At 36.4% G+C, this 57671-nt stretch carries 51 protein-coding genes, 2 tRNA genes and 1 riboswitch (2 of these 54 only partly in view); of the genes, 47 read left to right on the top strand and 6 right to left on the bottom strand.

Annotated features, from left to right (window positions below; all coding sequences use genetic code 11):
* The 20 genes from C7390_RS11575 to C7390_RS11485 form a co-directional block, all read left to right on the top strand.
* On the top strand, positions 1–687 hold the 3' portion of the coding sequence (locus C7390_RS11575; protein ID WP_116444225.1) for a glycosyltransferase family 4 protein. The gene continues 399 nt to the left of window position 1, outside the view; the window shows 687 of its 1086 coding nt (coding positions 400–1086); its start codon lies beyond the left edge, outside the window; its stop codon occupies positions 685–687.
* Between the two features lie 95 nt (positions 688–782).
* Positions 783–1721 carry a dTDP-4-dehydrorhamnose reductase gene (gene rfbD, locus C7390_RS11570; protein WP_055176861.1) on the top strand — a complete coding sequence of 313 codons (939 nt, stop codon included), beginning with the start codon at positions 783–785 and terminating at the stop codon, positions 1719–1721.
* Between the two features lie 91 nt (positions 1722–1812).
* Positions 1813–3006, top strand: coding sequence for a glycosyltransferase family protein (locus C7390_RS11565; RefSeq protein ID WP_022502371.1), 1194 nt, complete (start codon positions 1813–1815; stop codon positions 3004–3006).
* Positions 3007–3021: 15 nt separating this feature from the next.
* Positions 3022–3918: a hypothetical protein gene (locus C7390_RS11560; RefSeq protein ID WP_022502372.1), complete on the top strand. Its 897-nt coding sequence runs from the start codon at positions 3022–3024 to the stop codon at positions 3916–3918.
* A gap of 93 nt (positions 3919–4011) precedes the next feature.
* Positions 4012–4093 (top strand) — tRNA-Tyr (locus tag C7390_RS11555).
* Positions 4094–4176: 83 nt separating this feature from the next.
* Positions 4177–4263: transfer RNA gene (locus C7390_RS11550), tRNA-Leu, on the top strand.
* Between the two features lie 194 nt (positions 4264–4457).
* Entirely contained in the window at positions 4458–5198 is a 741-nt protein-coding gene (locus C7390_RS11545; protein ID WP_055176868.1) for a glycosyltransferase family 2 protein, read from the top strand.
* Between the two features lie 77 nt (positions 5199–5275).
* The gene (locus C7390_RS13790; protein ID WP_318255945.1) at positions 5276–5422 is read left to right on the top strand and encodes a hypothetical protein; all 147 of its coding nucleotides are present in this window, start codon (positions 5276–5278) and stop codon (positions 5420–5422) included.
* Positions 5423–5533: 111 nt separating this feature from the next.
* The gene (locus C7390_RS11540) at positions 5534–6010 is read left to right on the top strand and encodes a TspO/MBR family protein (RefSeq protein ID WP_022502374.1); all 477 of its coding nucleotides are present in this window, start codon (positions 5534–5536) and stop codon (positions 6008–6010) included.
* A 256-nt stretch (positions 6011–6266) separates the two neighbouring features.
* A complete protein-coding gene (locus C7390_RS11535; RefSeq protein WP_116444224.1) occupies positions 6267–7385 on the top strand; it encodes a hypothetical protein in 1119 nt (372 codons plus the stop codon).
* 44 nt (positions 7386–7429) lie between these two features.
* On the top strand, positions 7430–9001 hold the full coding sequence (locus tag C7390_RS11530) for an MBOAT family O-acyltransferase (protein WP_055176871.1): 1572 nt from the start codon (positions 7430–7432) through the stop codon (positions 8999–9001).
* A 226-nt stretch (positions 9002–9227) separates the two neighbouring features.
* Positions 9228–10871, top strand: a complete 1644-nt coding sequence (locus C7390_RS11525; protein ID WP_116444223.1) for a hypothetical protein — start codon at positions 9228–9230, stop codon at positions 10869–10871.
* A gap of 39 nt (positions 10872–10910) precedes the next feature.
* Positions 10911–13283, top strand: coding sequence for a type I phosphomannose isomerase catalytic subunit (locus C7390_RS11520; RefSeq protein ID WP_116444222.1), 2373 nt, complete (start codon positions 10911–10913; stop codon positions 13281–13283).
* A gap of 23 nt (positions 13284–13306) precedes the next feature.
* The gene (locus C7390_RS11515; RefSeq protein WP_116444221.1) at positions 13307–16213 is read left to right on the top strand and encodes a YfhO family protein; all 2907 of its coding nucleotides are present in this window, start codon (positions 13307–13309) and stop codon (positions 16211–16213) included.
* Positions 16214–16234: 21 nt separating this feature from the next.
* A complete protein-coding gene (locus tag C7390_RS11510) occupies positions 16235–17536 on the top strand; it encodes a hypothetical protein (protein WP_055306900.1) in 1302 nt (433 codons plus the stop codon).
* A 108-nt stretch (positions 17537–17644) separates the two neighbouring features.
* Positions 17645–18385 (top strand): polyprenol monophosphomannose synthase, encoded by a 741-nt coding sequence (locus C7390_RS11505; protein ID WP_022502381.1) that lies wholly within the window; start codon positions 17645–17647, stop codon positions 18383–18385.
* Positions 18386–18410: 25 nt separating this feature from the next.
* Complete coding sequence (glmM, locus tag C7390_RS11500; protein WP_022502382.1) at positions 18411–19766, top strand: phosphoglucosamine mutase; 1356 nt, start codon at positions 18411–18413, stop codon at positions 19764–19766.
* Between the two features lie 53 nt (positions 19767–19819).
* Positions 19820–20296 (top strand): protease complex subunit PrcB family protein, encoded by a 477-nt coding sequence (locus C7390_RS11495; protein WP_022502383.1) that lies wholly within the window; start codon positions 19820–19822, stop codon positions 20294–20296.
* A 151-nt stretch (positions 20297–20447) separates the two neighbouring features.
* Complete coding sequence (locus C7390_RS11490) at positions 20448–22037, top strand: DUF3794 domain-containing protein (RefSeq protein ID WP_055176890.1); 1590 nt, start codon at positions 20448–20450, stop codon at positions 22035–22037.
* A 323-nt stretch (positions 22038–22360) separates the two neighbouring features.
* Positions 22361–23761 (top strand): helix-turn-helix transcriptional regulator, encoded by a 1401-nt coding sequence (locus tag C7390_RS11485; protein WP_055176893.1) that lies wholly within the window; start codon positions 22361–22363, stop codon positions 23759–23761.
* 115 nt (positions 23762–23876) lie between these two features.
* On the opposite strand, the gene C7390_RS11480 is transcribed toward C7390_RS11485, so the two are convergent.
* Both C7390_RS11480 and C7390_RS11475 read right to left on the bottom strand, forming a co-directional pair.
* On the bottom strand, positions 23877–24485 hold the full coding sequence (locus C7390_RS11480) for a hypothetical protein (RefSeq protein ID WP_055176896.1): 609 nt from the start codon (positions 24483–24485) through the stop codon (positions 23877–23879).
* A 124-nt stretch (positions 24486–24609) separates the two neighbouring features.
* Positions 24610–25437 carry a helix-turn-helix domain-containing protein gene (locus C7390_RS11475; protein ID WP_055176898.1) on the bottom strand — a complete coding sequence of 276 codons (828 nt, stop codon included), beginning with the start codon at positions 25435–25437 and terminating at the stop codon, positions 24610–24612.
* A gap of 181 nt (positions 25438–25618) precedes the next feature.
* On the opposite strand from C7390_RS11475, the gene C7390_RS11470 reads away from it, so the two are divergent.
* From C7390_RS11470 to C7390_RS11435, 8 genes are all read left to right on the top strand, one after another.
* Positions 25619–27088 (top strand): MATE family efflux transporter, encoded by a 1470-nt coding sequence (locus C7390_RS11470; RefSeq protein ID WP_082421656.1) that lies wholly within the window; start codon positions 25619–25621, stop codon positions 27086–27088.
* A 234-nt stretch (positions 27089–27322) separates the two neighbouring features.
* Positions 27323–28186 (top strand): 4-(cytidine 5'-diphospho)-2-C-methyl-D-erythritol kinase, encoded by an 864-nt coding sequence (gene ispE / locus C7390_RS11465; protein ID WP_022502389.1) that lies wholly within the window; start codon positions 27323–27325, stop codon positions 28184–28186.
* Positions 28187–28209: 23 nt separating this feature from the next.
* Positions 28210–28878 carry a GntR family transcriptional regulator gene (locus tag C7390_RS11460; RefSeq protein WP_022502390.1) on the top strand — a complete coding sequence of 223 codons (669 nt, stop codon included), beginning with the start codon at positions 28210–28212 and terminating at the stop codon, positions 28876–28878.
* A gap of 661 nt (positions 28879–29539) precedes the next feature.
* A complete protein-coding gene (gene spoIIR / locus C7390_RS11455; RefSeq protein WP_022502391.1) occupies positions 29540–30178 on the top strand; it encodes a stage II sporulation protein R in 639 nt (212 codons plus the stop codon).
* 199 nt (positions 30179–30377) lie between these two features.
* Positions 30378–30827: a DUF1934 domain-containing protein gene (locus tag C7390_RS11450; protein WP_022502392.1), complete on the top strand. Its 450-nt coding sequence runs from the start codon at positions 30378–30380 to the stop codon at positions 30825–30827.
* 439 nt (positions 30828–31266) lie between these two features.
* Positions 31267–33024, top strand: coding sequence for a threonine--tRNA ligase (gene thrS / locus C7390_RS11445; protein WP_022502393.1), 1758 nt, complete (start codon positions 31267–31269; stop codon positions 33022–33024).
* Between the two features lie 303 nt (positions 33025–33327).
* A complete protein-coding gene (locus C7390_RS11440) occupies positions 33328–33927 on the top strand; it encodes a hypothetical protein (protein ID WP_055176905.1) in 600 nt (199 codons plus the stop codon).
* 30 nt (positions 33928–33957) lie between these two features.
* Positions 33958–35106 carry a hypothetical protein gene (locus tag C7390_RS11435; protein WP_116444220.1) on the top strand — a complete coding sequence of 383 codons (1149 nt, stop codon included), beginning with the start codon at positions 33958–33960 and terminating at the stop codon, positions 35104–35106.
* 88 nt (positions 35107–35194) lie between these two features.
* Here C7390_RS11435 and C7390_RS11430 read toward each other — a convergent pair whose 3' ends face one another.
* The 3 genes from C7390_RS11430 to C7390_RS13935 are packed head-to-tail and all read right to left on the bottom strand — an operon-like array spanning position 35195 to position 37206.
* Positions 35195–35983 carry a TRM11 family SAM-dependent methyltransferase gene (locus tag C7390_RS11430; RefSeq protein ID WP_055176912.1) on the bottom strand — a complete coding sequence of 263 codons (789 nt, stop codon included), beginning with the start codon at positions 35981–35983 and terminating at the stop codon, positions 35195–35197.
* 9 nt (positions 35984–35992) lie between these two features.
* Positions 35993–36994: a DNA adenine methylase gene (locus C7390_RS11425; protein WP_055176916.1), complete on the bottom strand. Its 1002-nt coding sequence runs from the start codon at positions 36992–36994 to the stop codon at positions 35993–35995.
* Entirely contained in the window at positions 36991–37206 is a 216-nt protein-coding gene (locus tag C7390_RS13935; RefSeq protein WP_349153800.1) for a helix-turn-helix domain-containing protein, read from the bottom strand. Before C7390_RS13935 ends, C7390_RS11425 begins: the two co-directional genes overlap by 4 nt.
* Positions 37207–37487: 281 nt before the next feature.
* Here C7390_RS13935 and C7390_RS11415 point away from each other — a divergent pair, with 281 nt between their 5' ends.
* The 3 genes from C7390_RS11415 (at position 37488) to eno (ending at position 39958) form a co-directional block, all read left to right on the top strand.
* Complete coding sequence (locus C7390_RS11415; RefSeq protein ID WP_082421657.1) at positions 37488–37943, top strand: low molecular weight protein-tyrosine-phosphatase; 456 nt, start codon at positions 37488–37490, stop codon at positions 37941–37943.
* Positions 37944–38006: 63 nt separating this feature from the next.
* Complete coding sequence (gene spoIIID, locus C7390_RS11410) at positions 38007–38261, top strand: sporulation transcriptional regulator SpoIIID (RefSeq protein ID WP_022502395.1); 255 nt, start codon at positions 38007–38009, stop codon at positions 38259–38261.
* A gap of 374 nt (positions 38262–38635) precedes the next feature.
* Entirely contained in the window at positions 38636–39958 is a 1323-nt protein-coding gene (gene eno, locus C7390_RS11405; RefSeq protein WP_090140886.1) for a phosphopyruvate hydratase, read from the top strand.
* Between the two features lie 404 nt (positions 39959–40362).
* Here the strand turns inward: eno and C7390_RS11400 are convergent, their stop codons facing one another.
* Complete coding sequence (locus tag C7390_RS11400; protein ID WP_116444219.1) at positions 40363–41505, bottom strand: HD-GYP domain-containing protein; 1143 nt, start codon at positions 41503–41505, stop codon at positions 40363–40365.
* A 157-nt stretch (positions 41506–41662) separates the two neighbouring features.
* Positions 41663–41761: riboswitch (SAM riboswitch) on the top strand.
* Between the two features lie 142 nt (positions 41762–41903).
* On the opposite strand from C7390_RS11400, the gene metK reads away from it, so the two are divergent.
* The 16 genes from metK to C7390_RS11320 all read left to right on the top strand — a co-directional run.
* A complete protein-coding gene (metK, locus tag C7390_RS11395; protein WP_055306895.1) occupies positions 41904–43085 on the top strand; it encodes a methionine adenosyltransferase in 1182 nt (393 codons plus the stop codon).
* 513 nt (positions 43086–43598) lie between these two features.
* On the top strand, positions 43599–44591 hold the full coding sequence (gene mreB, locus C7390_RS11390; protein ID WP_022502399.1) for a rod shape-determining protein: 993 nt from the start codon (positions 43599–43601) through the stop codon (positions 44589–44591).
* Between the two features lie 21 nt (positions 44592–44612).
* A complete protein-coding gene (flgF, locus tag C7390_RS11385) occupies positions 44613–45386 on the top strand; it encodes a flagellar basal-body rod protein FlgF (RefSeq protein WP_022502400.1) in 774 nt (257 codons plus the stop codon).
* Between the two features lie 20 nt (positions 45387–45406).
* Positions 45407–46222, top strand: a complete 816-nt coding sequence (locus tag C7390_RS11380; RefSeq protein ID WP_022502401.1) for a flagellar hook-basal body protein — start codon at positions 45407–45409, stop codon at positions 46220–46222.
* A 43-nt stretch (positions 46223–46265) separates the two neighbouring features.
* Positions 46266–46673, top strand: a complete 408-nt coding sequence (locus C7390_RS11375; RefSeq protein ID WP_055176931.1) for a hypothetical protein — start codon at positions 46266–46268, stop codon at positions 46671–46673.
* Between the two features lie 83 nt (positions 46674–46756).
* On the top strand, positions 46757–49021 hold the full coding sequence (gene recD2 / locus C7390_RS11370; RefSeq protein ID WP_116444218.1) for an SF1B family DNA helicase RecD2: 2265 nt from the start codon (positions 46757–46759) through the stop codon (positions 49019–49021).
* 34 nt (positions 49022–49055) lie between these two features.
* The gene (locus tag C7390_RS11365) at positions 49056–49760 is read left to right on the top strand and encodes a ComF family protein (protein ID WP_318295685.1); all 705 of its coding nucleotides are present in this window, start codon (positions 49056–49058) and stop codon (positions 49758–49760) included.
* 28 nt (positions 49761–49788) lie between these two features.
* The gene (locus C7390_RS11360) at positions 49789–50211 is read left to right on the top strand and encodes a hypothetical protein (RefSeq protein WP_022502405.1); all 423 of its coding nucleotides are present in this window, start codon (positions 49789–49791) and stop codon (positions 50209–50211) included.
* A gap of 113 nt (positions 50212–50324) precedes the next feature.
* Positions 50325–50675, top strand: a complete 351-nt coding sequence (gene flgM, locus C7390_RS11355) for a flagellar biosynthesis anti-sigma factor FlgM (protein ID WP_318295684.1) — start codon at positions 50325–50327, stop codon at positions 50673–50675.
* 12 nt (positions 50676–50687) lie between these two features.
* Entirely contained in the window at positions 50688–51200 is a 513-nt protein-coding gene (locus tag C7390_RS11350; protein WP_022502407.1) for a flagellar protein FlgN, read from the top strand.
* A gap of 164 nt (positions 51201–51364) precedes the next feature.
* Positions 51365–53299, top strand: a complete 1935-nt coding sequence (gene flgK, locus C7390_RS11345; protein ID WP_116444216.1) for a flagellar hook-associated protein FlgK — start codon at positions 51365–51367, stop codon at positions 53297–53299.
* Positions 53300–53394: 95 nt separating this feature from the next.
* Positions 53395–54969: a flagellar hook-associated protein FlgK gene (flgK, locus tag C7390_RS11340; protein WP_055176955.1), complete on the top strand. Its 1575-nt coding sequence runs from the start codon at positions 53395–53397 to the stop codon at positions 54967–54969.
* A gap of 41 nt (positions 54970–55010) precedes the next feature.
* On the top strand, positions 55011–56621 hold the full coding sequence (locus C7390_RS11335) for a flagellin N-terminal helical domain-containing protein (RefSeq protein WP_116444215.1): 1611 nt from the start codon (positions 55011–55013) through the stop codon (positions 56619–56621).
* Positions 56622–56650: 29 nt separating this feature from the next.
* Positions 56651–57109, top strand: a complete 459-nt coding sequence (gene fliW, locus C7390_RS11330; protein ID WP_055306888.1) for a flagellar assembly protein FliW — start codon at positions 56651–56653, stop codon at positions 57107–57109.
* A 1-nt stretch (position 57110) separates the two neighbouring features.
* Positions 57111–57335, top strand: a complete 225-nt coding sequence (csrA, locus tag C7390_RS11325) for a carbon storage regulator CsrA (protein ID WP_022502412.1) — start codon at positions 57111–57113, stop codon at positions 57333–57335.
* A gap of 226 nt (positions 57336–57561) precedes the next feature.
* A protein-coding gene (locus C7390_RS11320) for a flagellar protein FlaG (RefSeq protein WP_055176960.1) crosses the window boundary here: on the top strand, positions 57562–57671 show its 5' end (the start). Its footprint extends 328 nt past the window's final position; only the first 110 of its 438 coding nucleotides appear in the window; it begins with the start codon at positions 57562–57564; its stop codon lies off the right edge, out of view.

The following is a 57671-nucleotide window of genomic DNA, read 5'->3' as shown; positions in this document are numbered from 1 at the left end:
AATCTTAAAAAGACACTTAAGAATACAGATATGATTCTATATAATTCAGAACAGACCAAAAGTACAACGGAAGAATTTTTCCCGGAAGCTAAGAGCATAGCGAATGTTAATGCTTATATAATATCTAATCCTGTTAAGAAACAATGGGATAATAAAGATGATGATTATTTTCTTTATGTTGGCAATATGGAGAAAAGAAAGGGCGTTGACCTTCTTATAAAAGGCTATTTGCAATATAAGAACCGGGGCGGAAAGAAGAAACTTATTCTTGGTGGAAAGATGCAGGAAGAAGAGATTAACCAGATTGTAAGGTCGGCAATGATGTTAGATGAAGATATAACTTATCTTGATTATGTGACCCACGATAAAAAGCACGAGCTGTATGCCTCAATGTCAGCTTTTGTGTTTCCGTCGAAGGCCGAGGGGTTTGGTATGCCGATTATTGAGGTTATGCGTTTTAAAAAGCCAATTATAGCAAGTAATCTTCCTATATTTGATGAGATTACAGACGGCAATATTAATACATTTAATATAAGATGTAATGAATATGAGCAGATAAACAATCTTGCAGATGAATTATTGTCATATAATACAGAGGTTGATACAGAAGCATATGCAAATGTAGTTAAAAGATATGCACCTGAGAGACTTGGAAAAGTTGTGTATGATTTCATTACAAGTGATTAGATTATTTATATTGTATATAAATAATATTTGTAATAGTATTAATGCGCTGGATTATAATTAAATTGAAAGATAATAGAAGACATTAAGGAGAAAGTATGAAAGTATTAGTAACAGGAGTGTCAGGTCAGTTAGGTCATGACGTTATGAATGAACTCGATAAAAGAGGGTACACAGGAATAGGAAGTGATATAGCTGATAATTACAGTGGTATTCAGGATAATAGTGCTGTTACAACAATGGAATATGTCAAGATGGACATAACAGATGAGGCTGTTGTAGATGAGGTTATAAGCAGTGTATCACCAGATGTTATTATACACTGTGCGGCGTGGACGGCAGTAGATATGGCAGAAGATGATGACAAGGTTGAGAAGGTAAGAGCTGTCAATGCCAAAGGGACAGCTAATATTGCAAAGGCGGCTAAGAAGCTTGATTGTAAAATGGTATATATAAGCACAGATTATGTGTTTAATGGGCAGGGTGAGAAGCCTTGGGAGCCGGACTGCAAGGAATACAAGCCGCTTAATGTATATGGACAGACTAAGCTTGAGGGTGAGCTTGCGGTTGCTGATACACTTTCTAAATATTTTATAGTAAGAATAGCATGGGTATTCGGTGCTAATGGCAATAATTTTATAAAGACAATGATTAAGGTTGGAAAGAACCACGAGACTGTAAGAGTTGTTAATGACCAGATAGGAACACCAACATATACACTTGATCTGGCAGTATTATTAGTTGATATGATAGCTACAGAGAAATATGGATATTATCATGCAACTAATGAGGGTGGCTATATTTCGTGGTATGATTTTGCGTGTGAAATATACAGACAGGCCGGAATGGATATTAAGGTTATTCCGGTATCCACAGAAGAATATGGCCTTTCAAAGGCGGCAAGGCCATTTAATTCAAGATTAGATAAATCAAAGCTTAAAGAGGCAGGATTTACACCGCTTCCAACCTGGCAGAATGCTGTGGAAAGGTATATTAAATATTTAAAAGAACAGGAACAGGCTACAGGTAACGAATAGAAATGATTATAATGTCAGGGTCAGAACCCAACAACTTTAATGTTTCGTTATTGTGTATCCGTATTTACTAATTAAGAAGAAAGGTAAACGTATGAAGGAGAAGGCGGTTGGATTATGGAACAGGATTGCTACTAAAGAGAATAAGCAGATTGCGAAAAATGTTCTTTTGATTTTGCTTGTATCAAGACTATTTTATATATTTATTGGCTGTGTTACCAATTCAGCATTTGGCAATAATATTACATTTGCTAAGATGTTTCTTGGTGGCGATGCAGACTGGTATATTAAGATTGCTGAAAAAGGATATAGTCTTTCTGGAAGCATAAAGCCGGGAGATGGACAGGCTAACTGGGCATTCTTTCCTTTATTTCCAGTATCAATAAGATTGTTTAAATACATATTTTTCTTCCTTAATTATGCACAGGCAGGAATATTTCTCAGCTTAATATATGTGTATATAATGGGGATATTTCTTGTTAAGACAGTAAGGCTTTATAAGCCTGACAGATTAGGATATTTTGCAGTGGTTCTTGTCTATATGGGACCATACTCATTCTATCTTCATTGTGTATATTCAGAAACATTATTTATGATGCTTATTGCAGTGTTCTTTTACTATCTAAAAAAAGAAAAGGGCAATATTAATAATTACTGGATTTCAGCAGCTGCGGCTATGCTTGCAAGCTGTACAAGAATAGTTGGTGTTATACTTGTATTCCCGCTCGTATTGCAGATGTACCTTGATTTATATGAGGGCAGGATAACATTTGGAAAGCTTGGCAGTTTTATAGTACATATGTTTAAAAATCCAGTTAAGATATTGCAGGTATTCTTATGTCCAGCAGGCATATTTGTTAATATGATGCATCTGTATTATGTGACAGGAGATGCGTGGGCGTTCAGAAATGTGCAGGCAGCATGGAGAGAAGATGGTGCTGGCTGGATAGGTAATATGATATGGGATTTCTTTAATAATATATATGCAGAAAGATACTGGATTCCGCTGGTTATGATACTGGCAATAATCGTGTATGTATATATGCTTAAATGTAGATATTATTCAGAAGTTCTATTTGCTGTCATAACACTTATAATTCCTTTTACGGGCGGAGTTATGTCAATGTGCAGATTTATAGCTGGAAGTTATGTTGTATACATTGGTTTATATGATTATTTTGCAGATAAGAAAGACTTAAAGTGGCTGGCGGTATTTCTTGCAGTAGTTATGGAAGCATTTCTTATATGGTTATGGTTTACAGCAGGTGTCAACGCATTTACGGCGTAGAAAAGGAGAGTTGGGATGAATAATAAGAAAAAATGTATTAATATAATTGCATATATTATTGTTGTGATTCTTGCAGTGTTCTATCTTGCAACGCTTGTGCTTGGCAGTAAGCTTGATGTATCAGATGAATATAAGCTTTACTATGTGGATGGTGAATTGTCTAAGTGGCCGGGTGAAAATGGTCTTGACTATTACTTTGGTAATACAGAGATATATGATATATCAAAGCTTGAAGAATATAAAAAGTTATTAGAAGAACAGAAGCTTTATGGCGATATTATAACAGATGATGAAGAAGAGGCTGATGAGGTTAATGAGGATAGTGTGGAGTCTAACAGAGATTCTGCCATTGATAAATATTTCCAAAAAATGTTAGCAGCAGAGAATAATTATGTATCAGAAGATGCTGATGATAATTCTACAGCTGATAAAGATGAGGATAAGACAATAGCTTCTGCATTGAACATTCCTTACAGATACACAAAGGGTTTCTATTCACTTCATACAGGGATATATACTAATAAAGGTAATGAGGCAGCACTTTATTACAGATTTGTAACAAGAGTTGAGAAAGACATTGTGCTTGAAGTGTATGGTGCAAGCTATAATACAGATACTAAAGTATATGCTAATGATGAATATATTGGAACTATAACTGCATATAATGAAACAGAGGGAGCGGTTAAGTACCATAAGAATGAATATGGTGACAGGGAAAGAGAAGATAAGGTGAATGATAACCTTAATACTTTAAAGATACCAGCAGATATTGTAGGAAATGATGGTATTGTAAAGATATCTTTCGTGCCAGAAGAAACTGTTAATATATATGATTACACATCAGCTATTAGCAATGATAACTTTAAGAAATATAAGGGATTTCGTATTACTTCGGTTAATATGTTTTATTAATTAATAAATATTGTAAAAAACACTTGCCAAGATAAGATATATATGATAAAATGCAAAAAGTTTCCTGAGTTAGCAGACTGACTTAGGAATTATGGGTGGATTCCCGAGTGGCCAAAGGGGACAGACTGTAAATCTGCTGGCACTGCCTTCGAAGGTTCGAATCCTTCTCCGCCCATTCTACATAATACTGGCTTGCAGGCAGTAAAGTGCAACTTAGGCTGCACCAAGTTTGGATTATGTATTAAGATATACCAAAGAGCCGGTGTGGCGGAACTGGCAGACGCACAGGACTTAAAATCCTGCGGGACTTATACTCCCATACGGGTTCGATTCCCGTTGCCGGCATAGGACTTCCTACAAATGAGTAGGAAGTCTTTTTTGTGTAATAGGAATTCTTTATTACACAAAAGGCACTATGTGCCGATGATGCACACCCACAATAATCTGTAGTTAGACGCAGATGACCGTGCATGGTGTTGGAATGTGCTTTGCACATTTTTGTATTAATAATCAATTTGTTGTTTAGAAATGAGGGTGCAATGGTAGAATTAGATGGAATGTTATCCATAGTAATGCCAGCATACAATGAGGAAAAATTAATATATCAAAGCATAATGAAGACACTTGATATAGTATCAGGCTTTGTCAGAGAAATTGAACTTATAGCTGTTAATGACGGAAGTAAGGATAATACCAAGGCGGAGATATTAAGAGCGGTAAGAAAAGACAAAAGAGTAAGGCTTGTCACTTCTGATAAGAACAGAGGTAAAGGTAATGCCATAATATCGGGCGTGTCGCAGGCTGAAGGAAAGTATATTGCATTTGTTGATGCAGATCTGGAACTTAATCCGGCACAGCTTGAGGGTTATCTTAAGAAAATGCTTGATGATAACGCAGATGTTGTTATCGGGTGTAAATTTCATAAGGGGTCAAAGCTTAAATATCCATTTAAAAGAAAAGTAATAAGCATGTGTTACTATATAATGCTTATAATATTATTTCATCTTAATGTAAAGGATACTCAGACAGGACTTAAGGTGTTTAAGGCAGAAGCTATTAAACCGGTAGGACACCTTATAAGAACGTCAGGCTTTGCATATGATATAGAGCTGCTTGTGGCGGTGCATAGAAGGGGCTTTAAAATAGCAGAAATGCCAGTTGAGGTTGTATTTGTAAGGGATAAAGGCGTTAACAGAATTGGAATAAAAGACTGTGTAAGAGCATTCGCTGATACCTGGGCAATATTTGCAAGAGTGTATTTTAAGCATTATTATGATTAATAGTCAGTATAATATTACAATAAATAAATTCAGGCATTTATGTGTGAATTGGTGGACTTAAGAAAAGAGGAATACAGTTGAATAAGTTTAAAGAATTATTAGAAAAAGCAGGAGATTTGCAATTTATAAAAAAAGCAAAAGATTACATTGCAATTCATAAGATAGCGGCAGTAACAACGGCAACAACTGCTGCGGCAGGAGAGAATATAAAGAGTGGTCTGTAATGGTCAGACAGTGAAATTACAATTAAATAAACTATAAGTATGCTTTAGTGATTTCTGCATAAAATAATTCTGACAGATAAAATGTTACATTTTTTGGTGAATGGAGGAATTATGACAGGAAATATTAAAGTGAATTGGAAAAGGCTGATTTTAGCGATGGTGATAAGTATAGGAGCAGGAGTAATATCGTGGCTTCTTACAGGTAATTCAATGGAAATCTACAGAGATTTGAATAAACCTGTACTATCACCTCCTGGTCAGCTTTTTCCTATTGTATGGACAATTCTTTTTATACTTATGGGACTGGCATCTTATATTGTATGTGAGACAAGGGATGATGACAGAACAGAAGCACTGATATTATATGGAGTACAGCTTGTAATCAATATAGGCTGGTCAGTTATATTCTTCAACTTTGGTGCTTTCTGGCTGGCGTTTGTATGGCTTATGATATTGTGGATTTTAATAATATTTACAATATGGAGATTTTTTAATGTTAATACAGTGGCAGCGTGGCTTATGGTTCCATATCTTTTATGGGTAACCTTTGCAGCATATCTTAATATTGCGGTTGCGATTATGAACTAATCAGATGCTTTTGGTATTAGGTGTTAATTAATGTAGTCATTGCGTAATTTTAATGTAATAATTTCGCAATAAATTCAAAAATAGTTAACATATTGTTAACAATTTAAAGCTGTATAAGTGGTATAATTACAAAAATCTGCACAGTAGTAAGCATTAATGGAAAGAATTACCGGATTGTAAGAGTAGTGCAGATAATAGATGAAATATACAAAAAGTACAGTTTTACTGTATTTATTCGTTGGAAATGAGGAACGGAATGAAAAAGGCATGGCCACACATAAAATGTGTATTATTTATCGTTGTTCTGGCAGTGGTTATACTTGTGTGCGATTATCTGTTTGCTGAGAGCGGATATATACGTTTTGTGTTAAATGATGTGAACGGTTCAAATGAGAGCTACGACACAATAGTGCTTGGAGCTTCACATACAAGATGTAGTATAGATACAGAATATCTTGATAAATATATGAATGTTAATTCGTTTAATATGGGAATACCAGGAGAGACGGTTGATGATTTCTATTATGTATTGAAATCAGTTGTCGATTCAGGTAATAATGTTAAACAGGTAATTGTGGATGTAGACTATTACTATTGGATGAATGGGCAGTCCCAGAATCATTTTTCCAAGTCATTTATATACCAGCAGATGAAAGATACTTGGGTTAAGGCAGAATATCTGTGGAATAACAGGGCTGAACTTGATATAAGAAATGTATTTTCAAGAAGGCTGACCTGGAAATGCACGATAAAGAAGGCAAAGACTAATATTGCACTTAAAAAGACAAAAGAATATAAGAATTATGATATGTCAGCAGGACTTGATACAGATGGATATTTTGCAACCGCAGGTGGTCCATATCTTGGAAAAGGATTCTGCTACAGATATAGAATCAATGAAGTGCCGGGTAATCCATCATATGTTAATACAATGAAAGGAAATGCTGCTAAAAGCCTTGATAAAACAGTTATATCACAGTTTGAGCGTTTTCTTGATTATTGTAATGATAATGATATAAAGGTTGTATGTGTGTCAACACCTATAACACCAGATGCATTTAAGGAAGCACAGGTGGACAGGGCGTCCGAAAAGCTTAAAGAATTATTTGATAGCTACAATATTAAATATTATGATTTTAATAAGACGCTTATGTCTGTGCTTCCAAGAGATGATTCGGGTTATGTGGATACAGAAGGACATATGTATGGAGAACTTGCTGTTAAATATTCAGATGTATTAGCAAAAGTACTTGCAGATGATGCAGAGGGAAATGTTAATGAGGAAGAATATTTCTACAAGTCATATGAAGATATGTATGAGACAATGAAAGACGATTATGAGGCGGCTACAGGACTTGAGTGGAAGTCTTATTAACTGCCATATATATTATATGAAAATACATAGGAATGGAGAAAGATATGTCATTTACGACTTTTGAGTTCTTTCTGTTTATAGCAGCGGCAGTTATTATATATTATGTGATACCTAAAAAGCTGCAATGGATATGGCTTCTTATAATAAGTTATGTATATTATGCTTCTTATGATATCTCGACAGTGTGGATGTTATTACTGACAACATATGTTACATACAGGGGCGGAATTCTTCTGGACAGATTGAATGAGCAGAAACCGCAGGACGGAATAAGCAGGGAAGAAAAGAAAGATTTCAAGAAAAATATTGTCCGTAAAAAGAAAAAAATAGTACTGGCTATGGTACTTATAGCGTTTGGAATGCTTGGGATTATGAAGTATACCAATTTTATGCTTGGAAATATAGATGCAGTTTTAAGACTTTTTGGGAGTGGAAAGCAGATAGGAGTTCTTAATCTGACACTGCCGCTTGGCATATCGTTTTATACATTCCAGTCAATAAGTTATGTTGTTGATGTATACAGAGGCAAGCATAAGGCTCAGGGCAATTTCTTTAAGCACGCATTATTTGTTTCATTTTTTCCGCAGCTTTTACAAGGACCGATTGGAAGATATGAAAGACTTGGAAGCCAGTTGTATGAAGGACACAGCTACAATTTAAAAGAATTGCAGTTTGGTGTCCAGAGAATACTATGGGGCTTTTTTAAGAAAATGGTACTTGCTGACAGGGTAAATGCGGCAGTCCTTCTCATATTCCATAATTACTGGAATTATGGCGGATGGTACAATGTGTTAGGAGTGCTTCTTTATAGCATACAGCTTTATGCAGATTTCTCCGGTGGAATTGATATTGTCATAGGAATTGCACAGATGTTTGGAATTACGATGGATGAGAATTTCAGACAGCCATATTTCTCACGCTCAATAAGTGAGTTCTGGAGAAGATGGCACATAACGCTTGGTACATGGATGAAGGACTACATATTCTATCCATTTTCTTTATCTAAGAGTATGGCTAAATTCGGCAAGTGGAGCAAGAAGAAATTTGGTAACAATGTTGGAAAGCTTCTTCCTGTAGGACTTGCTGACATTTTGGTGTTCTTTGTTGTAGGTGTATGGCATGGAGCAGCGTGGAAGTACATAATGTATGGTATATATAATGGCGTAATCGTTGCAGGAAGTGGAATGTTAGCACCTGTATATGCAAAGATACAGGAAAAGCTTCATATCAATCCTAAGAAATGGTGGTATCAGGGCTTCTGCATTATAAGGACATTTATTCTTGTCAATATAGGCTTTTATTTTGATATGGCAAATGATTTAAGAGCTGCTAATGCTATGTTGGTACAGACAGTTACAAAGGCACATATATCACAGCTTTCAATGGCGGCTGTTAAAGCTGTAGGGCTTACAAGTCAGGATTTGCTAATTGTTATAGCAGGCTGTATTATTATATTTGTTGTCAGTCTGTTAAAAGAAAAGGGGATTAACATAAGAGAAACAATAGCATCATATAATATTGTAATAAGATGGATTATATATATAGGATTTATAATGTTTATACTTATATATGGAAGTACAAGCACAACATCAGATTTTATATATGCTAATTTTTAATAATTACAGTAAATGAGTGGCGAAAATCAGGTTATAGCCGCTTATTTGCTGTTTTTTTGTTGTAGTGACAATTATTGTGGGAGGTGGTATAATAATATGTGAATGCCTAAGTGGAGCATTTTCACATTTATTCTGTTCATAACGGAGTAGATAGTGAAGGCACACATAAAGTGTTCTTATTTTAAGGTTTGGTACGTTAGTAAGAATATTATATCAGGAGATGAATATGAGTAATAAAGATGACGGGCTTTCACAGTTAGTACAGGATGTGATTGACGGAAAAGCTGAGAAAAAGGAACTATGCAATAAGATTTACAAAGAGGTATACGCTTTAGCATACCCTGTATATCAGAACGAAGAAAAGAGTATGACCCAGGCAAAGAAGGCACTTATTGAGATATGTAAGAGAATAGGTGATTTTAACCTTGAAAGAAATATTCATAAGCAGGTTGCAACAATTGCATCTGCGTTCTTCTTTACAAGTGTGGTAAGTGAGAATGCAGAAGAATTAAGGAATAATGCACCAACAGGAGAATATGAATATACTCATATTAAGGATGATGAAGAATTCGTTACATATATGAAGCAGAAGGCAATAGCCTTCAGAAGCCCTAAGTCATTTGACCAGCAGGAGGAGAGCTTTAGAAATTTATCAGAGATAGAAATGTCGCTTACAGAATTATACGCTTATGAGATGCTTTCTGTTGATGCGATTGAGAGCGTAACCGATGTTGACAGTTCTTATATAAGCGGCTGGTTAGCAGGCATAAGAAGTTATGTATTAGGTTATGAAACGGCTGGTAATGCCGATAATAATGATATGGCAGCAGTCGCTGATAATGATTACAATTCATTGGATGAAAGTGATTATTCTGATGAAGAGTATGATGACAGTGATTATGGTTATGATGAGAATAATAATAATGATGATTATAGAGAAAGAGAAGCTGTAAGTTCTGTATACAGAAAAACAGGAAAAAGATTAAGGGAAAATGCTGTTACATTATTCATTAAAAGACTTTTTCCAGCACTCACACTTCCGGCAAGAATGATGGTTTCATGGATTGCAGGTGGTGTAATAGTTATTATTCTTATTATTATTCTTGTTGTATCAGTTAAGGCTGGCAAGAGCAATAAGAAGAGTGCTTCTTATGAATACCAGAATATGCAGTATACAACAGAACAGGCTGCAACGAAGAATAATAAGAAGAATGAGGCGGCAACAGCTTCAACTGAGGCAGGCACAGAAGAACAGACTACACAGAAGCAGACTGAGAATGTAACACAAAGTACTACTGGCAGCAGTTCTAATAATACAACCAATAGGACAACAGCTAATACATCTGATGATGATAGCATCACAGGAAATACTAGTTCAGATAATAGTGGAAGCACAGACAATGATACCAATGGAAGTGGTGACACAGGAAGTACAGATAACGGAGCAAGTGGAAGCGGCACTACAGGCGGAAGCACAGATAACGGAACAGGTGGAAGTGGTGACACAGGAAGTACGGATAACGGAACAAGCGGAAGCGGTACTACAGGCGGAAGCACAGATAACGGAACAAGTGGAAGCGGTACTACAGGCGGAAGCACAGACAGCGGAACAAGCGGAAGCGGCACTACAGGCGGAAGCACAGACAGCGGAGCAAGCGGAAGCGGTACTACAGGCGGAAGCACAGACAGCGGAGCAAGTGGAAGCGGCACTACAGGCGGAAGCACAGACAGCGGAGCAAGCGGAAGCGGCACTACAGGCGGAAGCACAGATAACGGAGCAAGTGGAAGCAGCACAGGAAGCGGCAGTTCAAGCAGTTCAGGTTCATCAGACACAGTTAAATCAGCAGCTTCTGGTGTATCAGCTAATTAAAATGATGGGCAAAAATAACAATTATGGAGGAACATTTGCATGAAGTGTGTAATTCTTGCAGGTGGAAGTGGCGATAGTTTATGGCCATTGTCCAGAAAAAATTATCCTAAACAGTTTATGAAATTTAAGGAAGGCCGTTCACTTTTACAGGAAACGGTTGTCAGAAATCTGCCTTATTGTGATGAATTTATTATAGTAACTAATGAGGCATATAAGAATATTGTAAACGGACAGATGAAGGCGTTCCAGAGCCTGAAATACAGAGTTATTCTTGAGGGCACAGCTAAGGGCACAGCAGCGGCAATTATGCTTGGAACAATGTTTGCCAATCCAACTGAATTTGTATTAGTTGTTAATTCAGACAATTTTATTGATGGTGATGGATACAAGGATGCCATCATAGGAGCTAAAGAGATAGCAAAGAAAGGCGTAATTGCGGCAGTTGGAGTTAAGCCTGAATATCAGGCGAAGAATCTTGGATATATCAAGAGAGATGGAAATGATGTAATTAAGATATTATCAAATGTTGATTTTGATGATGCAACATCTGAGATTGCAGACTGCTATTCATATGAGGAGGGGTATCTATGGAATAGTGGAATACTTGTGTTCAGGGCAGGTGATATGGTTAATATCACAAGAAAGAAATGTCCGGAATTGTATACAGCCTGCCGTACAGCTAAGAGAAAAGTTCCAGCTATAAGAAGGGCTATACGTTTCTCAGAAAATGTAATGAAGGACATAGTTACAGGAAGCATAGAAACACTTGTTCTTGAACACTGTGACAATCTCAAAGTAGTAGAGGCTGACATTTTATGGAAAGATATCGATAATGTATGTGATATTGAAATGCACCATAGTGATGATAAGCCTGACAATATAATTAAGAATGACTGTAGTAATATATCAGTAATTAACAACGCGCAAAGACAGCTTGTAGTTGCTAATGACTTAAGAGATATGGTAGTTGTCAATACAGAAGATGCTGTATACATTTCATCAAAGAAATCTGCTGATAATATCAAAGAGATTATTAAAGACAATCTTGACCAATATGAAACATACTTTGATTATAATCGTATCTCCTATAGGGAATGGGGTATACACGAGCTTCTTAATTATTCTAATGGTTATAAGGTTAAGAAGGTTACAGTATTTCCAGGAATGATGATGAATCTTCACCAGCATGAATTAAGGGCAGAATACTGGTCAGTTGTTGAAGGTACAGCTACTATTACAATAGGTACAGAAACTAAAGATTACCATAAGTATGATAGCGTATTCGTGCCAATCGGTGTTAAGCATAAGGTTGCTAACAAGACAGACTCTAATGTTGTCATTATAGAGGTTGGAATTGGTGATTCAATCCTTGATAATGATATGGTTAAGATATATGGACAGGATTCATCAGATAATGGCGGCAATTATGTAAGAAAAGATAATTGTCCGATTGTCAAGCTTGACCCGGCATTTAAGGATAACCTCTGGGGCGGTACTAAGATAAGAGATGTATATGGCAAGAAATGTGATTATGATGTCATAGGAGAAAGCTGGGAGCTTTCTGCACACCCAGACGGACAGAGCCGTATTGCAGAAGGATATTATAAGGGTATGCTCTTTAATGATTATCTTTCAATAATTGGCAAGGAAGCATTAGGCTGGAAATGTCAGGCACAGGACAGATTCCCAGTACTTATAAAGTTTATTGATGCCAAGCAGGCATTATCAATACAGATACATCCGGATGATGAGTATGCACTGGAGAACGAGAATGAATATGGAAAGAACGAAATGTGGTATGTGCTTGATGCAGAACCTGGTGCATATCTGTATTGCGGACTTTCAAGAGCTTCTTCTAAAGAAGAGATAGAAGAACGTATAAAGAACAATACAATAACAGAAATTCTTAACAAGATAGAGGTTAAAAAGGGTGATGTTGTTATGGTAAAGGCTGGCACCATCCACGCGATAGGTGCAGGTATATTTATATGTGAAATACAGCAGAATTCTAACTGCACATACCGTATGTATGATTATGACAGACGTGACAAATTCGGTAATCCGCGTGAGCTTCACATTGCCAAGTCATTAGATGTCGTTAATCCGGTTAAGTATGAGAAGGATAACAAATGTAATGTTATGCTTGCACATAATGAGCATTATATGTCAAAGCGACTTGTACAGTGCAAGTATTTTGAAGTTATCAAGTATGAAATAGAAGATGAAGCTAAGATACCAGTTGATGAAGCTTCATTCCTGTCAGTAATTGTAATTGACGGTGAAGGAACAATTATGACAGATGACAATGACAAGGAACTTAAGTTTAAGGCTGGAGAAAGCTTCTTTATTAATGCAGGCAAGAGAAATGTTGTCGTAAATGGCAGATCAACCTGTATAATTACACATGTATAATCAGATGGGAACGGAGGATTTGAATGAATAACAGTTTTGATAAAAAGGGAAGAAAGATAGCTTCATATCTTATTCCTGGAATTATAACACTACTTGTTATGATATTTGTTCTTATTGTAAAGGGAATATGGCCTTTTGGAAGTAACAGAATAGATTTATTTGATAATATGCAGCAGGTTGCTCCACTGTATGCACATTTGTGGGATGCTATGCATGGTGATGCAAGTGTGTGGTTTGACTGGTATACAGGACTCGGAACTAATGTGAGTATGAGTATATCAGCGTTCTCAATGTTCAGTCCATTTAACCTGCTTTTATATCTATGTCCAAGAGATTATATATTGGAATTCATATCAATTCTTACACTTGTTAAGATGTTTGTTATGTCAGTTACAATGTATGCATTTCTTAATAGAAGATATAAGAAATTAACATATAAGACTAAAGTTATATTTGCACTTGCATACACATTTTGTGGTTATGTGCTTTTATACGCTTCATGTTTTACACCTTGGATGGATATAGTTGCTTTATTTCCACTTCTTATGATGTCTTTAGATGTTATGGAAAAGACAGGAAAGAAGTTTTTCTATATTCTTATGCTGGCATTGTTATTTGTTATTAACTATTATATCAGTGCAATGTCAGTTGTATACATACTCCTTGCCGGTGGAATGTATATTATATTCAGATGTGACAAAGAAGAGAGAAGAAAATGTGCGTGGAACTTAGGGATAGGTACATTTACGGGAATTGGACTTTCAGCCTTTGTGCTTCTTCCGGTATTCTCGCAGCTTTCACAGTCACAGAGAACCGGTAACTCATTAAGCCTTGTACAGCAGTATATGTCATGGATTTCTAATCCGACATTCAGAAGCTTCAGTCTTGGCGAATTTGAAAGAATAATGATGTTCTATGGTATGGGAATATTCCTTGTGCTTATATTTACAGGCGTACATAGAAGCAGAAAGTTACCGCGGTATAAGATGGATATAGATTTAAGAAAGCGTAACTGGTATGCAGTATCACTCTTTGCAATAATGGTTATTCAGGCAGTTGCAGAGGGTACTAACATTATGTGGCATTTTGGTTCATATAATGGATATACATTAAGAAATGGATTTATTATAGCATTTACATTCATATGTCTTGCAGCAATGTATGCAGATACTATAGTTGCAGATAGCAAAGAAGATAAAAAGAAGAATATAATATTAAGTGCAGTGTGTGTGGTAGTATGCGTTGCATTTGCACTTGGATATAAGTATATTCCAGTTAATTCCTACGAGAGGGCATTTGTATTTTTTATAGCAGTATTCGCAATTATGCTTGTTGTGCATATAATTAATGTAATAGTTAGAAAAGACGGATATGGAATTAACAGTATTATAAGATTAATGGCTGTTGAGATAATTATAGGTGCCATCGCTATGACAGGTCCACCTAAGTTCTATACTTATACGCCATATCAGTATGGAGATTATGTACAGCTTGCAGTGGAAGCGGCTAATAATCTTGAAATAGCCTCATCACCGGTAGACAGAATAACTAATCCGGATTTAAGCTTTAATGCCAACTACCCTCTTGTTATGAAGAGAGGTGCAATGTCAAGCTTTACGGCAGCTCTTCAGAAGGACAGCCAGAAGCAGACAGTAAGATGGGGACATTCAAAGTATTTCCTCTGGATGCTTGATTCAGGTAATACGGTATTCAGCGATGCTCTTATACACATTACGGAGGCTGTTAATGTCAACAGATTAGACAGTTCATTGTATACACTTAAGAAGGTTGGAACTGATGGCTGTCAGTATAAGCTTTATACAGCTAATTACCAGCTGCCATTTGCAATGGTTACTGACTCATCTGTAAAAAATGTAGATTTTAATAAAGATTTTACTAAGAATGAAGCAACAATGTCTGTAGAGTCAGAAGATTATAATGATAATAACTGCTCAAAGGACTGGATATATATGCACAATATTATGTATAGTGCATTAAGCCATGATTCAAGTGGTATTGTTACGGAATATGGTACTCTGACAGATACTAAAGAGATTACTGTAAATAATAATCATGTTGCAGAAGATAATATAGCTTCTGATAATCTGGAAGATTACAGAACAACACAGAATAAGCATATCATACAGACTTATAAGGATTCTGTAACAGGAACAAAGGCTGTATATATGAGTGTTACTGACCGTAATATAGGCGACTCGGATGCCAATGTATCTAATCTTTTCAGAAGTGTAAAGATAACTGTTAATGGTAAAGAGATTGCAATACCGACAATAGGGAATGTAAAAAATAAGTATTACACAACGGATTATAATAACGGACTTATATATCTTGGAACATTTTATGATGAAGATATTGAGGTTCAGGTAGAATATACAAGACCATATGATTCAGCAGGTAATGCAATCACGGATAAGTCGATTGTCACAATCGCAGGAATTGACCTTAATAAAATGCAGTCACTGTGCGATAAATACGCTGATAAGCAGAGTGATGTAACATATACTAATAACTCAGTTACTATAAAGGTTGACGGAAGCGGTAATGATAATTATGCAATAATTCCAATCATTAAGAGTGATAACTGGACAGTTACAGTTAATGGAGTAAAGTGTGATACAGACGAGATTGCTGGAATATTTACAGGAGTTAATATTAATGATGGAAGTAATGAGATTGTATTTACATTTAAACCATCAGGAAGAAACGCAGGAATAATTATATCTTTGATTATTCTTATTGTTATGATAGTTCTTATGGTTATTGACCATAAGAGAGGGATAAATGTTCCTCAGTGGTTAGGAATGTGTGCAAGTGGTGTATATCTTGCAATAATTGCAGTGCTTGCAGTTGTTATGTTTGCAATTCCACTTGTTGCCAGCGTGATTGCGAATATACAGTATATATTGTAATAACAGATATTGGGGTTGTGAATGTTTAAAGCAGTAGCAGGATACTATAAAGATAATGAACGGTTAAGGCTTTTGGTGAAGATAATAGCAGTATGGCTTATTTCAAGGGCAGTTATGCTTCTAATGGTTCCGGTGATGAATCTTATTGCTGATGAGCCGCACCAATGGCTGTATTATATGAATCCGTGGGATGCAGAGTGGTATAAAGGGATTGTGGAGAATGGTTACCAGCCTCCTAAGTCATCAGGTATGGCAAGCTGGGCTTTTTTCCCGCTATACCCTCTTGTGTGTATGGCAGTAAGACTTGTCACAATGGGAAGTATAGATACATATGCCGTTGGAATGACAGTTTCCAACATATGTATAATTATAGCAGTGTATTATGCGGTTAAGTATGCAGATATAGAGCTTGATATGAAGAAATATAATAAAAAGACAGTTGAGGATATTATTATATTTCTTATGCTTGCAGGACCATTTGCCGTGTACTATGGTGCTATGTATACAGAAGCACTATTCATATTGTGTGTTATACTGTGCTTCTATAACTCTGCCAGACATAATTATATGGCGGCAGGAATAGCGGCGGCGATGGCAAGTGCAACACGAATTGTTGGCTGTATGCTTGTGTTTGTGCTTATAACATATATGTTTATGGAGACCTGTGCAGAGTGCAGGGCTAAGCATAATTCAGAAATGAAAGATAATAAAGAAGCTGGTATAATAGATAAGTGTATGCTTACAGAAGAAGCTGGTATTCTGATAGCTGGAAATATAAGCTTAGCCAGTGTTATAAGAACTTTTATTAAAAATGTCATAAAAGAACCAAAGAAGCTTGTGGCTATTATGATAAGCCCTCTTGGCATATTCATATATATGAATTATCTGAGATACTTTTGTGGTGATTCGTGGGCATTTTACCACGTCCAGAGAGCGTGGAGGACACAGAAAATGTTTCCGGTAATCGGAGTGTTGTTTAAGTCGTGTACAGGGCAGCTCTCAGCGGCATCAGGAGTTAAGACACTCAATGGAATAATACTTGGCTGGCTCTGCGTTATAACACTTATGCTTTATGCAGCGATGATAAGAAAGAAGCATTATGCACTTGGAATATTTGGAATAATAGTACTTCTTATTCCGCTTACATCAAGCGTTATGAGTACATTGAGATTTATAATGGGTTCATTTGTAATATATATAGGAGTGGCAGAGATAATCGCAGGCTGTAACAGGTATGTACGGTATGGAATAATTACGTTGTTGTCTATAGTTGAGATTGTTGTAATATCGGCATGGTACTTCTGGGATGGTCTGCTTATGTGAAAAGACTTGCTATCTTTATATATTGGTATTATAATTAACACGCTTTTTAAATTACAATTATATATACTGGAGTTAATCTGGTATAAGAATATTAAAAGGAGAAAATATATGTTATCAGTAGTTGTACCTACATTTAATGAGGGAAAGAATATTAGAAATCTGGTGACACAGATAGATGATGCACTTAAGGGAATTGATTATGAAATATTATTCGTAGATGATAGTAAAGATAATACACCTGATGTAATCAGGGAAGTAGCTAAGGATTTTCCACAGATAAGACTTGAACACAGAACAGGTGAAACAGGTCTTGCAACAGCAGTTCTTAAGGGATTTGAACTTGCCAAGGGTGAGTATATGGCTTGTATGGATGCTGATTTACAGCACCCACCAATTGTACTTAAATATATGTATAAGGCTATGGAAAGCGGTGCTGATTTCTGTATACCAAGCCGTCTTATACCTGGTGGAGATGACGGTGGACTTAACTGGTACAGAAAGTTCGTATCTGGTACAGCAAGAAAGATAGGACAGTGGATGCTTCCTTGTCTTAGAAAGATATCTGACCCAACAAGTGGTCTTTTTATGTTCAGACGTGAAGTGATTGAAGGAGCAGATCTTCAGCCAATAGGCTGGAAGATTATGGTCGAAGTTCTTGCAATGGGTTCATATAAGAAGGTAGTTGAAATCCCATATAAGTTCCAGCAGAGAACAGAGGGCGAATCTAAGCTTTCAGGTAAGGTTACAATGGAATATTTAAAGCAGCTTAAGGATCTTAGAAAGAGATACAACAAGGCTAATAAATATGAAGTAGAAATCTGGTCAACAGAAAAGATGATGGCAGAATAAGCTTTTGTAACTGGAAGGAGTAATAATGGGTAAGTATTTTGGTACAGATGGATTTCGTGGTGAAGCTAATGTAAACCTTACGGTTGATCACGCATTTAAAGTAGGAAGATTTCTTGGCTGGTATTATGGCAGGGATAAAGAGGATGGCAAGGCTAAGATTGTAATAGGCAAGGATACAAGAAGAAGCAGCTATATGTTTGAGTATTCATTAGTTGCAGGTCTTACAGCCTCAGGAGCTGATGTTTATCTTTTGCACGTTACAACAACACCAAGCGTATCTTATATAGCAAGAACAGAAGATTTTGACTGCGGAATTATGATATCTGCAAGCCACAATCCATTTTATGATAACGGAATAAAACTCATCAACAGCAAGGGTGAGAAGATGAGAGAAGATGTCATAAGTGAGATTGAGAAGTATCTTGATGGCGAACCGGAGAACATACCTTATGCCACTAAAGAAAATATAGGCTGTACAGTAGACCATACTGCTGGACGTAACAGGTATATGGGTTATCTTATGAGCCTTGCAATATATTCATTTAAGGGTATGAGAATAGGTCTTGATGCGGCTAACGGAAGTGCCTGGACACTTGCAAAAGCAGTATTTGACGCACTTGGGGCTAAGACTTATGTGATTAATGCCAGTCCAGATGGTACTAATATTAATACTAACTGTGGTTCTACACATATAGAAGGCTTACAGGATCTTGTTAAGAGGGAACATCTTGATGCAGGCTTTGCATTTGACGGCGATGCCGACAGATGTCTTTGTGTAGATGAGAATGGCAATGTTATAACAGGAGACCATATATTATATATTTATGGATGTTATATGAAAGAAAGAGGAAAGCTTATAGACAATACAGTTGTTACAACAGTAATGTCTAATTTCGGACTTTACAAGGCATTTGATGCGGCTGGAATAGACTATGCGAAGACTAAAGTTGGCGATAAGTATGTATATGAATGTATGGTTAATAACGGATATCGTCTTGGCGGTGAGCAGTCAGGACACATCATATTCAGCAAATATGCAACTACAGGTGATGGCATAATAACAGCACTTAAGATGATGGAGGTTATGATAGCCAAGAAGATGACGCTTTCACAGCTTGCAGCTTCACTTCAGATATATCCACAGGTGCTTAAGAATATCCGTGTATATGACAAGACAGCAGCACAGGACGATACAGATGTTAAGGCGGCAGTTGACAAGGTAGCAGAAAGTCTTGGCAATGATGGACGAATTCTTGTAAGAGAAAGCGGAACAGAGCCGGTTGTAAGAGTTATGGTTGAGGCTGGCACTCACGAAGAATGTGAGAAATATGTTGATGATGTAATAGCAGTAATCAAAGAAAAAGGTTATGCGGTAGAATAAATTAACGACCCTGTTAATAAGATGATAACAAGTCTTATTAACAGGGATTTTTTATGGGAAGTTATCAGCAGTTTAAGTATAAGAAGCATTTTATTAGGAAAAATGTCTTTATGAGAAAGCATATGTTTCTTAATATCACGGTTGTAGTGGCACTTATGCTTGCAATAAGCTTTTGTATGGCGTGTTCAGGTGGTCAGGCAGATAATCACGAGAAGATTGACTATACAGTTGTTGAGAACGAAGATTTACCAATAGAATTAAAGAAGCTAATAGACAATAAGAAGCAGTCCACCTTAAGACTGACTTATACAACAAAGGACTATACCTATATTGTTGCAGGATATGGAACGAAGGAGACGTCTGGATACAGCATAAGAGTAGATGATGTATATGTGAGTGGTAATGCGGTATATGCAGATTTTAAGCTTATAGGACCAGCAGAGGGCGAGCAGGTAAATGAAGTAAGCACAACTCCATATATTGTGTTGAAATATGAAAAACGTGACGAGTCAGTAGTGTTCAAGATGTAGATTATAATATGCAGATGAAATATTATAGATTAAACGATATATAAACACTTTGCAGTCAGATTATTAATAAAAGAGAATAACAGCAGATTAAGTAATATGCTTAGGAAAGAGTGCATATATTGAATAAGAAATGTATATTGGGAGGTCTGTTGTGAATCTTAAACACGAAAATATTCACGAATATGTTATAAAATGTACTAATACAACCCAGATTACTCTTGATGATGATTTTAATGTTATGGATAGCAAACCGGATATTGATTTAATTGTCAAAGAATGGGGAATGGCAGTAGTTAACGGTGTGAGGGTTAATCAGGATAAAGCCCAGATTGACGGAACACTTGTATTTGCGATTATGTATACAGGAAGCAGTGAGAACGATAAAAGATTTATACCGGTAAGAATGGATGGTTCACTTAATTTTCTTGAAAATGTCAATCTGTCGTGTGATGCTACAGGGCTTGATGTAAATTGCAAGGCACAGCTTGAGGATCTGACGATTAAATCCATTAATTCAAGAAAGATAAGTGTAAAGGCAATTGTGGCTTTGACGGTAACATGTGAGGAGATTAAGAACATTTCCATATCAACAGGAATTGAGGACGGTGACTGTAACGCAGAACTTTTGTTAAAGGATTTTGAATATGTGCAGGCTGACGTTAATATGAAAGATAACTTAAGAATTAAGGAAACTGTGTCAGTTCCTAATGGAAAGGCAGATATAGGAAGTCTTGTATGGGACGATGTAGATGTAAGAAATGTCAACACAAGAATGACAGAGGACGGACTAAGTGTAAGCGGTGAGCTGAATGTATTTATTATGTATATTGCTGATGATGAGGCAGGACAGGTGCAATGGTATGAAACAAGCACACCATTTACTGGAATAATAGATGTGAGCGGTGCAAATCCTGATGGAATATCGTATGTTGGTTACAATGTAATAAGTAAAAATGTAGAGGTAAGACCGGATTATGACGGCAATAACAGGGATGTTGCTGTTGAGCTGGTACTTGATATGGATATTAAATCTTATGAGGAGTGCAGTCGCAATGCTATGTGGGATATGTATATTCCGGGCTTTGATGTTGATATTAAGCAGGAAACACAGCAGTTAAAGAAGCTTATTATAAGAAACAATAATAAATGCAGGGTTTCAGGTAATGTCAAGGTAGAAGATTACATTAATCTTATGCAGATAGTCAATGCAACGGCTAATGTACAGATTGACAGTTACGAATGTATTCCTGAGGGAATAGAGATAATGGGTGCTGTGATAGTTAATATATTCTACATAACTTCTGATGATAATTCTCCAATGGGAAGCATTAATTCAGTAATTCCATTCACAACGGTAGTTGAATTAAAGGAATATAATAAGAATCTGATAGAATATACGATAAGACCGTCAATAGAACAGCTTCAGGCATCAATGAACAGCAGTGCACAGATTGAGGTTAAAGCAGTAATCGCATTGGATACGATTTGCTTTGAGCCATTTAATATTAATGTCATTGACGAGTGTGAGTGCAATAAGAGAGAAAATGTTGATTATTCGGCACTCCCTTCAATGGTGGGTTATATATCTGACGGTAAATGCACAGTATGGGATATAGCCAAGAAATATGACACAACAGGGGATTTGATGAGGGAGGAAAACAGCACTATACAAAGACTTGTTGATTCGGATATAATTCCAGCAGGAACAAAGCTTTTACTTGTGAGAAAAGCAATGGTATAATATGACTACTTCGTAGTCACTTAGAAGTTTCTTCGAAACTTCGGATGTGCTGAAAAGCTGCACGAAAATTATGGTATAATATGACTACTTTGTAGTCACTTAGAAGTTTCTTCGAAACTTCGGATGTGCTGAAAGGCTGCACGAAAATATGGTATAATATGACTACTTCGTAGTCACTTAGAAGTTTCTTCGAAACTTCGGATGTGTGGAAAAGCAACGCAGGACATATGGTATAATGAGCACAAAAGTGCTCATCTTAAAAGTTCCTTGCGGAACTTTGTATGTATTCATAAGGATTGCGTGAATTAGAAATGGAGATTAATATGAAGAATAAAGTACCAATGATTAACATTATCATTATTGCATTATTTAATTATGTATTCCTTGGTACAGAATATATGTATGATAATATGATGTTATATGTTATAAATTCAAATGGAGTAGTAAATGCACAGAATTATATTCTGGGTGTAAGTGTTGCCGGATTTCTTATGTATCCGTTGTTAAAGCGTGTATACAGAAAGAATAATAATATGCTGTTACTGCACATATTTAAAGTATGTGTAGTAATAACTGGCATAATATGTATAGCAGTTATGGGTACACACAGCTCTTATGTCTCAATATTCATAAGCGGTTGTGTATTCTTTGCGATAATGGGAATTGTAGGAAGTGCTGTGCACTATTCACTTGCAGTTAATATAAGCAACTATTCTATGCCGGTATCCTATGCGATAGGAATTGCATATGCACTTGGAGTGCTTATACAGTTTATTGCTAATAATATCGTTAATAATAACTTAGCTGAAAGTATAATGCTGTGCGTGGGGCTTATAGTGCTTGTGTATTACGGCTTTGGAACTGACAGCATGGCTGCTAATAGTGCCAGAGCGGCTGATGGAAGAGCTTCGTATATTGTCTATAAGAATGAGAAAACGGCAGGGATAACGCTTATTATTATAGTTGCACTTATGACTTGTATATTTTCAACACTTGATAATGCCGTAACACTTGTACACGCGGAAGGAAGTGTCGATATTGGACAAACACCAAGAGTTATCCTTGCTGTAAGCGGTCTTGTTGCAGGATATGTGTTTGGAATTAATAAAGGAGCGTTTATTAATATTATTATGTACTGTGTAACACTTCTTTCAGTTATGTGTGTGGCAGTAATAGAACTTGGTGGTCCGTTTATGATAGGACTTGTTGCATTTTATATGTCGGCTGGATTTTTCGTTGTATACTTTACAACAATGTTTATTCAGTTCTCATACAATACAGATATTCCAGAATTATGGGCTGGAATGGGCAGGGCAGTCAATAATGCAGGAGCAGTTATAACAAGCTTTACATCAGTACTGCTTTTATCAAGTGCAAATACAATGATAATAAGCGTTGTCGCACTTGTTTTATTTGCATTAATAAGCGTTGCTATTTATGCTTATTCTACACAGCTTGTAATTAGTGTTAAAGAGCCGGTTAGTACTGAACCTGCTGTAAATTATAAATTAGAAAGATTTGTTCAGGCATATTCACTTACAGAGCGGGAAAAAGAGGTTCTTCAGGTATTAACAGAGTCGGACGGAAATGTATCCGAACTTGCCAGCACGCTGTGTATGTCAAGGTCTGCATTGTACAGGCACATTTCAGCTATCAATGAAAAGACCGATACAAGTTCAAGAATAGGACTTATACAGTTCTACTATTCGTGGAGTGAGAATTAGATTATCAATTAAAGAAAATAAAAAGGCAGGAATATGAGAAACTTTAAGTTATTGCTTAAGAGGTTCTTACTTTCCTGCCTTTGTTATTATAATATTATTCTGTGTTGGTTATGATTTATTCTGTGTCAGTGGATGTCTTCTTGGAAGCAAAATAATCATCGAACTTGTCCATAACAGCACTGTATGTATTCTTGCTTATGTCTGGAAGTTCTTTGCCCCATGATTTGGTTGCAAGCTTAAAGCCTTTTTCTACAGCGGCTTTCATCTTTTGCATCTTTTCTTCATCATCACCAGCAAGAGCCATTGCAAAATCAAAGATTCTTGATGATGTCTGTTTAACTCCCCAATATCCGTCCTCTGAAATATCTTCTTTAGCCTTGGCAATTGTATCAGCATCTGCTGTGAAGTTGCCGCTGGCAAGTACTTTCCACATATCATCAGCAGTTCCGATTGTAATTCCCTGCTTTTCAAACATCTTGCTTACGAGTGACTGTAACTGCTGCATACGATTGTCAGAGTCAGCTTTTAACTGTGCTACTAAAGAAGGATTGGTTGATTTTGATGTAGCAGATGAAACAGTCTGGCCTTTAGAAGATTCATAAGTGGCAGCAGTATCTGAATAATTATTAGCAGAAGCTGTTCCTGATGTCTTGTTGTCTTTATTAGTCTGGCTGGCTGTTGAAGCATAGCCTGTGTAATAAGAATTAACTCCGTTTAATTCCATATTATTCCTCCGTTTCTGTGCATACGCACAATTTGTAATAATTAATAGTTAAATGCTTATAAAAGCAATCTGATAAAACCATCCGTGGCTTTATATATATAATCGGCTGTTTGTAAGGCTTTATTTACATATGTTCTTTATTTTTTCTGTATTTATTAGGTGAAATACCCTTGGTACGCCTGAAAGCATCGCCGAAATAATTACTGTCATTAAAACCACACTCAAATGCAATATCAGTTATTGATTTGTTAGTGTTAAGAAGAAGTTCGCAGGCGTGTTGTATGCGGACATTTATTATATATTCTTTAAAACCAAAGCCGGTAACGCTCTTGAATTTCTTTGAAAGATACGAACGGCTGAGATTGAATTTTTTCGCCACATCTTCAAGTATAAGCCTTTCGCTGTAATGGTTGTAAATGTAAGTTGCAACCTCCTGCATAATTCTGTTATTAACGTCAATCTCTTTTATTACATTTTCTTCATAATTCTTACAACGGGTTATAAAAAGCATAAGCTCGGCGAGTGCAACGCTTACAAAGCCGGGAGATAAAGGATCCTGTCCTTCATTTTCAAAGAGGAGCTTTTCAAGAAGGCTTTCTATATAATCTCTTCGTTTTTCGGGTATTGAGATAACACCTGCCTGCATAACATCAGATACGATATCCGTGCCGACAACATTGTTGAGCCATTCTGTGACGGTTGGCTTAAAGCTTATTACAATTCGCTCGTGCATACCTTTTCCTGTATAATCAGTCTTGTGGATTGTTCCGGCAGGGACGATTACAATATCTCCGTGGTGGAATTTGTATATATTGTGGCTGATAAATGCCGTACATTCACCGCGGGCAAGATAAAAAAGTTCGTGAAAAGGGTGTGAGTGAACCTTTTTAGCTTTAAATGCCGAGCGTTTAATTTTTTTGATTTCAAAATTCTTCTGCATATCCTGTATCATATTAAGCCTCCAGTGTAAAAAAAGTATTTATAAAAATACTTATGTAAGAAATTAGGATACATTTTCTGTAAAGTTAATTAAATAATAGTATTTATAAGTGGAAATCACTGTTTTTTATGCTAATATATTATATAAAAAAGAGAAAAAATGCAATAGATTATTGGGAAAGAAGGGATTAAATATGGCACGACCAATAAGTGCTGGCAAGAGAGATATGATTCTTAACGGGAATCTTATCAGGGCAATTCTTACATTGGCAATACCAGTTATGATTAACAGCTTTATACAGTCAATGTATAATCTTACAGATACGTTCTGGCTTGGAAAGATAGGAACAGCTAATCAGGCAGCTATAACGCTTGTGTCACCATTCCAGAATATTCTTATTAACTTTGGAGCAGGCATAACGACAGCGGGTGCTATCCTTATATCGCAGTACCTTGGTGCGAAAGAAGACAAACAGGCGAACTCTATGGCTAATCATATATGTATAACATCGCTTGGATTTTCAGTCGTATGTGCATTTATATGCTGGCTTGTGTCACCAGGACTTGTAAAATGGCTTGGTGCTGAGGGTGAAATATATAGATATGGACTTACATATATAAGAATTGTAGTATTAGACCTTCCATTTCTTTTTATGATTAATCTGTTTACTTCGGTCAAGCAGGCACAGGGCGACACAGTAAGACCTCTGCTTCTTAATATACTTGGGGTATCTATCAATCTGATACTTGACCCATTATTCCTTGTTATATTCAACTGGGGAATAGGTGGTGCGGCACTTGCTACACTGCTTGCTAAGATACCGAGTGCGATTATTGGAGTTCTTGTACTTAGGGGAAATAACCAGCTTGTCAGAATTAACTTTAAGAACTTCAAATTTGATAAAAATAAAGTGCTTGCTATATTAAAAATTGGTCTGCCAACTGCAATAGGTGGAAGTACAATGCAGTTCGGATTTCTTCTTATGACTAAAAATGTTAATGCCTATGGTCCGACAGCTACAACAGCTTATGGTATCGGTAATAAGATTAACAGTATTATTACAATGCCGGCAAGCGGAATAGGCTCTGCAATATCTACAATAGTCGGTCAGAATATGGGTGCAGGCAATATTAAAAGAACTGACAAGTCATACCATATTGCACTGAGAATAGGAGCTGTATTCTTATTCATATGTGGAATGATACTTTCAAGAAGATTTATAGCAGAACCAATGGTAAGATTTTTCACATCAGATGAACAGGTAGTGCCTCTTGCGACACAGTTCCTGTCAATTATGGCAATATGCTGCTGGACGAATGCATTTTATAATGTAACGCAGGGGTTATTTCAGGGCTGTGGACATACCATGATAACAATGGCAGTTGATGCGACAAGAATATGGATATTCAGGTTCCTGACATTGTGGGTATGTGCTAATGTGCTTGGAATGGGCGTTGAGAGTGTGTGGTATGCGGTAGTTGTAAGTAATGCCACATCAGCATTGATACTCTACATACTCTATTGGACAGGAATATGGAAGAAATCAACTATTAAAATAGAAAAGACACAGGATGAAGGCAATAATTCAGACGAAAAGGTAAAGTCTCTTAATGAGGCTGATTCAGATATAAAAGTTTCTTCAAATATACAGACAGTTAATTAATCAGATTACAAGTAAATATTGTGCTCCCTATAAATGTTCCCGAAGCCAGCCGGATTGTTCTGGTTTCGGGAATTTTTTGTTAATAAAAATGGCAGCATAGTTATATATAATTCATTCTGCAGGATATATTTTCTGGTGATTAGTAATAATCATATGAAAATGCAAGTATGTACTTGATTTTGTACAATCTGTTTTATATAATAGATGTATGTATACAATATTGGAGATATGAATATGGACTCAATTAGATTAAAGGCACGTGCCAAGATTAATCTTGGACTTGATGTGTTAGGAAAGAGAGATAATGGATATCACGATGTAAGAATGGTTATGCAGACAGTAGGTATATATGACCGTCTTATAATTAATAAGATACCAGAAGACGATATAAGGATTGATATTAATCTTAAGTTTCTTCCGGTTAATGAGAATAATCTCATATATAAAGCATACAAGCTTATGAAAGATGAGTATGGCTTTTCGGGTGGAATAGAGGTAGACCTTAATAAGTTCATACCGATAGCAGCAGGTATGGCTGGAGGAAGTACAGATGCAGCTTCTGCTATGTTTGCTATCAATAAGCTGTTCAATCTTGGACTTTCTAACAGGGAGCTTATGGAGCAGGGAGTTAAGATTGGAGCTGATGTTCCATACTGTATTATGAGAGGAACTGCACTTGCAGAAGGGATAGGAGAGAAGCTTACAAGACTTGCACCTATGCCATTTTGTCATATGGTTGTAGCAAAGCCACCTATTAATGTATCGACTAAGATGGTGTATGATAGTCTGGATTCAGGTGCAATCACAAAGCATCCTGATATAGACGGAATTATAGAGGCAATTAATGAGGGCAGTGTAATAAAGATTGCCGAGCGTATGGGCAATGTGTTAGAAGATGTGACTATTCCGTTGTATCCGGTTATAGATAAGATAAAGAAGGATATGATAAGTCAGGGTGCATACAATGCTATGATGAGTGGAAGTGGTCCTACAGTATTTGGAATATTTCCTGATGAGCAGACAGCACTTAATTGTAAAGAATATTTAAAGCGTCAGGGAGATGCAAGACAGGTATATATAACAGAGACATTTAATTAAATTACTACACGGAGGATTAGACAATGAAAGGCGAATTAAAAATGGATGTGAACGAATACCTTCCATTAAGAGATGTTGTATTCAATACATTAAGACAGGCTATTCTTACAGGAGAGATGGAACCTGGCGAAAGACTTATGGAGATACAGCTTGCTAACAAGCTTGGAGTAAGCCGTACACCTATACGAGAAGCAATCAGAAAGTTAGAGCTTGAAGGCCTTGTTATTATGATTCCAAGAAAAGGTGCTGAGGTTGCACATATAACTGTAAAGGATATGAGAGATGTCCTTGAGGTGCGTTCGGCGTTAGAAGAACTTGCTGCAACACTTGCCTGCAAGAATGTAACACCTGAACATATAGAGGAGTTAAAGACGGCTAACAGGGTATTTGAAGCCGCTATTGTATCTAAAGATGTAGTTGCTATAGTTAATGCAGATGTGGCATTCCACAATATTATATATTCAATGACAGACAACCAGAGACTTATCCAGCTTGTCAACAGTCTTAGTGAGCAGATGTACAGATATCGTCTTGAATATGTTAAAGATGCAAGAACACATTCTATACTTATAAGTGAGCATAACGATATAATCAGGCAGCTTGCCGATAAGGATGTCGAAAAAGCCAAGGTTATAGTAAGACAGCATATTACTAATCAGGAAAGGGGAATTATAAGACTTCTTAACATATAATTAAATAAAATTGTGATTTATTGAAAACTGAAAGCTGTATTCACCATACTATGAAAATGATAGGGGTGGGTATAGCTTTTTATTTTTTGGGGATAATTTCCATATAAATTATCTGGTACATCTTAAAGGTTGTGGCGGGGATGTTAAAAAGCAGCAAAAGCAACGGCGACCCGCTTTCGTTTAAGTGTCGCACGCAGCGGTGAAAGCCTTTAGGTGAGTGGATAATTTAATGGAAAGTTATTTCTGGTGGTGGCAGGTTGTCGGAAGTGTGGATTGCAGGACAGCTGTTAGGTGGAGGTGGGAAGCGACGATTGTAGAATAGTCGCTACACGGCAGTGGCAATGATATTGTATATTATCTGCCATACATCCGAAGAAAGTTGCAGTTCAGTCGCTGCCCAGTTGTGAGAACTTACTATATTGCAAGCTGGGTACTGTTGAAACCGTCGGCACTTAGCGGCTGTTCCTTAGCCGCTTACGTGTCCGCTACGGTTTCAAGTAGCGGGGGCGTGCCCAGCGGTAATATAGTAAGTCCTCACAACGTCCGTATGTAACAACGTCCGTCCGTCACACTAACACTATCCGTCCGTCACACTATCCGAGCATAAGCATTTCCGCTTCCCAGAACCATCCAGAAACTACCAGCAAACAAGGGGGTATATATGTTAAAATTAAATGAAAAAAGTGCAAAATCAACTTATATTATACTGGCATTAAGCATTATTATGCTTGTAATTGTAGGAATACGATTGTATAGTGATACTTATGCAGCATTTATGCAAAAAGATATAGCTTCGCAGATTATAAGATTTCATATAAGGGCGAATGACGACTCTGAGGAGGCACAGAATAATAAAATGCTTGTTAAGGCAGCGGTGCTTGATTATATAAGTCCGAAGCTTTCACAATCCGTATCATTAGAGGAGTCAAGACAGATTTTAAGTGATGAGAGTGATAATATAAAGAATGTTGCTGTTGATAAGCTTAGGAGCCTTGGAAGTAAGGAAGATGTAAGCGTTTATTTTGAAAATTGCTATTTTCCGATGAAAAGCTACGGGGATATGACATTTCCGCCAGGGGAATATGAGGCATTTAGAATAGATATAGGAGAGGCTTCAGGCAGGAACTGGTGGTGCGTATTATATCCACCATTATGTTTTGTGGATGCAGTATATGGTGTTGTGCCGGATGAGTCAAAGGATGAGCTTAAAAATGTACTGACAGAAGATGAGTACAGGGTAGTGTCTGGAGAAAAGGTACAGTACAGATTCAAGTATCTTAAATTTTTAAATAAGAAATAAGCTGTAAATGTAAAATAACCTGTAAAATTAATTATAAACATAAAATAATTGTAAGTATCAGAAGATTATGGATATAAGGCGATTGTTGACATTCAGTAATTATAAGCATAAAAAGATTGTAAGTATCAGGAAATTACTGATATAGGGTGATTATATTTATCAATAATCAGAGAATAAGAAAGGGAGTACACACGAGAATATGAATGATAAGGTATATGTTAAGATAAGAGGACTGTCGGCACAAGAGGCGGGCGATGCTTATAAAGAGGCAGAAGATATTGAGATAATAAGCGTTGGAAGATACACTAGGAGGGCAGGCAAGGAATATATACGCTATGAAGAAGTGTATGATGGAGAAAGTGCAAAATCTGACACGCTTATTAAAATATCAGAGGACAGAGTTGAGATAAGTAAAAAAGGTGCAATAACAACAATTATGGAGTTCATACAGGATAAAAAGACTGTAAGCTGTTATAACACACCTTATGGAGGCCTTGCGATGTCTATATATACAAGCATGCTGGATATAGAAAGGGATGAAGATAAGATTAATATAGCACTCGAATACACCATGGATGTTAATGGGCAGCAGATGAGTGAATGTAAGGTAAGAATTGAAATATGTAATCAGGGAAAGCTTGAATTGTAGAGATACATTTATAAAATTATATTTAAAGAGCTGTATTTTATAAATTATATTTTGCAAATTGTATTTTAATTCAGGTATTGCCTTAAATAAAGTGTCGTGGTACAATGACAGACAGATTGAATAAATAAAAGCAATGACGGAAAAAGTAGTATATGCGGAGCATACAGAGAGAGCTGTGGTGGTGAAATCAGCTTATGTGACTATTATATGAAGACCATTCCTGAGCTGTGCGTAGAAGAGATTATAATATATAATCTTGAAGCGTTACCGTGTGGCATACGTTACAGGCTGTAAGAGTGAAATAATAAGGTGGAACCGTGCAAATGCACCCTTAGGTATATGGCAGAGTGTACCTTGTGGGTGCTTTTTATATGTCAGGTAAAAAGCACATTTAACAGGTAACTAAGTCCGGACTAATACGCAAAGGAGATTAATAATAATGGTTAATTTTAAAGAAGATGAACAGTTAAGCACATTAAACCATTCTTGTGCACATTTAATGGCACAGGCAATTAAGCATCTTTATCCACAGGCTAAATTCTGGGTAGGACCAGTTGTAGCAGAAGGTTTTTATTATGATGTGGATCTTGGAGATGATGTTATCAGAGATGAAGATATTCCTAAGATTGAAAAGGAAATGAAGAAGGTAGCTAAGTCAGGAAAGAAGATTATCCGCAAGGAAATCTCTAAAGAAGAAGCTATGGAAATGTTCAAGGATGATGAATATAAGTTAGACCTTATCTCTAACCTTGAAGATGGAACAATAACTTGCTACGAGCAGGGAGATTTTACAGATCTCTGTCGTGGACCACACGTTGATAATGTTAAGTTATGCCGTAATTTTAAGTTGCTCAGACATTCAGGCGCTTACTGGAAGGGCGACAGCAATAATAAGGTTCTCCAGAGAATATATGGTGTATGTTTCCCAACACCAGAAGAACTTGAAGCACACCTTCAGGAACTTGAGGAAGCTAAGGAAAGAGATCACAGAAAGATAGGTAAGGATATGGAACTCTTTATGGTTGATGACCTTATCGGACGTGGTCTTCCAATGTTCTTACCAAAGGGTTATATAATATGGCAGGAACTTGAGAACTATATTAAAGATAAAGAAAGAAAGCTTGGATATCAGCACGTTATGACACCTTGTGTTGGTACAGTTAATCTTTATAAGACATCAGGACACTGGGATCATTATAAGGAAAATATGTTCCCGGCAATGGAAGTTGATGATGAAGCATTTGTATTAAGACCAATGAACTGCCCTCATCATATGATGATATATGCTAACAGACTTCACTCATATAAGGATCTTCCTATAAGAATTGGTGAGATAGCACATGATTTCAGATATGAGTCAAGTGGAACATTAAAGGGTATTGAAAGAGGAAGACATTTCTGCCAGAATGATGCCCACCTTTTTGTAACACCAGAGCAGATTAAAGATGAAATATCTAAGGTAGTTGACCTTATATTCTCAACATACAAGGATTTTGGAATTACAGATTATCGTTGTGTTCTTTCACTTAGAGATCCAGAAAATAAGACTAAGTACCACGATGATGATGAAATGTGGAATAAGGCTGAAAATGCTTTAAGAGATGTTATGAACAGTCTTGGTATTGAATATACAGAAGAAATCGGTGAAGCTGCATTCTACGGTCCTAAGCTTGATGTTAATGTTAAGCCGGCTGTTGGTAATGAAATCACATTATCTACATGCCAGTTAGACTTCTGTCTTCCAGCTAAGTTCAACCTTTCATATGTTGACAAGGATGGCGAGAAGAAGACACCAGTTGTACTTCACAGAGCTATACTTGGTTCTCTTGACAGATTTATGGCATATATACTTGAAGAAACAAAGGGTAACCTTCCAACATGGTTAGCACCAGTTCAGGTAAGAGTAATGCCAGTTAAGACAGATAATGATGAGATTATGAATTATGCACACGAAATCGTTGATGCTCTTGAAGCTAAAAATGTAAGAGTAGAACTTGATGACAGAGCAGAAAAGCTTGGTTATCGTATGCGTGAGGGACAGATCCAGAAAGTTCCATATCTTCTTGTTATTGGATTTAACGAGCAGGAGAACAAGACAGTATCATACAGACTTCACGGACAGCAGGATACAACAACACTTGGACTTGATGAGTTCGTAGAAAAGATTGATACAGAGATAAAGAATAAGGCAAGATAATGACAGAAATGCATAATGTGCATGCTAAGAGATTTACTAATGTGTAGATATTGGCTGTAGCTATAATACTTGGATCTTAGAAACATATAATAAATAATAGGTGAAAACCAGCAGTGGCTTTCGCTGGCATTGAAGGTTGGCTTATGAAGGGCTTGTTTTGGTGCTGGGGAGGTGCTGCTGGTTTTCTTATTTAATAGATATATAATATGTTGGTTATAGACTTTTGGCATTGTGCTTTATATAATTGTATTAAAATATTGATGTAACTTATATATTTGTACATAGGGATGGAGGAGAAAGAAAATGACTAAAACAGAACTTTTTCTTAAGCTTGCCGCTCCAGATAAGAATGGTGTAAGCAGATGGGTGTATGTGTCTGAATTTGTGGGTGAGTATGCAGATTTAACATTTGGAAATGGAGCTTCATGGGCAAGAAAAGAATCAACATTGGCAAAAAAATATAATGTTGAATTTTATAAGAAAGATACACCGGGGAATAGCATCGACAGAATAAGACTTAATGGATTTAATAATGGAGATTATTCACAGCACATTAATGCGTCTATAAAAAGAGAGATAAAATCAAGAAGATGTGTGGTGCTTGGAACGTCAAATCCAGAGGTTGATCATAAAAATGGAATGAAAAATGAAGCAAGGGTTATGAAAAATGAAGCTCAGAGATTATCAGATTTTCAGGCGTTGAGTAAAGCAGCTAATGATGCCAAAAGACAGTTCTGTAAAGAGTGTATGAGAACGGGTATAAGATACGATGCTAAACAACTTGGTTATCCAATGTCATACTATAAGGGAGGAGCGAAGCATAATAATGAGGAGAATGCATGTATAGGCTGTTATTGGTATGATCCTATAGAATTTAGGAGACATCTTCAGGAGAAAAAATAAAATACACAGAGTTATTAATGGGGTGATATTATGAATATTCATGTATTTGTTGTTAATCAGATAACATTTAAGCAGCATTTAGAGTATATGTTTGCAGGTACAGGGGCAAAAAATAGAATGAGCCTGTTTTTAGAAAAATCAGACATTAAATTTCAGCCAACTACAGAAAGAAATTTAGTTGGAATGATAGCAGATATTTCGCGGATAAGACCAGATGATAAGATTATTTTTTATTTACAGGCAACGGTTAATAATCCGGGGATGTTCTTTGGCATATTTAAAGCAAAATCAGCAGCTTTTTTTGATGAAAATGATAATAAGAATTATTTATCGGATGAATTGGGGAAGGGCTTATCATATCGAATTGAAATAGAGGCAGATACAGTTTATTCTTATGGTATAACCGAACATGAGTATCTTGATGATCTTACAGGAAAAGAAGCACCATATGAATTATGTTGGAGCTTGATTTATCGTAAGCTTAAAGGTAATAGGGGCTGTACTATGATTACGCCATATGAATTTGAAGATCTATTATGTAAAATTAAGAAAAAGAACCAGGATAATCAACTAAAAGGAGCTGGATTTACTTTTGATGAAGGAGAGGTAAGAATTATTACTGCCAAGGAAACAAAACAGTATACTGGCAGAAAAGGAAGTTTGGATATTAAACCGAGGTTATTATATAAAGCTGGTAAGAAAAATGCATTTGAAACACATTTGCAGGCTTATATTATGCAAAAATATGATGATGGCATACTAAAGAATATTCTCCTGCCATTGGGAAATGGAAGTGCCTGGGTGGGAAATGAAGTGGCTTGTGGTGTCGGGATGCAGAAGATTGATACTTTGATTATTGAGCAGAATGATGAAGAAATACATGTTAAAGTTGTAGAGCTTAAAGATGAAGAACCATATGAATATATATTGAGTCATCAGTTACGATGGTATTTGCAATGGGTATCTCAATATATAGTACCTAATTTGTTAAAATATAAAAAGCCTGTGGTTATTCACCCTTGTATATTAGCAAGAAAAACAGACAATATAGATATTATTGAAAAAATTAGAAGTGTAGATCTTATAAATTCTAGTATTCAAAATGTAAGTATTGCGGCAACTGAATACATAGCATTTGACATTGTAAATAATGATATAACATTTGAAAAAGTTGTATAGAAAAAATATATAATGAAAAGGTGAGGTGGTCAGAGTGATATGTACTTTCTTTACTGAACAAACCAGTAAGAACAGTACATATCAGTGATTATTTTACTTTTTTAAATATAAAAATATATTCGTGTTTAAATATATAGAAATCATTAGTGATAGCACGGTAACGCCATATGCCCTGTTGGTTAGATTTACCTTTTGTTTCACCAAAATTCTTAACAAGAATAGCCTTTAATAAAAATCCTCTTTCAAGGAATTGGTTCATACAATAAAATCCTAGAGGAATAACCTGGCTATTGGCATATTTGTCACCAATAACACATGCACAGTATCTGTTCTTTTCAAGATATTTAGTTGTATTATCTATAACCATTCCAAATGAATCAAGAAATTCATTAAGCGTGTGAGAATTTGAAAGGTCATTGATGTTATCAGAGAATTTGATAATATCCCAATAAGGAGGGTGCATAATAACAAATTGAAATGCGGGAATGTTAAATTGTTCCATTAGGCTGTTGATATTATAGCAACGACTGTCGCCGGTTATCACTTTGGTTATGCAGTTGTCATTATGTTCAATATTAATTAGTGTTTCGCTATTTCTTGCGATATCTGGCTGAAGTTCTATCCCAATCGAATTACGTCCCATGCGTTGGGCTTCTATAAGTGAAGTGCCTCCACCCATAAATGGATCAAGTATCCAGTCCCCCTTTTTGGTATATCTTGTAAACAACTGGTGGGGGATCTGTGGAACAAAGTTGCCATGATAGTCGGGTGAATGAACACCAGAGTTGTCACGTTTGTCTATTATCCATAGAGAATCAGTATTAATATCAGTATATTCTTTCCAATATTTTGGATCTAAATCGTTATATCGAGCCATTAAAATCTCCTATTGTTTAATTAAGCAATGTAAATATTCTGTTGTGGAGGAAGCAGCAATATTTCTGTTGGTTTCCTTGTCTGCTTTAAACCTTTTATATTCCTTGGTGTAAAAGGAATATTTGCCGTATTGAGACATTATATCTTTAATAGTGTCTAAAGACATAAGACCTTCGTTATTGTAACTTAAGAAAATGTATTTAAAATCGGAATGTCTTATTAAGTCATCAAATGCGTTACATACAGTACGTTTAGAACAAAAAAGGCTTTTCTGGTCACTAGAATCACGAAGTCCGGTCTTTCCGCTTAGTACAGGATTGTCATATCGTGCAATAGTTTCTAAAACGTGATAATTAGAACAATATTGTCTTGAATTGTATGGCGGGTCAAGATACAAAACATCGCCTTTAATGTCGCGTATTAATCGGTTGATGTCCTGATTGTATGCTTTACCAGCAGTTCCGTTAATAACAGGAAGCAATTCTAATTTAAAATCCTTTTGAGCTGATTTTTTAATCTTTTTAAGGAAAGCACCGTAAACAGATGCAGTGTTGGCGTATTTGTCTATTGAATTAATAAGACTGGCAAGATAATAATAATATGTATGCGAATCAATTTTATTATTATCCTTAAGGCACTCTAATTCTATTCTTATGGCATCACATTTTTTACCATTATAATTAGTGAAGTAATTGCGGCCAGAGCCAGATCCTTCACAGTAGTTATTATATATAAATCCTTCGACTGGTTCTAGATTATTAAAATATGACAAAAGCTCTGAATTCAATTCGGGAGTGTTCTCAATATAATGCTTGCTTAGAACATAGCTGTAATACTGAATATCATTGGAAATGACTGAGCACCCCTTAGCTTTATATGTCTGTCCTACGATTCCTGTTCCGGAAAATAAATCAGCAAAAATGTAATTATCGCCATTATGATATCCGGTTACATCTGCAATAGTTGTTTCTAAAAAGTCTAAAAGAGAATATTTAGAACCTATATAATTCATGACTTTGCTCCTTTGTTATTGTTGGAGTTATTATCTGGATTATCAGGTAAAAATACTAATATATCGTTAGGTGTGCAATTCAAAGCGTTACATATACTTTCGACTTTATCAAGCGCAATATATTGTCCAGTCTTAATCTTACTAATAATATTCGCAGATATATGAGCTTCACGCATTAACTGAGAGTGAGAAATCTCCCGTTCTATTAACATATGTTGTAGTTTTTTGTAACATACTGACATTAGAAATACTCCTTAAATTAATATTATACAGTATATCATAGAAGTATGAAAAACACAACTAATATATGAAAAAAATTATGGAAATGTGAATAATGTGAAGCAATTTTAAATGGTGTTGTATGTGGAGATATGATAAAATGTTAAGAGTGATTAGTGAGGAATGATTTATGGAAAATGGTCGGCAGACTAAAAAAGCACGCAAATGCTTGAAAAATAAGGAAAAACCGAGATAAGATAGGAGTTAAAAATATATGATACGAGTACTTTTCATCTGCCACGGCAACATCTGCCGCAGCACTATGGCAGAAAGCATTATGACATATTTAGTTAAACAGGCAGGAGTTGAAGATCAATTTTACATCAACTCGGCGGCAACAAGCTGTGAAGAAATAGGCAATCCGCCACATAGCGGAACCGTGGCGAAGCTTAAAGCGGAGGGAATACCTGTAATTCCTCATAGAGCAGTGCAGATGACACTTAATGATTATGAGGAGTATGATTACCTGATTGGCATGGATACAGAGAATATCCGCAATATGCAGAGACTATCTGGTGGAGATCCTGACGAAAAGGTATACAAGCTTATGACATTTGCAGGTTCAGGTTCGGATGTGGCAGACCCTTGGTATACAGGAGATTTTGAGGCGACATATAAAGATGTAAGAAAAGGCTGTGAAGGATTGCTAAAAGTTCTTATGAATCTTTAATTAAATAGTATATTTTCCCCACCCCTGCATAAACTGTACAAACAGATATGCAGGGGTTTTTATTTGAAAACTTATATTGAAGAAAGGGTTATAGATATAGCTGATTATATAATCGACAATAATGCAACAGTGCGCAAGGCGGCTAAGCAGTTTGGGGTGAGCAAAAGCACAGCACATAAAGATGTTACGACAAGACTTTTGGAGATAGACCCACAGCTTGCAGCGAAGGTCAGGAAAATACTGGATATTAATAAGCAGGAACGCCACATAAGGGGTGGACTTGCAACCAAAGAAAAATATTCACATATGACAAGATAAAATAATTTTTATATTTTACATTTTATATTTCGCACTTTATATTGTATATTTTGCACTTTGTATTTTACAATTTGCACTTTGTACGTTATACATAAAAAGAAAATTGAATAAATCAGACATAACTACCAATAATATAACTGGAATTATAAATGTGACAGACACACATTTTATTAGTAAATATTAGTTGTTGTATTAATGGAGGTTGTAGAATGAATTATGATTCGTCTGACTTTGCAGGTGGTGTACCAATGAATGAGCCGGATGCAGTAAGGTGCTGTGCACCAGCGGCAAGTGCTTATAGTGATGGAATTCCGGCAGGATATCTTGATAATCCGTGTATTCCAGCAGGAAGCCATAACAGGTCACATAAGGTTATGGAACATAGAAAGCTTGAGATAAGAAAGGTTATAGGCAGGGAAATTCTTGACTCAAGGGGCAATCCGACAGTTGAGGCACAGGTTATGCTAAAAGACGGAACAGTTGGAATGGGAAAGTCACCAAGCGGTGCGTCAACAGGTGCGTTTGAGGCGGTAGAACTCAGGGATATGAATCTTAAACGATATGGTGGTAAAGGTACGCTTAAAGCAGTTAATCACATAAATGTCGAGCTTAATAACAGCGTTCTTGCGATGGATTCGTCAGAAACATATTCAGTTGATAAAGCGATGATTGACGAAGACAAAACGCATGATAAGGCACGGCTTGGAGCTAATTCGATACTTGCAGTTTCAATTGCGGCAGCAAGAGCTGCAGCACAGTCGCTGCATATGCCGCTGTATCGTTTCCTTGGAGGAGTGGCTGGTACTACATTGCCGGTTCCACTTATGAATATAATTAATGGTGGAAGACATGCTGTTGGAAGCGATTTTCAGGAGTATATGATAGTTCCAGCAGGAGCACCTTGTTTCAGGGAAGCTTTAAGGATGGGAACAGAAGTGTTTCATTCATTAAGGGACATACTTTCACAGAGGGGATATGTTACAACTGTTGGTGACGAGGGCGGATTTGCACCTGCCATAACAAAGGCAGATGAAGTGTTTGCTGTGTTGCAGGAAGCAGTTATGGCAGCAGGATATGAACCGGGTAAGGATGTGTATTTTGCTATGGATGCTGCGGCATCAGAACTTTACAATACAGAGAGCGGATTATATGAATTTGCAAGAGAATACGCAGCTCTTGGAAACTCAGCCGATGGCGGAATAAAAAGGAGTACTGAAGAATTAATTAATTATTATGAAATGCTGGTTAATAAATTTCCAATTATTTCAATTGAAGACCCTCTTAATGAGGAAGATTGGAGTGGCTGGAAAAGCATTACAGAAAGACTTGGGGAAAAAGTACAGATTGTGGGAGATGATTTATTCGTAACTAATACAGTAAGATTAAAGAAAGGAATTGAGATGGGTTGTGCGAATTCAATTCTTATAAAGCCTAACCAGATTGGAACATTATCAGAGACATTAGAAGCAGTAAAAATGGCACATAGATACGGTTACACAGCAATTGCCAGCCATCGCTCAGGTGAAACAGATGATACAACAATAGCAGATCTGGCAGTTGCTCTTAATATGGGTCAGATAAAGACAGGTGCACCATCAAGAGCCGAGCGTATCGCCAAATACAACCGCCTCCTACAAATAGAAGACGAACTAGGCGAGTCCGCCACATACGCCGGCATAGAAGCTTTTGGAAAATAGTCAAACAAGACATAAAGAGATTAAATAAAAAACTGTATACAATATTAGCATATTGTATACAGAAAATCCAAAGTCTGGTTATTATGCAGACTGTAAAAATGTCCGATATATTCAATTAACAGATAGTAAATAAAGAATAAAAACAGCAGCAAGGACTGCTATATTACAAGCTGGGTGCTTTTGCAGCCGTCGGCACTTAGCGGCTGTATTTTAACCGCTTATGTGTCCGCTATGGCTGCAAGCAGTGTGAACGTGCCCGGCGGTAATATAGCAGTCCTTGCTGCGTCTGTTGTCAATCCACAAATTAGCAAAACTGTAATTGAGTTATTTCTCAATCCTTTAATTGGTTAAATCTGTAATTCGGCAATATCTTCATACTTAGATGAGACATTTTCGGAACGCTTCTATAACAGTGCCGTAATATTCAAATCCTTCTTCTTAGAAAGATCAATATATTCCCCATCAACCTGCACAACTGGCTTGTGAAGTGCACTGTCATTAATAAGTATGACCTTTCCTACACGTCCGTCAGACAGACGTACATCAGTGTGAATGTAAGATGAAGCTACATTTTTAAGGAAAGGTATTGCAAATACAGGGTCAAACTTGGTAAATGCGTCTTCATACATAAGGCGTACTACCTCAAATGGACATATAGGAGCTCTGTATATACGGCTTGAAGTCATTGCATCATATACATCAGCTATTGCAATAATCTTGGCTGTTTCAGGTATTTTATCGCTCTTGAGTCCGAAAGGATAACCAGTTCCGTCACATTTTTCGTGATGGAGAAGAATAGCTTCCTTAACAGACATAGGCATAAACTTGTTCTTAACCTGCTCGTAACCTAAGTTGACGTGCTTTTTCATGATTTCGTATTCGTTATCAGTAAGATTTCCGGGCTTGTTAAGAATCTTCTCAGGTATAAGGAGCTTACCAATATCGTGCATAAGTCCAGCGAGTGTAAGCACCTTAATCTTCTCCTGATTGTAGCCCATCCATTTGCCAATGACAGAAGCGATTAAAGCGACATTCATAGAGTGGACATATGTAAGGTCATCAACGTCACGCATAGCGTGAAGCATATCAAATAACTGTAATGAGTTGTTAGACTCAGCAACGATGTCAATAGTATTTTTGACTAAAGATTTTGTGTTAACTTCATCATCAGATGAGATTAACTTCTTTAAGTCATCTTTGAAAGTGTCAATATGTTCATTGTAATGTTCTTCAAATGTCTTGAATTCTTCTGAATTACGGACAGTTTCGTAGTATTTGGTGTTCTCATCATCAGCGGCTTTGGCAGCTTCTTTAGCTCCGTCTACAGCAGAAATGCTGCTTATAGTACGATTATCTATGGCAGAATCAGCCTCAGTCTTATCATATACAGATATTTCAAGAATATGATGTCCTGAAATTCTTGAAATGAGGTCAAGATTAAGGACAGTTCCTTTTGTCAAAAGGATAGAACCATCATTAAGTATTACGTCACGGGAAAGTTCCATTCCTTCTTCTGCATCAAATATAAATATTGTAAGTTCGTTCATTAGTTAAATCCTCTTATATGGCTTGAATATTAGTAATCATATTACGATTAAATGATAAAAATATTATAAATTTAATATATAAAAAAGTCAATTAGACTTGACGTATTAGCATCAATTGTGTAGTATCTATATGCAGTTAATTAAATAATGATTATATCCCTTATTTAGAGCGGTGGAGATACATAGGATCTATGAAGCCCGGCAACCCCTTTTTAGGAAGGTGCCAACCTGAGCGAGAGAATTCGAACAATGAGAGGATTTCGAGATAAACAATCGGGGTCCCTTAGGGGGCTCCGGTTTTTGCTATTACATTTAAAAAGTCGGAAACACCAAGGATGATAAGTGATATTAATCACAGTGACTAAAGGATTAGATATTAAGAAGGAGAAAGACAAAGAATGGAAAAAAGATTATTTACATCAGAATCAGTAACTGAAGGACATCCTGACAAAATCTGCGACCAGATTTCAGATGCAGTGCTTGATGCACTTTATGCACAGGATCCATATTCAAGAGTAGCCTGCGAGACACTTACTAACACAGGTTTCGTTATGGTTATGGGTGAGATTACAACTAAGGCAAATGTTGATATTCCTCAGATTGTACGTGATACAGTTGTAGAGATTGGTTATGATAGTTCAGAAAAAGGCTTTGATGGTAATACTTGTGCTGTTATGGTTGCACTTGATAAGCAGTCAGCAGATATAGCTATGGGTGTTGATAAGGCACTTGAAGCTAAGGAAGGTGTAGATAAGGAAGATGATGACCTTGGTGCTGGAGATCAGGGTATGATGTTTGGTTATGCTACTAACGAGACAGAAGAATATATGCCATACTCAGCAGCACTTGCACAGAAGCTTTCCAAGCAGCTTACAAAGGTTCGCAAGGATGGTACATTAAGCTACTTAAGACCAGATGGAAAGACACAGGTAACTGTTGAATATGATGAGAACAACAAGCCAATCCGTCTCGATGCAATTGTTGTTTCGTCACAGCATGCACCGGATGTAACACAGGAACAGATTCACGAAGATATCAAGAAGTATGTTATCGATGCAATCGTTGACCAGGCTATGGTAGATGCAGATACTAAGATATTCATCAATCCAACAGGACGTTTCGTTATAGGTGGTCCAAATGGGGATTCAGGCCTTACAGGTAGAAAGATTATCGTAGATACTTACGGTGGAGCTGCAAGACATGGTGGTGGAGCTTTCTCTGGTAAGGACTGCACTAAGGTTGACCGTTCGGCAGCATACGCAGCCCGTTATGTAGCTAAGAACTTAGTTGCAGCAGGTATCGCCGACAGATGTGAAATCCAGCTTTCATATGCTATAGGTGTTGCACATCCAACATCTATATGTGTTGATACATTTGGCACAGGTAAGTTAAGCGATGAGAAGATTGTAGAAATCATAAGAGAGAACTTTGATTTAAGACCAAACGGAATTATCAAGATGCTTGACTTAAGAAGACCTATCTACAAGCAGACAGCAAGCTATGGCCACTTTGGACGTACAGATCTTAACCTTCCTTGGGAGCAGTTAGATAAGGTTGATGCACTTAAGAAGTATCTTTAATAAAGATATAATTGGATGGATTAAATTAGTTAAATTATAGGAATTAATATAATTATATAATTGATATATGGCGGATACATTTTAGAATTAGTAAAATGTATCCGCCATATTTTGATTTTTTGTAAGAATGCAAATGTAAATTTTCTGCTATGTAGGTTTTGTCAATAATGTGAGTTTTTCATTATTTTGGTGTTATATCAAGAATATCGAACACAAATCTAATGCTATTTTATGCTTTTAAAAAATTTTTTCTTTTTTTAGCGTTTAGGACTTTTAAAATTCTGTATTTATGTATATAATGTTGATTAGCTATGAAAAATGTTTTTGATAGCAGGTATATTAACAAGATATAATTGTTGGAAAAGTTAAAGTGTGATGCTGGTATATAGTATTTTATACTTAATATAGTATAGCATTTTACAATGTATAGTACTTATAGTATTTAATGTATAGTGCTTTAACAGAATTATGTAATAGATTGGATAATTATAGAAGATTAGGGAGGAGAACAGTATGTTATCTACTGATATTGGTATTGATTTAGGTACTGCAAGTATTCTTGTATATATAAAAGGAAAGGGTGTTGTGTTAAAAGAGCCATCAGTTGTTGCCTTTGACAGAGATACTAATAAGATTAAAGCTATCGGAGAGGAAGCAAGACTTATGCTTGGTAGAACACCTGGTAATATTGTCGCTGTACGACCTCTTCGTCAGGGCGTTATTTCTGATTACACAGTAACAGAAAAGATGCTTAAATATTTCATTCAGAAAGCAATTGGTAGAAGAATGTTAAAGAAGCCTAGAATAAGCGTATGTGTTCCATCAGGAGTTACAGAAGTTGAGAAGAAGGCGGTTGAGGATGCAACTCTTCAGGCAGGAGCAAGAGAAGTTGCAATTATCGAAGAGCCAATTGCGGCAGCTATTGGAGCAGGTATTGATATTTCAAGACCTTGCGGTAATATGATAGTTGATATCGGTGGTGGTACTACAGATATCGCTGTTATTTCACTTGGAGGTACTGTTGTTAGTACATCTATAAAGATTGCAGGTGATGATTTCGATGAAGCACTTGTTAGATATATGAGAAAGAAGCACAACCTTCTTATCGGTGAAAGAACAGCCGAAGATATTAAGATAAAGATAGGATCAGCGTATCCAAGACCAGAAGTAGTTACAATGAATGTAAGAGGACGTAATCTTGTTACAGGTCTTCCAAAGACAGTTGAAGTTACATCTGAAGAGACAGAAGAAGCATTAAGAGAAGCTACTTCACAGATTGTTGAAGCTGTACACAGCGTATTAGAAAAGACACCTCCAGAACTTGCATCTGATATTGCAGACAGAGGTATTGTTCTTACAGGAGGCGGAAGTCTTCTTTCAGGTCTTGAAGATCTTATAGAGTCTAAGACAGGAATTAACACAATGACAGCAGAAGACCCTATGACAGCAGTTGCTATAGGAACTGGTAAGTTTATTGAATTCCTTTCAGGATACAGAGAAGAATAGATTTAAGAAAAGGGGTCAGGTATGGTAAGAGGTTTATATACTGCTTATACTGGATTGGTGAATCAGCAGAAGAGACTGGACATTGTATCTAATAATCTGGCAAATTCTACAACAACAGGTTACAAGAAAGAGGGCATGACTACCCAGAGCTTTGATTCAGTATATGGGATTAAGGTTAAAGATGAGACAGTTGGTTATATGAATCAGAATATAGGCAAGATGAGTCTTGGAGTAAAGATAGGAGAAACTTACAGAAGCTGGGATCAGGGTTCTTTAAAGAATACTGAGAGTTCTTATGATTTTGCACTTGCAGGCGATGGCTTTTTCTCTATATCATTCACTAACAAAGCAGGTGAGACATCAACACTTTATACCAGGGATGGATCGTTCCAGATGAACAGCGAAGGCTATCTGGTTACCAAGGATGGTGATTATGTGCTTGGAGAGAGTGGAGATCCAATCGTTCTTCCAACAGACATATCCAAGCTTACAGTTGATTCTACAGGAAGAATATATGCAGACGGACAGTATGTAGATACATTTGGAATTGTAGATTTTGAAGATTATAATTACATAGAAGCATATGGAGAAAATCTTTACAGAGCTGTAGACGGTGCAACATTTAAAGATTCAACAGCAAGTGTTAATCAGGGGTATCTTGAAACATCTAATATTAATGTTGTATCAGAAATGGTCGATATGATTAACATAGCAAGAGAATTTGAAAGTAATCAGAAGATTGTTAATTCGATTGATGAAATGCTTGGCAAGATGGTAAGTATTTCCGAATTGTAATCACATAGGAGGATAAGATTATGATGAGATCATTATGGACTGCTGCATCAGGAATGATGGCACAGCAGACAAGTGTAGATACAATATCTAATAATCTGGCTAATGTTAATACGGTCGGTTATAAGTCAGAATCAACAGAATTTAAATCATTATTATATCAGAATCTCCAGTCGAGAACAACATCTGCGAATGGAGAATATAAGCCGGTAGCTGCACAGGTAGGACTTGGTGCAAGAGTAGCGTCAGTTACATCACATTTTACACAGGGTGCTATGAATGCAAGTGACAGCTCAACTGATTTTGCGATTAGTGGTGACGGATTATTTGCTGTACAGAATGAAGAAGGCGAGACAGTATATACACGTAATGGTAATTTCTACTTCTCAACAGCAACAGAAGGAATGATGTTATGTACAGCAGATGGTTATCCTGTACTTAGCACAGATGGACAGCCAATCGTATTATCATCAGATTACAATGCGGCTAATATTAAGGTATCATCAGAGGGTGACCTTATGTATCCAGGTGAAGATGGTAATCTTGCTAATATAGGTGTTAAGATAGGACTTTTCCAGTTCGCTAATCCATCAGGTCTTGATAAGCTTGGTGGTAACTATCTTGCAGAGACTGAAGCATCAGGAGTTCCAATGAATGAGGAGACTGACGGAGTTGCTAAGAAGAGTCAGTTAAAGCAGAATTATCTTGAAGCGTCAAATGTACAGGTGGCAACAGAGATGGTTAACCTTATTACAGCACAGAGAGCATATGAGTTATGTTCTAAGGCAATCACAACGTCAGATACAATGATGGAACAGGCTAACTCATTAAAGAGATAAATAAAATAGATATGATTTGCAGTAATGACAAGGGAGAATAGGTATGGATTATTCAACATCAATAAGTACAAGTTATGCAGATACATATGATAAAACTTCATCACAGCTTAGTGATAAGCTTACAAGTACAGATTTCTCACAGGCATCAGACGATGAACTTATGAGCGTGTGCAAGGACTTTGAAAGCTACTTTGTTGAGCAGATGTTAAAGTCAATGCAGAAAATGGCTAAGATAGATGCAGATGATGACGACGACTCATCTTTATTCAGCAGTATGGCATCTATTTCAGGCAGTTCGGATTCGGCTATGAGTACAATGGGAAGTTACTTTGGCGATGAGATGATAAAGAACTACGCAGAAGTATTTACAGAGTCTAATAATGGGAAAGGACTTGGAATAGCCCAGACATTATATGAACAGATGAAGCGTAATTATTCTTCAGATTTATAGATTGCAGTGTGTTTTAAGTGGACGGTTTTATTAAACACAATGTGGTTTTAATATTAATATATTATTAAAGAGAGGGAAGCAGATTGGATTACGAGTCTGTTAAATACGTTGAAGGATTTATAGATAATATAATTTATCGTAATGAAGACAATGGATATACAGTATTTGAGATAATATATCAGGGTGAAGATGTCACCTGTGTTGGTACGTTAAGTTATATCAACACAGGTGAATTTATTACTGCGAATGGCGAATTTGTCAAACACGCAGTATATTATATGCAGTTTAAGATTTCTTCTTATGAATTCAAGGCGCCGGCGGACAAGGAGTCAGTGAGGCGTTATCTAAGTTCTGGTGCAGTTAAAGGAATAGGCAGCAAGATGGCTGAACGTATAGTAGATACATTTGGCGATGATACATTCCGCATTATGGAAGATGAACCAGAACGTCTTGCAGAGATTAAAGGGATAAGCATAGCTAAAGCAATGGACATTGCTAACCAGCTTGCGGATAAGCACGATATGCGTCGTGCGATGATGTTTCTGCAGAATTATGGAATCCAGATGAATTTAGCCAATAAAATATTTAAAAGATATGGCAATGATATTTACACAATCATAGAACAAAATCCGTACAGGCTGGCTGATGATATTGAGGGCGTAGGCTTTAAGACGGCTGATGAGATTGCTTCCAGAGTTGGAATTAAGGTTGATTCGGAGTTCAGAATAAGAAGTGGAATGTTCTACTGTCTTAATCAGGCGGCATTGCAGGGACACGTGTATCTTCCTTATGAAGAATTAAAGAGGCAGGTGTCATCACTTCTGCTTATTGACATTGCTGATTATGATAAGTTTCTTATGGATCTTGCTATAGATAAGAAGATTGTTGTAAGAACAGAGGGGGAATCTAAAAATGTGTATTCTGCGATGTATTTCTATATGGAACAGAATGTTGCAAGGGCATTGGCAGGACTTGATATAAAATGCGATGAAAATATCAACGAGGTCAATAACAGAATAGCAGGGATTGAACGATCAGAGGGCATTGTGCTTGATGACATACAAAAAGAAGCTGTTGTAAAAGCTGCACTTAACGGACTTGTTATAATAACAGGTGGACCGGGAACCGGTAAGACAACAACAATTAATACGATAATTAAATATTTTGAGATGGAAGGTCTTGAGATAAGGCTTGCGGCACCGACGGGAAGAGCTGCCAAGAGAATGACAGAAACGTGTGGTTTTGAGGCACAGACAATTCACAGACTTCTTGAAATAGTTGGAAGCACTATGGCTGATAAAGAAGACAAGAAAAATCAGACATCAAGCCTTGGAATGAGCTTTGACAGAAATGAAGACAACCCGTTGGAAGCAGATGTAATAATTGTAGATGAGATGTCAATGGTTGATATTAATATTATGAATTCGCTTCTTAAAGCAGTAGCAGTTGGAACAAGACTTATACTTGTAGGTGATGTTGACCAGCTTCCAAGTGTTGGACCAGGAAATGTTCTTAAAGACATAATAGCATCTGAGTGCTTTCCTGTTGTTAAGCTTGAAAAGATATTCAGGCAGGCGGCTGAGAGCGAGATTATAACTAATGCCCATAAGATTAATAAAGGCGATAAGGTGACACTTAATAAATACAGTAAGGATTTCCTGTTTATACATAGAAATGGATCAGATGCAATAATTGCGGCTATGAAGACTGTTATAAGTGAGAAGCTTCCAAAGTATGTTAATGCAGATGTGAGTGAACTTCAGATTTTGACACCATCAAGAAAATCATCTGTTGGAGTTGACAGGCTTAACACTGTAATGCAGGAATATCTTAATCCGCCGGACAGTGGCAAAATGGAGAAGAAAGTTGGCGATACAATATTCCGTGAGGGTGATAAGGTTATGCAGATTAAGAATGACTATCAGCTTGAATGGGAGAAAAAGAACCGCTATGGCATTGCGGTAGAGCAAGGCAGTGGAGTGTTTAATGGTGATACTGGAATTATTGATGATATCAACAATTATAATCAGAGTGTTACTGTCAAATTTGAAGATGGAAGATATGTTGATTATGAGTTTGCACAGCTTGACGAGCTTGAACTTGCATATGCGATAACTGTACATAAGGCACAGGGAAGTGAATATCCTGCGGTTATAATACCGATGTATCAGGGGCCAAGGATGCTTATGAACAGAAACATACTTTATACGGCTGTTACAAGGGCAAGAAAGTGTGTATGTATGATAGGTGATGAACGAATTTTTAACCAGATGGCAGAAAATGTATCTGAAACAAGAAGATATTCGTCTTTAGATGAGAGGATAAAGGAAATAAAAAATATTGAATAAATACGACATAATATATAAAAGGATAGCAGCGGGTGTGAAAGATATATTGTTTCCGCCGGCGTGTCCGATATGTTCAAATCCCAGACCTGTTATTGATAACAGGAAGATGAATATATGTCCGTGGTGTCTTAAATATATAACATATATTAAAGAACCTGCATGCCTTAAATGCGGCAAAGCATTAGAGGACGATAACAGGGAATATTGTAAGGACTGCACGGATAAACAGCATTTGTTTAATCAGGCAGTGAGTGTGTATGAGTATTCAGAGGGGATAAAACAATCTATCTATAATTTTAAATATCATAATAAGCGTGAATATGCAGAGGTATACGCAGATGAAATATCAGGCAGGTACGGTGATGTAATAAATATGTGGCAGCCTGATGTGATTATGCCGGTTCCAATTCATGTATCCAAATTAAAGTCACGAGGCTATAATCAGGCAGGACTTATAGCGGAAAGCCTTAGTAAGAAGCTTAATATAGAATACAATGAACATAGTCTGATTAGAACAAGGGCCACAAGCCCGATGAAAGATCTTAATGATATCCAGAGAACTAAAAATCTTCAAAAGGCTTTTAAAATAGCTGATAATGTTATAATATATAATAAAGTATTAATAGTAGATGACATATATACAACGGGAACAACTATTGATGCGTGTGCAGAATGTCTTAAGAGGGCAGGAGTAAAAGAAGTATATGCTGTTACACTCTGCGTTGGCAGAGGATTTTGAATACAGGTAACAAGAACGGAGGAATATTATGGAAGTAAGAAATTGCAGAGGCTGTGGCAAATTATATAATTATATAGGAGGTCCATATCGTAATCTTTGCCCTAATTGCATAGAGAAGATTGAAGAAAAGTATCTTGAAGTTAAGGAATACATACAGGATCACCATAATGCAACAATGACAGAGGTTGCAGAGGAATGTGACGTAAGCACAAGACAGATTGAACAGTGGATAAGAGACGAGAGGCTTGTAATAGCTGATGATTCTCCGATTGGAATTACATGTGAGAGATGTGGAGCATCGATAAAAAGTGGACGTTTCTGTGAAAGATGTAAGAATAAAATGGCAAATAATCTTGGCTCAATGTATGGTGAGTCTAATGCCGCTGTTGAACATATGGAAAAGAGATTATCGTCAGCTGATGCCAAGATGAGATTTCTTGATAAGAACTAATTGTATTTGTATCTAAATTAATTATAAAATGGGGTTAAGAGATAACAGATTATTACCGATAACTTAATCATAAAGCAGAGAACTGAGCTGTAATAAGGCAGTTAAGGGCTGGAATGTTTGTTACAGACACCTTTGATAATGGTTCTTACAAGACTTTGAAGATAGAAAGTGAGGCGGTAAGTATGCGTATAGATGCTTATAATGCTGTAAGTCAGATATATAAGACAAGTTCTTATTCTAAGAATAATAAGGCTGTTACTAATAAGAAAGAGAATGACAAGTATGAGATTTCAGATACAGCTAAGCTGTATCAGGTAGCGAAGTCAGCAGTGGCTTCTACATCAGATGTCAGAATGGATATGGTTAATGATGTTAAGGCACGTATTCAGGCCGGAACATATAATATAAGTTCTGAAGATGTTGCAGATAAGATACTTGACAGAATTTCAACATTAACATTTTAGTGAGGTTAAAGCATGGCAAGTTTAATAGATCTATTAATCGATGATTTGAATAATGAGGATACAGGATATAATAAGCTTCTGGACTTGTCCAATGATAAGACTTCCGCAATTGTTAAGGGAGATGTTGATGAATTACAAAAGATATTCCTACAGGAACAGAAGTTAATAGAAGAACTTGAAACCGTTGAACAGAAAAGACAGGAAGATGTGAAAGAGATATGCTCGATACTAAGGCTTCCATATGAGCAGATAAGAGTAGAACATATAGTACAGATACTTGAGAAGAAGCCTAAAGAGCACGATGCACTAGAAGAAGTATATCTCAGACTTAAAAGAACTTTGAACCAGCTTACAACAGTTAATGATAATAATAAGCTGCTTCTCAAGGAATCAATGGATATGATACAGTTTGAGCTTGATCTTGCCAAGAATTCAGTTATGGATCCACAGACTTCCAATTATGGAAGAACAGCTTATGAGGAACAGGGGATTACTGGAGCGACAGGATTTGATGCAAAACAATAAATATAATCCGGACTAATAATCAGAAGAAATGGATTGACTCTGATTATTACACAATATAGATTAAGTAATATTATTCGGAATTAAGGGTCACATTTTCAAAGGAATGAATTGGGATTTTTCTTTGAGAATGTGATTTTTTTCTGGGTTTAGGATATGGAGGAATTATGGCTAACGGAATGGCATCGCTTATGGTAGGAGCGTCAGGACTTAAAACATCACAGACAGCACTTAATACAACGGCACACAATCTGTCAAATGTTAATACAACAGGATACACAAGACAGCAGATTACATTTGCAGACAGTACGTATGTTAATGTGTTCGGAACAGGAAACAGCACAGGCAAGTGTGGACTTGGTGTTGATGTTGATGCTATAAGCAGAATAAGAAATGATTTTATAGATAAGTCATACAGAACAGAGAATGCAAGACTTGGATATTATGAAAGCCAGTATAAGGCAGTAGAAGAAGTAGAAGATTTATTTGGAGAAATGCAGGGCGTTACATACCAGACACAGATAACGAATCTGTATAACGCAATTAATGAACTTACTAAGAATCCAACAAGTACAATTGCAAGATCTTCACTTATCCAGAATGCAACAGCATTTATAGACAGGTCTGAAGCAATATATGCTGGGCTTAAGGATTATCAGGTAACTCTTAACACAGATATTAATAATATTGTAAATAAGATTAACAATCTTGGACAAAAGATATATGACCTTAATAAAGAGATAGCCAAGGTTGAATCTGGAAGTGGTGAACGTGCTAATGATTTAAGAGATACAAGAGATAATGCGTTAGATGAATTAAGTGGTTATATTGATTTTGATTATTATGAGAATGAACATGGTGAGGTGATTGTAACTGCTGAGAATGTACCATTTGTTACATCGGCACAGGTTACTGAGATGGGAACAAGACAGGTTGATAATAGTGCACTGTTAATCCCAATCTGGCCAGGTTATGACAGGGATGTATTTAATCTTTCTAATATTAATAATATGAAGGATACAGACAAGGGAGAACTCAAAGGTCTTTTAGTAGCAAGAGGTTCTATAGAAGTTAATTATACAGATGTACCTGTTATGCCGGAGAAGGAAGATTACGATCTTACAACAGCAGACGGACTTCAGGCTTATAATGATGCAATGGATGCATATAACGAGAAGCAGGAATATTACAACAAATATATTGAACCATCAGCAATACTTAGTGCGATAGCTGGATTTGATAAGCTTGTTAATGGAATAGTTACTTCCCTTAATGATATTCTTTGTCCAGAAAAGACAATAGAAACAACAACAGAGCTTACAGATAATGACGGTAATGTATTACAGGCTGATGAGTACATATATAATGCTTCGGTTAATGCAACACTTTATGACAGATATGGTAAGGAAGTTAAAGGTGTTGCCAATGGTGATGGAACTTACAGTTATTCATCAGGTGAGAAGCTTTATGTTGACCAGGCAGGAACAACAGCTGAGAATATTGATAATATGAAGTATTCTGTACTTGACACAGACAAGGCTGGTTTCGGTATGGATAAGGATATGACTATGGGTGTTGAATTGTTCAAGAGAGAGGGAACAGAAAGATACATCCAGATAACAGCGGCAGACGGAACTAAGACTTATGTCCGTAATAATCTTAACACAGCAGATTATGAGACGGACTATACACTTGGTAAGCTTTTAGTTAATCCAGAAGCTTCACAGCATGTTGACAGAATTCCATTATCAACAATACAGGGCAAGGAAGATTTTTCTAAAGCTAATGAACTTATTGATGCATTCAGCAAAAAGTTCGCATCGCTTAATCCTGATTCATATGCCAAGGCAGACTTTAATTCATTCTATAATGATTATATAGGTGAGTTTGCTACAGTTGGTAAGGTACTTTCAAGATTTGTTAATAACCAGACATCAATGGTTGATGGTTATGATAACCAGAGATTACAGACATCAGGTGTATCTTCAGATGAAGAACTTGAGAAGATGATAAAATATCAGCACGCATATAATGCGGCATCAAGATATATTAATGTTGTAAGTGAGATGATAGAACATCTTGTTACATCACTTGGTTCTTGATTATATTAATTACAGATTATATTGAATTATAATTGATGTTTAATACAACAATGTAAATAATGCACTGGTATAAAGGTGCAGAATGGAGAGTTAATATGGCATCTACATTTTTTGGATTATCAATCTCATACAAAGGACTTCAGGCGGCACAGACATCTATTACAACAACAGCACACAACCTTTCTAATATTAATACTGATGGATATACTAAGCAGAGCGTGCTTTTACAGGCATCAGATGCTTTAAGAACATATTCAACATACGGAACAATTGGTTCAGGTGTTAATGTTGTAGAGATTAAACAGACAAGAGATTCTTATTATGATGAGAAATATCGTAACAACTGTGCTAACTATGGACAGTACGAAGCTAAGAATAATTATATGACACAGGTTGAGGATTATCTTAATGAATTTCTTCTTTCAGGTTTCTCAAAGGAATACGGCAATTTCTTTGATGCAGTTAACCAGCTTACAATTACACCAGCTGACACTTCTGCAAAGAACCAGCTTATTAATAATGCCAAGAGTATGACAGATTACTTTAATACATTAGCTAATAACTTAAGAAATGTACAGGCAGATGCCAATAACGAAGTAAAGGATACTGTTGAGCATATTAATACACTTGCACAGAACATAACAGCACTTAATAAGCAGATTAACCAGATTGAGGCGTGCTATGGTGATGCTAATGATCTTCGTGACCAGAGAAATGCATTAGTTGATGAGCTTTCAAAGGCAGTTAATATAACAGTAAGCGAGACAGAAATCCAGAATGGTCTTACATCATTCCAGATAACAATTAATGGACAGTCACTTGTTAATGATTACAGTTACAGGACATTAGAGGTTGTGGCAAGAGGTGAAGTAAGAAATACAAGCGATGCAGATGGACTTTATGATATAAAGTGGAATGACGGATCTGATTTTAATATATACAGTGACTCACTTGGAGGACAGTTAAAAGCACTTATAGATATAAGAGATGGCTGTAATGGAGAGATTGAGTCTTATGCTAAGAATGATGATGGAACATACAAGACAGATATTGATGGTAATATCGTAACAGAGACTAATGCACAGGCAGGCGAGAATATTAATTATAAGGGTGTTCCATATTATCAGGTACAGCTTAATACGTTTATACAGACATTTGCACAGGCAGTTAACAGCATATTTGAAAGTGGCTATGTATCAGATGCGGATACAACTGATGCTAAGAATAAAGGTATACCACTTTTTGTTGTTCAGGATGGTTCTGGAGTTCTTACAGCAACAACAGTATCTGTTAATTCGGCTCTTTTAGAGGATGCTGATAAGCTTGCGACAAAGTCAAATGTAGGGGACGGCGAATCACAGTGCGATCTGATTGAACAGATTAATGCACTTCAGAAGAAAAAGATATTTGATGGTGGTACAGGTGCTTACTTCCTTGAAAGTATTGTCAGTGATGTATCAATTGATTCAAGTAAGGCTAAGACATTTCTTTCTAACTATAATAATATGAAGACAACAATTCAGAACCAGAGATTATCGGTTATGGGTGTTGATACTGATGAAGAAGCTATGGATCTTATGAAGTTCCAGCAGGCTTACAATCTTAACTCTAAGATGATGTCGGTTATGAACGAGATATACGACAAGCTTATTAACCAGACGGGCTTATAATTAGTTCACATAGCATATCTGTAAATGAATGGAGGAATAGTATGAGAATAACTAATCAGATGATGATAAACAGCTCTATAGCTAATATACAGACTAATAAAAGTCAGATTAATACAATGGATACACAGTTATCTACACAGAAGAAGATTAACAAGCCTTCTGATGACCCAATTATTGCAATCAGAGCATTAAGACTTCGTTCAAGTCTTGATCAGGTTACACAGTATATTAATAAGAATATACCAGATGCTTCATCATGGCTTTCGGTAACACACGATGCTCTTGACCAGAGTTACAATATAGTATCACAGCTTTACAGCTATTGTAATCAGGGTGCAACAGATTCTTATTCTCCTTCGGAACGTAATACAATTGTTGAGACACTTAATAAGCTAAAGGATTCATTCTATACACAGGGAGATGTAGATTATGCTGGAAGATATGTATTCACAGGTTATGCAACAGACAAGCCTCTGACATATCAGTCAGATGCAGATGCTAAGGATGTGGACTATACAATAACACAGAACTTTACAAGAGATGCACTTAGCAGTAAGACTGTATATACTAATGCCTATTCTAATGATGATATTATGAATCTGTCAGTTAAAAAAGATGCTAATGGCAAGATTATTACACCAAATGTGCAGACAGTACACAGATTACAGCTTGCTTATTCAGAGGTTGATGCTAATGGAACATTTAAGATTACAGACAGTCAGGGCAATACGGCTTCAATAACTAAGAACACAGACGGAACAATATCAGTAACAGATGCAGATGGTAATGCAGTTACAGGTGTTACAACTAATACAGATGCCAATGGTAATATAACAGGCGTTACAGGTAACTTCTTTAGTGATGGAAGTGGCAATGCAGTTACAGTATCATTTACATCAGATACTAATTATATACCAGGTGATGATGAGATAGTTATTAATTCACAGGTTGGTGAAGTTCTTCTTGGAGAAAATGTATATAAGGACGTATATACAAGCAATTCATTCTCAGTGCAGTATGATAAATCTAATTTTAAAAAGGGTGATGTTAATCCAACAATGTATTTTGACTGTGTTGATAATGTTACAGGCGTTACTTATGCTAAGAAGGATGAAGATATAGAGTATAATATTAATTTTACACAGAAGTTAAAGGTTAATACTCAGGCAGATGAAGCGTTTAATATATATTTTGGAAGAAATATAGATGACCTCACATCAGCAGTACAGAATGTTCTTGATATAGAGAGCCAGATGTCAAAGGTTGAAAGTATGATGAAAGAGGAAAGATATTCATCAGATGCAGACCAGAAGAGTTTAAGTGATATTCTTGAAGGACTTACAAAGCAGCAGGAATTAGCAAAGAGCCAGATGACTAAAGCGTTTGAGACAGGAATTGGACAGATGCAGGGATATCAGGAACAGATTTCTAATGCCAAGGCTGATGTAGGTAACAGGATTACAAGACTTGACCTTACCAAGTCAAGACTTACAGAACAGAAGACTAATTTTACAAGTCTTAAGTCTGAGAATGAAGATATTGATCTTGAGGAAGTTGTTATATCTTATACTTCTGCCCAGCTTGTGTATAATGCGGCACTTTCAGCAGCAAGCAAGGTGGTACAGCAGACATTACTTGATTTTATTGGATAATAAAATGATAATTAATGGAGGGTTTTAAGGTGAAGGTAGATACAAGATGGTTTGGAACGATTGATATTGATGATGAGAAGATTATAACATTTGACCTTGGGGTTATTGGCTTTGAGGACTGTAAAAAGTTTACACTTATATACGATGTGGATAAGGGAGACGAGGCATCAATAATGTGGTTACAGTCATTAGATGAGCCAGAACTTGCTCTTCCAATGTTAAAGCCGGAGCTTATTAAAGAAGACTATGATCCGATAGTTGAAGATGAGATGTTAAAGGCTCTTGGAAGTGATATTAAAGAAGCTGATCTTATAGTGTTTTGTGTACTTACTGTTCCGGCAGATATTACTAAGATGACAATTAATTTCAAAGCTCCAATCATTGTCAATGCTGATACATTAAAGGGTGTACAGCTTATAGCCGACAACAATGATTATGAAGTCAGATATCCTATTTATTCAATTCTTGAAGAAAGGAAAGGTGAGTAGAATGCTGGCATTATCAAGGAAAAAAGATGAAGCTATAATAATTAACGATGACGTAGAAGTCACAGTTATCGAGATTAAAGGAGATCAGGTTAAGCTTGGAATAACAGCACCTAAGTCTGTTCCAATCTACAGAAAAGAAGTATATGTACAGATAAAGGATGCTAATAAGGAAGCTACACAACAGGCAATTGATGTTAAGGCACTTAACCAACTCTTTAAGAAATGATAGTTACATTTGTTATAACAATTGTAATGATTTATAATGAATATAATTAATATATAATATTATATTATGGCATTAGAATGCCGATATAGGGTTTAGAAACTGAGTAAAGTGCAATAAATACGGGAAAAGGATTTCTTTACTGCACTAGGATATATATTGCAGAATTGTAATATTGGTTAATATCGGTTTGAGAACATTTTTTATAACCACACGGAGGTGAAGGATAATGGGAATTGATAAAATGAGCATAGCTGCCAATTACCATAATCAGGCAGTTCAGGCAACACAGATTAATAAGGTTAATGTTCAGACTTCTTCTGATACAGCAGCAAAGGA

Source organism: Bacteroides galacturonicus (genome assembly GCF_003096855.1).
Taxonomy (GTDB): Bacteria; Bacillota; Clostridia; order Lachnospirales; family Lachnospiraceae; genus Lachnospira; species Lachnospira rogosae.
Note: the sequence above shows the minus strand (reverse complement) of the source record. Positions and strands in the feature narration are given on the sequence as shown.

Bases quoted from the DNA above. Each gene is read 5' to 3' on its own strand.
- C7390_RS11495 (WP_022502383.1), top strand. From the start codon at position 19,820: ATGGGAAGTTATCAGCAGTTTAAGTATAAGAAGCATTTTATTAGGAAA.
- glmM (WP_022502382.1), top strand. From the start codon at position 18,411: ATGGGTAAGTATTTTGGTACAGATGGATTTCGTGGTGAAGCTAATGTA.
- spoIIR (WP_022502391.1), top strand. From the start codon at position 29,540: ATGTTAAAATTAAATGAAAAAAGTGCAAAATCAACTTATATTATACTG.
- C7390_RS11485 (WP_055176893.1), top strand. From the start codon at position 22,361: ATGAAGAATAAAGTACCAATGATTAACATTATCATTATTGCATTATTT.
- C7390_RS11470 (WP_082421656.1), top strand. From the start codon at position 25,619: ATGGCACGACCAATAAGTGCTGGCAAGAGAGATATGATTCTTAACGGG.
- C7390_RS11375 (WP_055176931.1), top strand. From the start codon at position 46,266: ATGGATTATTCAACATCAATAAGTACAAGTTATGCAGATACATATGAT.
- C7390_RS11380 (WP_022502401.1), top strand. From the start codon at position 45,407: ATGATGAGATCATTATGGACTGCTGCATCAGGAATGATGGCACAGCAG.
- C7390_RS11435 (WP_116444220.1), top strand. From the start codon at position 33,958: ATGAATATTCATGTATTTGTTGTTAATCAGATAACATTTAAGCAGCAT.
- C7390_RS11440 (WP_055176905.1), top strand. From the start codon at position 33,328: ATGACTAAAACAGAACTTTTTCTTAAGCTTGCCGCTCCAGATAAGAAT.
- C7390_RS11400 (WP_116444219.1), bottom strand. From the start codon at position 41,505: ATGAACGAACTTACAATATTTATATTTGATGCAGAAGAAGGAATGGAA.
- flgF (WP_022502400.1), top strand. From the start codon at position 44,613: ATGGTAAGAGGTTTATATACTGCTTATACTGGATTGGTGAATCAGCAG.
- C7390_RS13935 (WP_349153800.1), bottom strand. From the start codon at position 37,206: ATGTTAATAGAACGGGAGATTTCTCACTCTCAGTTAATGCGTGAAGCT.
- C7390_RS11505 (WP_022502381.1), top strand. From the start codon at position 17,645: ATGTTATCAGTAGTTGTACCTACATTTAATGAGGGAAAGAATATTAGA.
- C7390_RS11530 (WP_055176871.1), top strand. From the start codon at position 7,430: ATGTCATTTACGACTTTTGAGTTCTTTCTGTTTATAGCAGCGGCAGTT.
- C7390_RS11415 (WP_082421657.1), top strand. From the start codon at position 37,488: ATGATACGAGTACTTTTCATCTGCCACGGCAACATCTGCCGCAGCACT.
- C7390_RS11515 (WP_116444221.1), top strand. From the start codon at position 13,307: ATGAATAACAGTTTTGATAAAAAGGGAAGAAAGATAGCTTCATATCTT.
- C7390_RS11535 (WP_116444224.1), top strand. From the start codon at position 6,267: ATGAAAAAGGCATGGCCACACATAAAATGTGTATTATTTATCGTTGTT.
- C7390_RS11525 (WP_116444223.1), top strand. From the start codon at position 9,228: ATGAGTAATAAAGATGACGGGCTTTCACAGTTAGTACAGGATGTGATT.
- metK (WP_055306895.1), top strand. From the start codon at position 41,904: ATGGAAAAAAGATTATTTACATCAGAATCAGTAACTGAAGGACATCCT.
- flgK (WP_055176955.1), top strand. From the start codon at position 53,395: ATGGCATCTACATTTTTTGGATTATCAATCTCATACAAAGGACTTCAG.
- ispE (WP_022502389.1), top strand. From the start codon at position 27,323: ATGGACTCAATTAGATTAAAGGCACGTGCCAAGATTAATCTTGGACTT.
- C7390_RS11565 (WP_022502371.1), top strand. From the start codon at position 1,813: ATGAAGGAGAAGGCGGTTGGATTATGGAACAGGATTGCTACTAAAGAG.
- flgK (WP_116444216.1), top strand. From the start codon at position 51,365: ATGGCTAACGGAATGGCATCGCTTATGGTAGGAGCGTCAGGACTTAAA.
- rfbD (WP_055176861.1), top strand. From the start codon at position 783: ATGAAAGTATTAGTAACAGGAGTGTCAGGTCAGTTAGGTCATGACGTT.
- eno (WP_090140886.1), top strand. From the start codon at position 38,636: ATGGAACATAGAAAGCTTGAGATAAGAAAGGTTATAGGCAGGGAAATT.
- C7390_RS11510 (WP_055306900.1), top strand. From the start codon at position 16,235: ATGTTTAAAGCAGTAGCAGGATACTATAAAGATAATGAACGGTTAAGG.
- mreB (WP_022502399.1), top strand. From the start codon at position 43,599: ATGTTATCTACTGATATTGGTATTGATTTAGGTACTGCAAGTATTCTT.
- C7390_RS11450 (WP_022502392.1), top strand. From the start codon at position 30,378: ATGAATGATAAGGTATATGTTAAGATAAGAGGACTGTCGGCACAAGAG.
- C7390_RS11520 (WP_116444222.1), top strand. From the start codon at position 10,911: ATGAAGTGTGTAATTCTTGCAGGTGGAAGTGGCGATAGTTTATGGCCA.
- C7390_RS11430 (WP_055176912.1), bottom strand. From the start codon at position 35,983: ATGGCTCGATATAACGATTTAGATCCAAAATATTGGAAAGAATATACT.
- C7390_RS11560 (WP_022502372.1), top strand. From the start codon at position 3,022: ATGAATAATAAGAAAAAATGTATTAATATAATTGCATATATTATTGTT.
- thrS (WP_022502393.1), top strand. From the start codon at position 31,267: ATGGTTAATTTTAAAGAAGATGAACAGTTAAGCACATTAAACCATTCT.
- C7390_RS11460 (WP_022502390.1), top strand. From the start codon at position 28,210: ATGAAAGGCGAATTAAAAATGGATGTGAACGAATACCTTCCATTAAGA.
- flgM (WP_318295684.1), top strand. From the start codon at position 50,325: ATGTTTGTTACAGACACCTTTGATAATGGTTCTTACAAGACTTTGAAG.
- C7390_RS11335 (WP_116444215.1), top strand. From the start codon at position 55,011: ATGAGAATAACTAATCAGATGATGATAAACAGCTCTATAGCTAATATA.
- C7390_RS11425 (WP_055176916.1), bottom strand. From the start codon at position 36,994: ATGAATTATATAGGTTCTAAATATTCTCTTTTAGACTTTTTAGAAACA.
- C7390_RS11350 (WP_022502407.1), top strand. From the start codon at position 50,688: ATGGCAAGTTTAATAGATCTATTAATCGATGATTTGAATAATGAGGAT.
- C7390_RS11540 (WP_022502374.1), top strand. From the start codon at position 5,534: ATGACAGGAAATATTAAAGTGAATTGGAAAAGGCTGATTTTAGCGATG.
- C7390_RS11480 (WP_055176896.1), bottom strand. From the start codon at position 24,485: ATGGAATTAAACGGAGTTAATTCTTATTACACAGGCTATGCTTCAACA.
- C7390_RS11360 (WP_022502405.1), top strand. From the start codon at position 49,789: ATGGAAGTAAGAAATTGCAGAGGCTGTGGCAAATTATATAATTATATA.
- C7390_RS11545 (WP_055176868.1), top strand. From the start codon at position 4,458: ATGGTAGAATTAGATGGAATGTTATCCATAGTAATGCCAGCATACAAT.
- C7390_RS11475 (WP_055176898.1), bottom strand. From the start codon at position 25,437: ATGATACAGGATATGCAGAAGAATTTTGAAATCAAAAAAATTAAACGC.
- csrA (WP_022502412.1), top strand. From the start codon at position 57,111: ATGCTGGCATTATCAAGGAAAAAAGATGAAGCTATAATAATTAACGAT.